The 46112-nt window shown below is 66.8% G+C and carries 40 protein-coding genes; 12 read left to right on the top strand and 28 right to left on the bottom strand.

The window, feature by feature from the left end; translation table 11 throughout:
* Positions 1 to 118: 118 nt before the first annotated feature.
* The 10 genes from AC3WOB_RS31235 to AC3WOB_RS31190 form a co-directional block, all read right to left on the bottom strand.
* Positions 119 to 2695 (bottom strand): sensor domain-containing protein, encoded by a 2577-nt coding sequence (locus AC3WOB_RS31235; RefSeq protein WP_013391337.1) that lies wholly within the window; start codon positions 2693 to 2695, stop codon positions 119 to 121.
* Positions 2696 to 2734: 39 nt separating this feature from the next.
* Complete coding sequence (gene siaD, locus AC3WOB_RS31230) at positions 2735 to 3532, bottom strand: biofilm regulation diguanylate cyclase SiaD (protein ID WP_013391336.1); 798 nt, start codon at positions 3530 to 3532, stop codon at positions 2735 to 2737.
* Positions 3529 to 3906 (bottom strand): biofilm regulation phosphoprotein SiaC, encoded by a 378-nt coding sequence (gene siaC, locus AC3WOB_RS31225; protein ID WP_013391335.1) that lies wholly within the window; start codon positions 3904 to 3906, stop codon positions 3529 to 3531. Before siaC ends, siaD begins: the two co-directional genes overlap by 4 nt.
* A gap of 37 nt (positions 3907 to 3943) precedes the next feature.
* On the bottom strand, positions 3944 to 4483 hold the full coding sequence (gene siaB / locus AC3WOB_RS31220) for a biofilm regulation protein kinase SiaB (RefSeq protein ID WP_013391334.1): 540 nt from the start codon (positions 4481 to 4483) through the stop codon (positions 3944 to 3946).
* Between the two features lie 23 nt (positions 4484 to 4506).
* The gene (gene siaA, locus AC3WOB_RS31215; RefSeq protein WP_492277203.1) at positions 4507 to 6495 is read right to left on the bottom strand and encodes a biofilm regulation protein phosphatase SiaA; all 1989 of its coding nucleotides are present in this window, start codon (positions 6493 to 6495) and stop codon (positions 4507 to 4509) included.
* 311 nt (positions 6496 to 6806) lie between these two features.
* Positions 6807 to 7511 (bottom strand): ABC transporter ATP-binding protein, encoded by a 705-nt coding sequence (locus AC3WOB_RS31210; protein ID WP_013391332.1) that lies wholly within the window; start codon positions 7509 to 7511, stop codon positions 6807 to 6809.
* On the bottom strand, positions 7511 to 8278 hold the full coding sequence (locus AC3WOB_RS31205; protein WP_492277202.1) for an ABC transporter ATP-binding protein: 768 nt from the start codon (positions 8276 to 8278) through the stop codon (positions 7511 to 7513). Before AC3WOB_RS31205 ends, AC3WOB_RS31210 begins: the two co-directional genes overlap by 1 nt.
* Positions 8275 to 9240 (bottom strand): branched-chain amino acid ABC transporter permease, encoded by a 966-nt coding sequence (locus tag AC3WOB_RS31200; RefSeq protein WP_492277201.1) that lies wholly within the window; start codon positions 9238 to 9240, stop codon positions 8275 to 8277. The genes AC3WOB_RS31205 and AC3WOB_RS31200 overlap by 4 nt, the downstream gene beginning before the upstream one ends.
* 2 nt (positions 9241 to 9242) lie before the next feature.
* On the bottom strand, positions 9243 to 10163 hold the full coding sequence (locus tag AC3WOB_RS31195) for a branched-chain amino acid ABC transporter permease (RefSeq protein ID WP_013391329.1): 921 nt from the start codon (positions 10161 to 10163) through the stop codon (positions 9243 to 9245).
* A 212-nt stretch (positions 10164 to 10375) separates the two neighbouring features.
* Positions 10376 to 11539, bottom strand: coding sequence for an ABC transporter substrate-binding protein (locus tag AC3WOB_RS31190; RefSeq protein ID WP_207471087.1), 1164 nt, complete (start codon positions 11537 to 11539; stop codon positions 10376 to 10378).
* A gap of 359 nt (positions 11540 to 11898) precedes the next feature.
* Between AC3WOB_RS31190 and AC3WOB_RS31185 the strand changes: the two genes are divergently transcribed.
* From AC3WOB_RS31185 to AC3WOB_RS31165, 5 genes are all read left to right on the top strand, one after another.
* Positions 11899 to 12393, top strand: a complete 495-nt coding sequence (locus AC3WOB_RS31185; protein WP_013391327.1) for a MarR family winged helix-turn-helix transcriptional regulator — start codon at positions 11899 to 11901, stop codon at positions 12391 to 12393.
* Between the two features lie 50 nt (positions 12394 to 12443).
* Positions 12444 to 13466, top strand: a complete 1023-nt coding sequence (locus AC3WOB_RS31180; protein ID WP_492277200.1) for a hypothetical protein — start codon at positions 12444 to 12446, stop codon at positions 13464 to 13466.
* A 99-nt stretch (positions 13467 to 13565) separates the two neighbouring features.
* Positions 13566 to 14792 carry a bifunctional glutamate N-acetyltransferase/amino-acid acetyltransferase ArgJ gene (gene argJ / locus AC3WOB_RS31175; protein WP_492277199.1) on the top strand — a complete coding sequence of 409 codons (1227 nt, stop codon included), beginning with the start codon at positions 13566 to 13568 and terminating at the stop codon, positions 14790 to 14792.
* A gap of 24 nt (positions 14793 to 14816) precedes the next feature.
* Positions 14817 to 15683, top strand: coding sequence for an ATP-binding protein (locus AC3WOB_RS31170; RefSeq protein WP_207471101.1), 867 nt, complete (start codon positions 14817 to 14819; stop codon positions 15681 to 15683).
* Positions 15676 to 16638 carry a Nudix family hydrolase gene (locus AC3WOB_RS31165; protein WP_492277198.1) on the top strand — a complete coding sequence of 321 codons (963 nt, stop codon included), beginning with the start codon at positions 15676 to 15678 and terminating at the stop codon, positions 16636 to 16638. The genes AC3WOB_RS31170 and AC3WOB_RS31165 overlap by 8 nt, the downstream gene beginning before the upstream one ends.
* Positions 16639 to 16741: 103 nt before the next feature.
* On the opposite strand, the gene AC3WOB_RS31160 is transcribed toward AC3WOB_RS31165, so the two are convergent.
* The 6 genes from AC3WOB_RS31160 to AC3WOB_RS31135 form a co-directional block, all read right to left on the bottom strand.
* Entirely contained in the window at positions 16742 to 17935 is a 1194-nt protein-coding gene (locus AC3WOB_RS31160) for a low temperature requirement protein A (protein ID WP_492277197.1), read from the bottom strand.
* 253 nt (positions 17936 to 18188) lie between these two features.
* Complete coding sequence (locus tag AC3WOB_RS31155) at positions 18189 to 18929, bottom strand: branched-chain amino acid ABC transporter ATP-binding protein (protein WP_492277196.1); 741 nt, start codon at positions 18927 to 18929, stop codon at positions 18189 to 18191.
* Between the two features lies 1 nt (position 18930).
* Positions 18931 to 19638, bottom strand: coding sequence for an ABC transporter ATP-binding protein (locus AC3WOB_RS31150; RefSeq protein WP_013391320.1), 708 nt, complete (start codon positions 19636 to 19638; stop codon positions 18931 to 18933).
* Positions 19639 to 19652: 14 nt separating this feature from the next.
* Positions 19653 to 20534 (bottom strand): branched-chain amino acid ABC transporter permease, encoded by an 882-nt coding sequence (locus AC3WOB_RS31145; RefSeq protein ID WP_054459258.1) that lies wholly within the window; start codon positions 20532 to 20534, stop codon positions 19653 to 19655.
* Between the two features lie 9 nt (positions 20535 to 20543).
* A complete protein-coding gene (locus AC3WOB_RS31140) occupies positions 20544 to 21536 on the bottom strand; it encodes a branched-chain amino acid ABC transporter permease (protein ID WP_013391318.1) in 993 nt (330 codons plus the stop codon).
* 89 nt (positions 21537 to 21625) lie between these two features.
* Complete coding sequence (locus AC3WOB_RS31135) at positions 21626 to 22510, bottom strand: LysR family transcriptional regulator (protein ID WP_049797747.1); 885 nt, start codon at positions 22508 to 22510, stop codon at positions 21626 to 21628.
* A gap of 161 nt (positions 22511 to 22671) precedes the next feature.
* Here AC3WOB_RS31135 and AC3WOB_RS31130 point away from each other — a divergent pair, with 161 nt between their 5' ends.
* Both AC3WOB_RS31130 and AC3WOB_RS31125 read left to right on the top strand, forming a co-directional pair.
* The gene (locus AC3WOB_RS31130; RefSeq protein ID WP_492277195.1) at positions 22672 to 23904 is read left to right on the top strand and encodes an amino acid ABC transporter substrate-binding protein; all 1233 of its coding nucleotides are present in this window, start codon (positions 22672 to 22674) and stop codon (positions 23902 to 23904) included.
* Positions 23905 to 23968: 64 nt separating this feature from the next.
* On the top strand, positions 23969 to 25387 hold the full coding sequence (locus tag AC3WOB_RS31125) for an amidase (RefSeq protein ID WP_492277194.1): 1419 nt from the start codon (positions 23969 to 23971) through the stop codon (positions 25385 to 25387).
* Between the two features lie 96 nt (positions 25388 to 25483).
* Here AC3WOB_RS31125 and AC3WOB_RS31120 read toward each other — a convergent pair whose 3' ends face one another.
* Positions 25484 to 26392: a LysR family transcriptional regulator gene (locus AC3WOB_RS31120; RefSeq protein WP_492277193.1), complete on the bottom strand. Its 909-nt coding sequence runs from the start codon at positions 26390 to 26392 to the stop codon at positions 25484 to 25486.
* A gap of 147 nt (positions 26393 to 26539) precedes the next feature.
* Between AC3WOB_RS31120 and AC3WOB_RS31115 the strand changes: the two genes are divergently transcribed.
* Together AC3WOB_RS31115 and AC3WOB_RS31110 are read left to right on the top strand one after the other, a co-directional pair.
* The gene (locus AC3WOB_RS31115; RefSeq protein ID WP_492277192.1) at positions 26540 to 27313 is read left to right on the top strand and encodes an SDR family oxidoreductase; all 774 of its coding nucleotides are present in this window, start codon (positions 26540 to 26542) and stop codon (positions 27311 to 27313) included.
* A 10-nt stretch (positions 27314 to 27323) separates the two neighbouring features.
* Positions 27324 to 27593 carry a hypothetical protein gene (locus tag AC3WOB_RS31110; protein ID WP_013391312.1) on the top strand — a complete coding sequence of 90 codons (270 nt, stop codon included), beginning with the start codon at positions 27324 to 27326 and terminating at the stop codon, positions 27591 to 27593.
* Between the two features lie 56 nt (positions 27594 to 27649).
* Here the strand turns inward: AC3WOB_RS31110 and AC3WOB_RS31105 are convergent, their stop codons facing one another.
* The 7 genes from AC3WOB_RS31105 to AC3WOB_RS31075 all read right to left on the bottom strand — a co-directional run bounded on the left by AC3WOB_RS31105 (position 27650) and on the right by AC3WOB_RS31075 (position 39228).
* Positions 27650 to 29173, bottom strand: coding sequence for an efflux transporter outer membrane subunit (locus tag AC3WOB_RS31105; protein WP_492277191.1), 1524 nt, complete (start codon positions 29171 to 29173; stop codon positions 27650 to 27652).
* Positions 29170 to 32283: a multidrug efflux RND transporter permease subunit gene (locus tag AC3WOB_RS31100; protein ID WP_492277190.1), complete on the bottom strand. Its 3114-nt coding sequence runs from the start codon at positions 32281 to 32283 to the stop codon at positions 29170 to 29172. The genes AC3WOB_RS31105 and AC3WOB_RS31100 overlap by 4 nt, the downstream gene beginning before the upstream one ends.
* Entirely contained in the window at positions 32280 to 35378 is a 3099-nt protein-coding gene (locus AC3WOB_RS31095; protein WP_492277189.1) for an MdtB/MuxB family multidrug efflux RND transporter permease subunit, read from the bottom strand. Before AC3WOB_RS31095 ends, AC3WOB_RS31100 begins: the two co-directional genes overlap by 4 nt.
* Before the next feature lie 13 nt (positions 35379 to 35391).
* Complete coding sequence (locus AC3WOB_RS31090) at positions 35392 to 36663, bottom strand: MdtA/MuxA family multidrug efflux RND transporter periplasmic adaptor subunit (protein ID WP_013391308.1); 1272 nt, start codon at positions 36661 to 36663, stop codon at positions 35392 to 35394.
* 242 nt (positions 36664 to 36905) lie between these two features.
* Positions 36906 to 37658: a cell division protein ZapD gene (gene zapD, locus AC3WOB_RS31085; protein ID WP_013391307.1), complete on the bottom strand. Its 753-nt coding sequence runs from the start codon at positions 37656 to 37658 to the stop codon at positions 36906 to 36908.
* Positions 37659 to 37718: 60 nt separating this feature from the next.
* Complete coding sequence (gene coaE / locus AC3WOB_RS31080) at positions 37719 to 38348, bottom strand: dephospho-CoA kinase (protein WP_013391306.1); 630 nt, start codon at positions 38346 to 38348, stop codon at positions 37719 to 37721.
* A gap of 31 nt (positions 38349 to 38379) precedes the next feature.
* On the bottom strand, positions 38380 to 39228 hold the full coding sequence (locus AC3WOB_RS31075; RefSeq protein ID WP_041652146.1) for a prepilin peptidase: 849 nt from the start codon (positions 39226 to 39228) through the stop codon (positions 38380 to 38382).
* A gap of 203 nt (positions 39229 to 39431) precedes the next feature.
* Here AC3WOB_RS31075 and AC3WOB_RS31070 point away from each other — a divergent pair, with 203 nt between their 5' ends.
* Positions 39432 to 40211: a copper resistance protein NlpE N-terminal domain-containing protein gene (locus AC3WOB_RS31070; RefSeq protein ID WP_013391304.1), complete on the top strand. Its 780-nt coding sequence runs from the start codon at positions 39432 to 39434 to the stop codon at positions 40209 to 40211.
* A 93-nt stretch (positions 40212 to 40304) separates the two neighbouring features.
* Here the strand turns inward: AC3WOB_RS31070 and AC3WOB_RS31065 are convergent, their stop codons facing one another.
* The 4 genes from AC3WOB_RS31065 to AC3WOB_RS31050 form a co-directional block, all read right to left on the bottom strand.
* On the bottom strand, positions 40305 to 40733 hold the full coding sequence (locus tag AC3WOB_RS31065; protein ID WP_492277188.1) for a response regulator transcription factor: 429 nt from the start codon (positions 40731 to 40733) through the stop codon (positions 40305 to 40307).
* A gap of 116 nt (positions 40734 to 40849) precedes the next feature.
* Positions 40850 to 41704: a pantoate--beta-alanine ligase gene (panC, locus tag AC3WOB_RS31060; RefSeq protein WP_013391302.1), complete on the bottom strand. Its 855-nt coding sequence runs from the start codon at positions 41702 to 41704 to the stop codon at positions 40850 to 40852.
* Positions 41705 to 41740: 36 nt separating this feature from the next.
* Entirely contained in the window at positions 41741 to 42631 is an 891-nt protein-coding gene (locus AC3WOB_RS31055; protein ID WP_013391301.1) for a segregation and condensation protein A, read from the bottom strand.
* A 16-nt stretch (positions 42632 to 42647) separates the two neighbouring features.
* A complete protein-coding gene (locus AC3WOB_RS31050) occupies positions 42648 to 42836 on the bottom strand; it encodes a DUF3460 family protein (RefSeq protein WP_013391300.1) in 189 nt (62 codons plus the stop codon).
* 98 nt (positions 42837 to 42934) lie between these two features.
* On the opposite strand from AC3WOB_RS31050, the gene AC3WOB_RS31045 reads away from it, so the two are divergent.
* Both AC3WOB_RS31045 and glpK read left to right on the top strand, forming a co-directional pair.
* Positions 42935 to 44389, top strand: coding sequence for a DHA2 family efflux MFS transporter permease subunit (locus AC3WOB_RS31045; RefSeq protein ID WP_041652145.1), 1455 nt, complete (start codon positions 42935 to 42937; stop codon positions 44387 to 44389).
* Positions 44376 to 45902 carry a glycerol kinase GlpK gene (glpK, locus tag AC3WOB_RS31040; RefSeq protein WP_492277187.1) on the top strand — a complete coding sequence of 509 codons (1527 nt, stop codon included), beginning with the start codon at positions 44376 to 44378 and terminating at the stop codon, positions 45900 to 45902. The genes AC3WOB_RS31045 and glpK overlap by 14 nt, the downstream gene beginning before the upstream one ends.
* Positions 45903 to 46112 lie beyond the last annotated feature (210 nt).

The following is a 46112-nucleotide window of genomic DNA, read 5'->3' as shown; positions in this document are numbered from 1 at the left end:
TCCGGAGCGAACGCTCCGGACCGCAATCGTTGCCCCGCGCCCCGCAGGCCGCCGACGCGACAGGCGTCTTAAGAACCAACGGACCCGACAAAAGCAACAGCAACAGCAGCCAGAAAGCCTAAGGCCTACCCCGCAGCCATTCCTCAAGGTCCCCCGCCGGCAACGGCGGCGAAAACAGGAACCCCTGTCCCGCCGCACACCCCTGCTCGATCAGGAACCGCCGCTGCTCCTCGTTCTCCACGCCCTCGGCCACCACCGGCAGGCTCAGGCTCTCGCCGATGCGAATCACCGCGCTGGTCAACGCCCGCGCCGCGTCGTCGCTCTCCAGGCCTTGCACGAAACTGCGGTCCAGCTTCAGTTCATCCACGATCAGACGGCGTAGATGCCCCAGGCTGGAGTAACCAGTGCCGAAATCGTCCATCGACAGGCGCACGCCCAGGCGATGCAGCTCCGCGATGGTCCGCAAGGTGCCGGCGGTTGCATCCAGCACCACGCCTTCGGTGATCTCCAGCATCAGGTCCGCCGCCGCCAAGCCGAATTCAGTCAGCGTCGCCTCGATCATCCGCGGCAGGTTCAGGTTATGGAAATTCGTCGCCGACAGGTTCACCGACACCGACGGCACCTGCAGGCCCTTGGTGCGCCAGACCGCCAGCTGTGAACACGCTTCGCGCACGGCCCAGTCGCCCAGGTCGCCGATCAGGCCGCACTCCTCGGCCAGCGGCACGAAGCGCGCCGGCGAAATATCGCCCAGGGTCGGATGGCGCCAGCGGGCCAGCGCCTCGACGCCGTACAGGTGGCCGTTCTCCAGGCCCACCTGCGGCTGATAGTGCAGCCGCAGCGCCTTGGCCTCCAGCGCGTCGCGCAAGGCGGCTTCCAGCGCCAGGCGCTCTTGCGCCTGGCGGTTCATTTCGGCGCTGAAGAAGGAAATGCGATTACGCCCCGCCGTCTTGGCCTGGTACATCGCCATGTCGGCATGGCGCAGCAGCGTGTCCATGTCGCGCCCGTTTTCCGGGAACACGCTGATGCCGATGCTGACCGAGGGGTTCAGGGTGATGCCGCCCACCGAAAAGGGCTGGGCCAGGGCCACCAGCACATGCTCGGCCGCGGCCGTCAGGCGGCCGTGTTCGAAGTCCGGCATCAGCATCACGAACTCGTCGCCGGACAAGCGGCCCACGATGTCAGCCGCGCGCGCCAGGCGGCGCAGGCGCTGTGCCACGTCGCGCAGCAGCGCGTCGCCGATGGGATGGCCCAGCGTGTCGTTGACCTGCTTGAAGCGGTCCAGGTCCAGGAACAGGACGGCGACACGCTTGCGCTCGGGTTCGGCGCGGGCGATGGCCTGTTCGGCCTGCGCCAGCAGCAGGTTGCGGTTGGGCAGGCCCGTCAGTTCGTCGTAAAACGCCAGTTGGCGAATGCGGGCGCGGGCCTCTTCGCGTTCCAGCGCCAGCGCGCACAGGTAGACGCACACGTCCACCAGTCGGTGATGGAAATCGTCGGGCAGGCGCCGTTCGCGGAAATAGAAGCCGAAGGTGCCTATCACCCGGCCATCGCTGGATTTGATGGGCGAGGACCAGCAGGCCTTTATGTCCTCGGGCAGCGGCAGGTGGCGGTAATCGTCCCACAGCGGATCGGTGGAGATGTCCGGCACGATCACGGGCCGGCCCAGGAAGGCCGAGGTGCCGCAGGCGCCTGCCTGTGGACCGATGGCCACGCCGTCCAGGGCGTCGGCAAAGGCCTGCGGCAGGCTGGGCGCCGCCAGCGGCCGCAGCAGGCCGGCGTCGTCCACGCGCAGCACGCTGGCCGCCACCTCGGGCGCCAGGTGCTCGACCTCGCGGCACACCATGTTCATGACCTCGACCACCGAGGCCTCGTTGACCATGGCCTGCAGCACCCGGCGCTGCAGCACTTCATGCACCTTGGTGGGCGTGATGTCCGTCAGCACGTCCACGATATTGACCAGCGCGCCGCGTTCATCGAACACGGAGTTCGCCATTACCGAGACCCACAGCGGCCGGCCGGCGCGGTCGTAGACCAGCACATCCTTGTGGTAGCCCTCGCGGCAGGCGATGCGGCGGTCCAGCTCTTCGCGCGTCCCGCCGTCCTGCCGGCCGCCGGCCAGCAGTTCGCCCAGCTCCTGGTTCACGGCGTCGCCGCGGGCAAAGCCGAGCATGCGGTGGAAGCCGTCGTTCACATAGACGATGCGGCCGTCCTTGCCCGATACCGCGACGGCGTTGCCGGTTTCGTTGATGCCCAGCAGCAGCAGGCGGACCTCTTCCTGGCGGTCGGCGTCCGCGATGGACTTGCGGGATATGACGGAAATGCGGACCACTTCGCCGGCTTCGTCGGCGATGGGCATGTAGGTGGCTTCAATCCAGACGAAACCGCCGTCGCTCTTGCGATAGCGGCAGGTGCCGGTGAAGTGTTTGCCGCCCAGCAACCGGGCCCACACCTGTTCGCCGCCGACGATGCCCTTGCCCTCGTCCATGCTGTCGCACAGCATGTCGTGGCGCAGCGCCAGGGCCTCTTCGCGGACATGGCCCACCAAGGCGAGGAAGTTCGCGTTAGCGTTCAACAAGGAGCCCGCAGGGTTGAAATCGAACAGCAGCAGCGCCCGATCCATGGACGCCAGGTAAGTGCCCGGGTGCCACGCGCCGCCTTGAGGACGCTCGTCGGTGACGCCTGGATAGGAATCAAGCATATGGGGCTCCATGCCGGATAACAGCGGGTCCGGTTTCATTCAGCGCTTCGGAAACCCGAGTTCGACGCGATCGCGTCCGTCCTGCTTGGCCAGGTACAAGGCCTGGTCCGCGCGGCTGAGCGTTTCAGAGAAGGTTTCTCCCAATTGGTGGTATGCCATGCCTATGCTGACCGTCAATCCCAAGACGCCATCCCCCACCGTGATTGCCAGGGCCCGCACCGCGCCCACCAGCCTGTCCATGACGCGCTGGGCGGCTTCGGGCTGGGTGCTGGGCAGCAGCACCAGGAATTCCTCGCCGCCCCAGCGGCCGCACAGATCGTATTCGCGCAGGTTGTTGCACAGCGCGCCGGCCAGCTCGACCAGCGCGCGGTCGCCTGTTTCATGGCCATAGCGGTCGTTGACCGACTTGAAATGATCCACGTCCAACATCGCCACGACAAAGGTCGAGCCGCCGCGGGAGACGCGCAGGACCTCTTGCTTGATCATCTCCATCAAGGCGCGCCGGTTCAACAGTCCGGTCAAGGCATCGCGGTTGGAGGTTTCCAGCAGCGCTGAATTCAGATCCCGCATCATGCTTTGATAGTGGTCCGAGATGCGCGCGATACGGGTCAGGCGGCGCAGTTGCCGGTCGAAACGGTCGCACAGGCCCAGCTCGCGTTCGTGCGCCATGCTCTGGTAGGCGTCCGACAGCTGGGTCACGCGCTCGATGCGCGCCATCTGCTCCGCCGTGTGCCGCCAGAGCGCGTCCAGCGCTTCATGCAACGGATGGTCTTGATAGGCCGGGTCCGCCAGCAATTCGGCGATGCGCTTGTCCAGCTGGGCGGCGTCGGATTTCATTGGCGGCCGATGACTGAAAAGGGAAAGGTGCAGTCTTCCTTGAATTCCTCGGCCAGCTCGCCGACGCGCTCGTTGCGCATGTCGTAGAACCAGGTCACGCTGACCTCGCGGCCCTTGCCATGAGCAGCCTCCAGCAGATCGAAGATGTCCATGACGGACTTGATGCTGCTGGTATTCAGGTACAGCAGCTCGAGCTCCAGCTTCAGGGGCGCGGCGCTGCTCAGCAAGTAGGCTTCGACCCATTCGATGACGGGGCCGAACAGCTCGAAGGAATTCTCGGGATAGGAGTCGCCACGCATCGCCAGCACGCCGGCAGCAGTGTCGGCGGTGATGGCGGGCGTGGACTGGGTCCCGGGAATATTCAAATCATTCATCAATTGCTCCAAATATATTTCTTGGCCGGGCGGGCGTTCAGATCACCACGCTCAGGCTGAAGAAGGCCTGCCCGGGGGCCGTGGCGGGTGTCAGGCTGGCCTCCAGCGGCGCGCCGGCCCGGCGGGCGATATCGATCAGCCCCAGGCCCGCGCCCGAAGCGACGCCCTGGGCGCGCGGCTTGTGCAGCTGCGTCTTGTACTCGGCCTTCAGGGCCGCCTTGTCCAGCGCCGCCAGTTCCTGGATGCGGGCGACCAGCGACTGGCCGTCCTCGGACTTGACCAGGTTGCCGGCGGACACCACATAGCGGCTTTCATCGCGGCGGCCGATCACCACCGTGGCCGAGGCGTCCACGTCGCCATGCTGCGCCGCGTACTGGCGGATGTTCTGGATCATCTCGATGTAGACCGAGAAGACGTCCATGGCCTCGGCCGGACGCGCGTGCTCCGCATTCAGGTAGTTCTTGAGCGCGTTGCCGATTTCCTCGATCAGGCTGCGGGAAATCGGTCCGTTGAAGCACAACAGGGTGCGATTCTGGTTGAACCGTTCGCCCAATGCGTAAAGATCGGAGGCATTCATGGGGGTAACCGCCCTGATAACGTTTATTCGAAACGGAACGACAGCAAGGTGATGTCATCACGCTGCGGCTGGCCGCCTTGGTACTCGGCCAGCGCCTGGGTGAAGGCGGTCGCCTGTTCGGTTAACGGCCGGCGCGCGTGTGTCTTGAGCATTTCCGCGAACCGGGTATTGCCAAAGCCAAAACCGTGCTCGCCTCCCGCCTGGTCCAGGAACCCGTCCGTGACCAGGTAGAAGGTCCAGCCGGGCTCCATCTGCAGTTCGATGTTTTCGTAGACCTCGGTGCGCTTGTCCCCCAGCGCCCGCTTGCCGCCGGGCACCTCGCGCAGCTCTTCGCCGTTGCTTGCGTACAGGCTGATCTTGGCGCCGGCATAGCGCAGCGTGCCGGCTTGGCGGTCAATATATACCAGGGCCGCATCCGTGTTCGTGGCCAGCGCGCGGGGCAATTGCGCGTCCGCAAGCATGGCGCGGATGGCGTTGTCGGTGCGGGTCAGGATGGCGGCCGGATCGGCCGGCCCGGCCTCGGTGATCGCCAGGTCTATGGCCGCGCGGGCCAGCATGGTCATCAGCGCGCCGGGCACGCCGTGGCCGGCGCAATCCATGATGCCCAGCAGGCAGTTGGCGCCGTCGGAGCGGAACACGTAAAAGTCGCCGCCCACCACGTCGCGCGGCTTCCACAGCACGAAATGGTGTGCGCCCAGGGATTGGGTCAACTGGCGGTCTGGAAGGATGGCGCGCTGGATCAGGCTGGCGTAGTCGATGGAGTCGTCGATCTTCTTGTGCGCGGCGGCCATGGCGCGGTTGGCGTCCTCGAGCTCGGAGGTGCGCTCGCGCACCTTGGTTTCGAGTTCGGCCGTGTGCTGGCGCACCTTGTCCGCCATCACGCCGAAGGCGCGGCTGAGGTCGCCGATCTCGTCCTGGCCGCCCGGCGGCAGGCGCACGTCGTAGCTGCCGTCGGCAATGGCCCGCGCCGACTGCTGCAGGCGGCGCAAGGGTCGCAGCATCAGGCGTTCGATGGCGTATCCGAAGCACAGCAGCATGGCCGCGAACAGCACCACCAGGCCGATGGCGGCGGGCCAGAGCCAATCCGTGTCCAGCACCCGGGCCGCGCCCAGGTCCACCACGGTCAGCACGTGCCAGTGCAGTTCCGGCATGTAGGCCACCGAAACCAGCTGCCGGATGCCATCCATCTTGATCCAGGCGGATTGCACCGACTGCGGGTCGGTCCGCGCCGCCTTCATGGCAGCGGCCAGCTCGGCGCGGCCCTCGCCGCCGTCCAGCAGGTTGAACACCGTGCCGCGGCCGGCGCCCGCGCCGCCGGCGCCCGAGTTGTAGGCGATGAGCGAGGCGTCCATGTGCGCCTGGATCGCGCCTTCCTCGTCGACGATGATGGGCGTGACTCCCGGCTGCCCGCTATTGACGAATTCGCGCAGGAACCCGCCCACGTCCAGGCCAGAGCCGGTCAGGCCGATGACCCGGTCGCCGTCGCGCACCTGGACGTTGATCCAGACCTTGGTGGTCTGCAGCTTCAGGTCCGGATTGACGTTGATGTTGTACTTGGCCGCGGACGCCAGCGTCAGGTAGAACCAGGCGTCATCGGCGGCGCTCTTGCTCAAGGTGTAGCGCGGCGTCTCGGACAGCGGCTGGTCGTCGTTGAAGTAATAGTTGCCCGAGGCGGCGCTGGCGATGAAATAGGCGCGGCCTAGCAGATCGCGGCGGTAGCCGTCGGCTTCGCGGAAGAACAGCTCGCGCGCGGCCGGATCGCCTTCGTGGCGCAGCCAGCGGCGCGTGACCTCGCTATCCGCCAGCCGCAGCGACAGGGCCAGTTCGCGGGACACCGGCGCCAGGATGCGCTGGCGGTTCAATTGCGTGAAGTTGTCGGAGAAAGCGCGTCCGAAGTGCTCCCGGACGCCGTCCAGCACCTGCCAGCCGATCAAGGCGGCCGGCGCCAGCGCCACCACGCACGCCAGCAACAGCGCCATCAACGATTTTCTGCGCAAACCCCATTTCGCCATGCAAAGTCTTCCTGACAACTAGATAAGACGTAACGTGCGTGAAAAGGGGACGCGTGCATAGGCGTTGGCCGTGTAAGCCGCCCCTTGCCGCGCGATTGCCCCGCCTGTTCAGCCGTGAGCCCGATGCGGGCGTACCCACGCGGCACGTCCAGCGCGACAAGTTTAGAGAACAGTGGATCCAATTGAAACAGGAGCAAACGCTTGTAAGACGTTCCCGCGCCCTAAGTTGCATTGCTGCAATATAAATGTCGATTTATTGCTTTTTATGTCACGACTGACGGCATTTGCCTGTTTACATTGCAGCTTTCTTGCTACACGCCCAGGTAGCGTTCCCATAGGCCGCGGTCGGCGTCCAGGGCCTGGGAGTCGCCGGTCCACACCACTTTGCCGCGTTCCAGGATCACGTGGCGGTCGGCCAGGCTCAACAGCCGCTCGACGTATTTGTCGATGACCAGGATGGTCTGGCCGGCCTGGCGCAGGCGGGCCAGGCAATTCCAGATTTCCTCGCGGATCTTGGGCGCCAGGCCTTCGGTGGCCTCGTCCAGGATCAGCAGCCGGGGATTGGTGACCAGCGCCCGGCCGATGGCCAGCATCTGCTGTTCGCCGCCCGAGAGCTGGTTGCCCATGTTGCGGGCGCGCTCGTGCAGGCGCGGAAAGAGTTCGAAGACCCGTTCCGGCGTCCAGGGTTCGCCGATGTCCGGATTGCGGCCGGCGACGAAGGCCGTCAGGTGCTCACGCACCGTCAGGTTGGGGAAGCACTGCCGCCCTTCCGGCACGATGGCCACGCCGACCCGCGCGATGCGGTCCGGGCTCCAGCCGCTGATGTCCTGGCCGGCGAACTGGATCTTGCCGCCGCGCAGGGGCAATTGGCCGAACAGGGTGCGCAGCAGCGTGGTCTTGCCCATGCCGTTGCGGCCCAGCAGGGTCACGACCTGGCCCGCGCCGATCTGCAGATCCACGCCGAACAGCACCTGGCTGGCGCCGTAGCCGCTCTTGGCGGATTCGATGGTCAGCATCACGCGGTCTCCTCGTCGCCCAGGTAGGCTTGCCGCACTTCCGGGTTGGCGCGGATTTCATCAGGGGTGCCGGTCGCGATCACGCGGCCGTACACCAGCACCGACAGGCGGTCGGCCAGGCGGAACACCGCCTGCATATCGTGTTCGACCAGCAGCATGGCGGCGCGGCCGCGCATGGATTCGATCAATTCGGTCAGGCGCACGGTTTCGTCGGGCCCCATGCCCGCCATGGGCTCGTCCAGCAGCAGCACGTCGGGCCGCGCGGCCAGGGCCAGCGCGAATTCGACCTTGCGCTGTTCGCCATGCGGCAAGGTGCCGGCCGGGCGCTCCAGCAGGCTGGCGTCGATGGCGCATTCACGTGCCAATTCGCGCGCCTGTTCGTACAGGGCCGATTCGGCGGCGCGCGGCTTCCAGAAGCGGAAGCTGCTGCCCGCGTGCGCCTGCACCGCCAGCACCAGGTTATCCAGCACGGAGGACTGCTTGAAGATATTGGTGATCTGGTACGAACGCGACAGCCCGGCGGAGACCCGCTGGTGGGCGTTCATGCCGGTTACGTCGCGGCCGCCCACTTTCAGCGTGCCCGAATCCGCCGTCAGCGTACCGGACAGCAGGTGGATCAGCGTTGACTTGCCCGCGCCGTTGGGGCCGATCAGGGCGTGGATTTCGCCCGGGTTCAGGGACAGCGACACATTGTCGGTGGCGACCAGCGCGCCAAAGCGGCGCACCAATCCCGTAGCCTGCAAGGCCGGCGTTGCGGCAGCGTTCATGATCCCACCTTGCCGGATTGGGGAGCAGCGGCGCGGCCGCTGAACAGCGGGCCGAACAGCCCGACCAGGCCCCGCGGCGCGCCGAACACCACGCACAGCAGCAGCACGCCGAGGGGCAGGTGCCAGTATTCGGTCCACAGCCGCAGCACTTCTTCCAGGGTCAGCATGACCACGGCGCCGGCCACCCCGCCATAGCGCAAGCCGATGCCGCCCACCAGCACCATGATCAGCAGGTTGGCCGACTGGGTCCAGTGCATCAGGCTGGGCGAGATGAAGAGGTTGTGGTTGGCCAGCAGCGCGCCGGCCAGGCCGGCCACCGCGCCGCTCAGCGTGAAGGCCATCAGCTTGATGCGATAGACCGGATACCCCATGGATTCCATGCGCGATTCGTTTTCGCGTATGCCTTGCAGGGCGGTGCCAAAGCGCGAGGCCACCACACGGCTGAATACCCACATGATCAGCGCGAACAGCGCCAGTACCAGGTAGTAGAAGCTGACGTCATGCGCCAGGTCGATGCCAGGCAGGGTGGAATAGCCCGGCAGATTCAGCCCGTCCTCGCCGCCATACTGGCGCAGCGAGATAAAGATATAGAACAGCATCTGCGCGAAGGCCAGCGTGATCATGATGAAGTACACGCCGCGGGTGCGCAGCGAAATCGCCCCGGTGATGTAGGCCAGCACCGCCGCCAGCAGCATGGCCGCCGGCCAGACGATCAACGCGGAAGTGACGCCCGACATGGCCAGGATGCCGACCGCGTAGGCGCCCGCGCCGAAGAAAGCCGCATGCCCCAGCGCCACCATGCCGCCATAGCCCAGGATCAGGTTCAAGCTGGTCGCAGCCAGCGCGTAGATCAGCACGCGCCGCACGAAGGAAATATAGAAGTCCAGGCCCAGCGCCGGCGCCACCAGGGGGAAGACGGCCAGCGCGGCCAGCAGGACCACGGTCCAGATGATGGATTTCATGCTCAACCCCGCGCCGGAAACAAGCCGGAGGGCCGGAACACCAGCACTGCCGCCATCAATACGTAAATGGCAATGGCGGCCAGCGTCGGTCCGACGCTGGAAGCCACGGCCGGGGAAAAGACCTGGCGCAGCAGCATGGGCAGGAAGGCCCGCCCCGCCGTGTCCACCATGCCCACCAGCAGTGCGCCGACAAAGGCGCCGCGGATCGAGCCGATGCCGCCGATGACGATGCACACCAGCACCAGGATCAGGATTTCCTCGCCCATGCCCACCTGCACCGAGGTGATCGGACCGAGCAGGGCGCCGGCCACGGCGGCCAGCATGGCGCCCAGCACGAACACGCCCAGGAACAGCAGCGGCACGCGCACGCCCATCAGGGTCGCCATCTGGCGGTTGGACGCGCCCGCCCGCACCAGCACGCCGGCGCGGGTGCGCGTCACGAACCAATACAGGCCCGCGGCGGCGGCCACGCCGAACACGATGATCATGAGGCGATAGGCGGGATACAGCAGATCCGGCAGCAGCCGGACCGGGCCGGACAGCGCGGCCGGCATGTTCAGCATGACGGGCGCCGGACCCCAGATCATCTTGACCAGATCGTTGGCGATGAGAATGACGGCGTAGGTGCCCAGCACCTGGGCCAGGTGATCCCGCAGCGCAAGGCGGCGGATCAGCGTGAGTTCCAGCACCACGCCGACGATGCCGGTGGCGACGGCCGCCACCAGGACGGCGGCGGTGAATGAACCTGTGCGCTGCATGGTCTCGGCGGCGACATAGGCGCCGGCCATGTAGAGCGAGCCGTGAGCCAGATTCATGATGTCCATGATGCCGAACACCAGGGTCAGCCCGGCCGCGATCAAAAACAACATCAACCCAAACTGCAGACCGTTCAGCAATTGCTCGACGATCAGCGTAAACGTCATGAAAACTTCCCCCTGCCGCGAATTGCCGATGGCCTAGCTCGCGGTCAAATCTCTAAAGCCACTAGTTATGCATCGCGCAGCTCACAGCCCGCAGCGCATTGAGACGCCCTCCCCTGAGCGGGGTCGCGCGGAGCCGGCTTTGCCGGTCCGCTGCGACGCCCCCTTGAGGGGGGCCCGCCTGAGGGGGAAGCGCGCAGCGCTTCGGGGGTGGGCTACAGCTTGCACTCGCCGACGTAGACGTCCTGGTACTTGTCGAACACCTTGCCCACCAGCTTGTTGGTAATGCGGCCGCTGCCGTCCTTGTCGACGACGCGCAGGTAGTAGGACTGGATGGGATAGTGATTCTTGCCGTAGGTGAAGCTGCCGCGCACCGAGGGGTAGTCGGCCTTTTCCAGTGCGCGCACGATGGCTTCGCGGTCGGAGGCCTTGCCGCCGGCCTGCTTGACGGCGGCGTCCATGGCCATGATCACGTCATAAGCCTGGGCAGCGTACACCGAGGGATAGCGGCCGTTGTATTCCTTGCGGAAGGCTTCGACGAAGGTCTTGTTCTGCGGCACGTCCAGGTCATGCGCCCACTGCGCCGTGTTGTACATGCCCAGCATGGGTTCGCCCACGGCCTGGATCACGTCCTCGTCGGCCGAGAAGCCTGGGCCGATCAGCTTGACGCTCTGCGCCAGGCCGGTCGAGACGAACTGCTTGACGAAGTTGATGCCCATGCCGCCCGGCAGGAAGATATAGACCGCGTCCGGCTTGGCGGCGCGGATCTGCGCCAGCTCGGCGGCGTAGTCGATCTGGCCGAGCTTGGTGTAGACCTCGTCGCCCGGGGCGGTCTTGTAGCCGCGCTTGAAGCCGTTCAAGGCATCCTTGCCGGCCGGATAGTCCGGGGCCATGATGAACATCTTCTTGAAGCCGCGATCCGCCGCGACCTTGCCGGCCGCTTCGTGGAAGGCATCGTTCTGGTAGGACGTGCCGAACCAGTACGCATTGCACTGCGCGCCGGCGAACTGGCTGGGGCCGGGGTTGTTCGACAGGTACGGCACCTTGGCCGCGAACAGCGCGGGGCCGACGGCCAGCGCCACGTTCGAGCCGATGGGGCCGGTGAAGAAATCGACCTTGTCGCGCTGGATGTAGCGCGTCACCAGTTGGCGGGCCTGGTCGGGGTTGCCGCCCATGTCGGTCTGCACGAATTCGGCGGGCTGTCCGCCCAGCTTGCTGCCCAGTTGCTTGATGGCCAGGTTGAAGCCGTCGCGGGCTTCGGCGCCGAGCGCCGAGAACGGGCCGGAGATGTCGTTGGCGATGCCGACTTTGATGGTGTCGGCGCTGGCCAGTGCCGGCACCAGGGCGGCGGCGGCCAGAAGGGAAGTGATCAAACGCATGGTGGTGTGCTCCGTGCGCGAGCCCGCGCAGAGGGTGTTCTTTTTTGGAATCGCGATTCGAAAGACTTCTTGCTGCACAGCCAAGGCTGGCGTGCTTCATAGTTTAGGTTTAAAGTATTCGGCAAAACAAGTCTAGGGTTTTTACCAAAGGGTTTTTACTAATAAGCTACCGCCATGGCTACCCTCCACCAAAACTATCAAAGCGCAGCGCCAGCTACCCGGCACGACGTTCGCGCGACAGTACCCGACATCCCGCCGATACTCAAGAAGCGCGCCGCCGGCAACGCCGTGGCGTGCCCGACGATTCTCGTTCAACAGCATCTGGCGCCCGCCCCTCATTCCCGGTAATTTGCATAGCCATGACCGATACCCCCGACCTGGAATCGCGCGCCGCGCCCGACGACCACCATGCGTTGCGCCTGTGGCTGCGCATGCTGACCTGCGCCAATCTCGTCGAAAGCGAGATCCGCAGCCGCCTGCGCACTGAATTCGACACCACGCTGCCGCGCTTCGACCTGATGGCGCAATTGCAGCGCGCGCCCAAGGGCATGAAGATGGGTGAACTGTCGCGTCACATGATGGTCACCAACGGCAATATCACCGGCATCACCGACCAGCTCGAAAAGGAAGGCCTGGTGGTGCGCACCAAGGTCGAGTCCGACCGCCGCAGTTCGCTCATCAAGCTCACGCCGCTGGGCAAGAAAAGCTTCGCCCGCATGGCCCGCGCCCACGAATCCTGGGTCAAGTCCATGTTCGGCGACCTGCCCGAAGGCACGCGCAACGCGCTGTTCCAGGCCTTGGGCGAACTCAAGCTGCAAGTGGTGGCGACCCGCTCGGAATCGGCCAAGAACTGAAGGCCCGTGCGCGCCGATGTCCGCTTGCGGATTGGCGCATAATTGCCGCCATGATTCCGGTTTCTCTTCCTGGCGGTAATTTCTACGTGCTGATGGCAGCGTCGCTGGCCTGCCTCGCCACGCTGCTGACCTGGCTGGCCGTACTGGCCACCACTTCCAGCGCCCGGGCATGGCTGGGTGGCCACCGGCGCGGCGGCGCCATCGTGATGGCCTTACTCGCCATCATCGGCGCCATTTTCCCCTATCAGCAGTTCAGCCTGTGGTTCTCGGCCCGGCAAAGCGCCCAGTCCGACGCAGAACGCAAGACCGTGCTGGCCCAGCCGACCCAGTTGGCTGGACTGGAGATACCGGCCGGTACCGTGCTCAGCCTGGCCAAGCCGGGCGATCTGACTTCGTTCGACCTCGCCGTCTTTCCCGAAGCCCACCCAGCCTCCATCCAGGGCGTCGCGGCTACGCGCCTGTTCCGCTATCCAGCCAGCAGCAAGCAGGCCGAGACCCTGTCGGTGGAGATCGCGCGCGACCAGGCGCAGGACGGCTGGCTGTGCGCGCACGGACACCGCCTCGAATTCGTGCTGCGCGAAGGCCGCCCGAGCTTCGCCAGCTGCCATCTGGCCATCGGCAACACCCTGAACCAGCAGCCCGTGCCGCCCGGCGCCTGGCTCAAGGTCGTCAACGGCGCCCCCGCCGCCGACGCACCCCGCTGGCTGCTGCGCACCGAAGGCAGCGACGCGCTGGAGGTGGCCCGCATGCCCTTGCTGAAGGTCGACATGCAGCTGGACAGCCAGCGCCGCATGCTGGATTTCGAAGGCCTGCTGGCCCGCGAAACCGTGCTGGGCGACATGACCTACCAGCCCGGCACCCGAGTGCTCGCCGCCAACCTCCGCCTGCCGGGCGCCCAGCCGGGCGATCTGCTGTTTTCGCCGTCGCGCGGGCGTTCGGCGCGCCGCGCCGGCGGCGAGGACGTGCCGGCGGGCAAGTCGGTGCTGCAGGCCCCGGACGGCGCCGTGCGCAGCGTGCTGAGCAACCGCGAGGCCGGCGTGCTGGACGTAGCCGCCATGCGGATCGGCCCCTGACCGGACGCTGTCCCATTCCGGTGGGATAATACGAAGCTTTCCCCCGCGCGCCGCCTTGCCTGGCGGCGATTCCGTCCTGCTCATACATGAGACGAAGTCATGGCCGTTAATCTGCAGATCCCCTCCGAGTCCGAAATTTTTCCTGTTGCCGGCGTTGAAATCGGCGTTACCGAGGCCGGCATCCGCAAAGCCAACCGACGCGACCTGACCGTATTCCGCTTCGCGCCGGGCACCAGCGTGGCCGGCGTGTTCACGCGCAACCGTTTCTGCGCCGCGCCGGTGCAAGTCTGCCAGGCGCATCTGGCCGCCGGCGGCCCGATCAGCGCCCTGGTCATCAACACCGGCAACGCCAACGCCGGCACCGGCGAGGAAGGCCTGCAGAAGGCCAAGGACACCTGCGCCGCGCTGGGCAAGCTGCTGGGCGTGCCCGCCGCCGAAATCCTGCCCTTCTCCACCGGCGTCATCCTCGAACCGCTGCCGCTGGACCGCCTGGTGGCAGGCCTGCCGGCCGCCATCGCCGACCTGGGCGCCGACCACTGGTTCAGCGCCGCCCACGGCATCATGACGACCGACACCCTGCCGAAGATCGCTTCGGCCAAGGTGCAGATCGGCGGCAAGACCGTCACCTTCACCGGCATCAGCAAGGGCGCCGGCATGATCCGGCCCAACATGGCCACCATGCTGAGCTTCCTGGCCACCGACGCCGGCATCGCCCAGCCGCTGCTGGCCAAGCTGGCCGGCGAAATCGCCGACGCCTCGTTCAACCGCATCACGGTCGACGGCGACACCTCCACCAACGACTCCTTCATCATCGCCGCCACCGGCAAGTCGGGCGTCGAAGTGAATGCCGAATCCGATCCGGCCTACGCCGCCGTGCGCGAAGCCCTGACGGCCGCGGCGCTGGAACTGGCCACCAAGATCGTGCGCGACGCTGAAGGCGCCACCAAGTTCATGACCATCCGCGTGGAAGAAGCCGGCAATACCGAGGAAGCGCTGAAGGTGGCGTACGCCGTGGCCCACTCGCCGCTGGTCAAGACCGCCTTCTTCGCTTCGGACCCCAACCTGGGCCGCATCCTGGCCGCGGTGGGCTACGCCGGCATCGACGACCTAGACGTCTCCAATATCCGCCTGTGGCTGGACGAGGTGCTGGTGGCCAAGGACGGCGGCCGCAACCCCGCCTACCAGGAAGCCGATGGCCAGCGCGTGATGAAGCAGGCCGAGATCCAGGTGCGCATCGCACTGGGCCGCGGCCAGGTCAGCGACACGGTCTACACCTGCGACTTCTCGCACGAGTACGTGTCCATCAACGCCGACTACCGCTCCTGATCCGCAACTTCCTGGACTGCAGACGTGACCGCAACCGAGTTCTCCACCCTTATCCAGCGCGCCGAGCGCGTGCTGGCGCAGCTGGAAGCCTGGCTTCCGCCCGCAACGCCCGAAATCGACTGGACCGCCCACGCCTACCGCTGGCGCAAGCGCGGCGCCCGCGGCTGGCTGGACGCCGTGCGCCACGTAGCGCGCATCGACATGGCGGACCTGCAGCATATCGAGCGCCAGAAGGGCATCATCGACCGCAACACGCTGCAGTTCCTCGAGAAGAAGCCCGCCAACAACGTGCTCATGACCGGCGCCCGCGGCACCGGCAAGAGCTCGCTGGTCAAGGCCATGCTGGCCGCCTACGGCGATCGCGGGCTGCGCCTGATCGAAGTGGACAAGTCGGATCTGGGCGATCTGGCCGACATCGTCGAACTGGTCGCCGCCCGCCCCGAACGCTTCATCGTGTTCTGCGACGACCTGTCGTTCGAGGAAGGCGAAGCCGGCTACAAGGCGCTGAAGTCGGTGCTGGACGGTTCGGTGTCGGCCTCGGGCGACAACGTGCTGATCTACGCCACCTCCAACCGGCGCCACCTGATGCCGGAATACATGAGCGAGAACCTGGCGGCCAAGCACCAGCCCGACGGCGAGATCCACCCCGGCGAAACGGTCGAGGAAAAGATCTCGCTGTCCGAGCGCTTCGGCCTGTGGCTGTCGTTCTACCCCTTCAAGCAGGACGACTACCTGGACATCGTCTACCACTGGCTGCGCGAGCTGGGCTGCCCGGAAGCGCAGATCGAACCCTCGCGCACCGAGGCGCTGCAATGGACCATCGAGCGCGGCTCGCGTTCGGGCCGTGTGGCGTATCAATTTGCGCGCGACTGGGCGGCCCGTCATGTCTGAAAAGATCGTCGACGTCGCTGCCGGCCTGATCCTGCGTCCGGACGGCATGTTGCTGCTGGGGCAGCGCCCCGAAGGCAAGCCCTGGGCCGGCTGGTGGGAGCTGCCCGGCGGCAAGCTGGAACCGGGCGAAACCGTGCTGGAAGCGCTGGCGCGCGAACTGCAGGAAGAGATCGGCATCCGCGTCACGCAGTCGCGGCCCTGGGTCACCTATGTGCACGCCTATCCCCACACCACGGTGCGCCTGGCGTTCTGCCACGTCACCGGCTGGGAAGGCGAACCGCGCAGCCTGGAAAACCAGCGCCTGGAATGGGTCAACCCTGCGCAAGCGGCATCGGTGGGCGATTTGTTGCCTGCCACCCTGCCCCCGCTGCGTTGGTTGCAGCTGCCCACTTCCTACGGCATCAGTTCCGTGGGTTCGCGGGCCGGCGTGGCCGCTTTCCTGGGCCGGCTGGAAGCAGCGCTGGCGCGCGGCGTGAAGCTGGTGCAGTTGCGCGAACCGCAATGGCCGGACGGCGTGGCCTCTCCTTCGCTGCATGAAGTGCTGCAACAGGTGCAAAAGCGCTGCCGCGCCGCAGGCGCCCGGGTGTTGGTCAACAGCGTCCATCCCGCGGCCTGGTGGCGCGAAGCCGACGGCGTGCATCTGCGCGCGGCCGATGCCGCCAAGCTCACGGCGCGCCCTGAACTCCCCGCAGGTGCGCTGGTCGGCGTATCCGCGCACGACAACGACCAGGTCGTCCACGCACGCGAACTTGGCGCCGACTTCGCGGTGCTGGGTCCGGTGCTGGACACGCCCAGCCACCCCGGCGCGCCGACGCTGGGATGGGAAGGTTTCGTGGCAGGCAACCGCGACGCCGGCATCCCGGTATTCGCGCTGGGCGGCCAGTCCACCCAGACCGTGTCGCAGGCGCTGCGCCATGGCGCGCACGGCATTGCCGGGATACGCGGACTGATCTGAGCCGCGCGGCGGCTTTGCCGAAAGCCGCCGCCTGCCTGCTCGACGGGCGCATCCAACGGCTCATGGCTGGGGCTGCCTCCAGCCCCGCCCTCACCGATTGACGCTAATCCACGATTCCTTGCGGTGCGCTGGCATGCGCCCTGCGCCGCGACAGGCTTTCCCAGGCCGCCACCAGAATCATGATCAAGGTGGTCAAACCGCCCACCATGAGGTTGTCGGTCACAAAGGCCACGGGCGCCAGCACCGCCAGCAACACCAACCCCACGACATGCGACAGCGGGAAACGGCCGTAGACCACCGTCTTGTAGATGCCGTTGCCCGCCAGGTATAGCGCCGGGCCGCCGATCAGCGCGGCAGCCGCCGGCATGGCAATGCGTCCGTCCGGATGCAATATGACCAACTCGTTGGCCACGGCGGACACGATCACGCCGGCGATCAGGATGACATGCACATAATGGAACCAGGCGCCGATGCGGCCTGGATCGTCGCTATGCACGATGGCCTCGCTGCCGTCGCGGCTGCTGGTGTCGAAATACACCCACCACATGGCGGCCGTACCCAGGAAGGCCGCCAGCAGCGCGATCAGCGCGGGCGCGTTCCAGCGCTCCAGGTCGGCCAGCGTGGCGCCGCTGATGAGCAGGGTTTCGCCCAGCGCGACGATGACGAACAGTTGGCAGCGCTCGGCCAAATGCCCGCCTTCGATCGTCCATTCGCGCGTGCTGGAACGGCCCAGGCCGGGAAAGCGGAAGCCGATCATGGGCGACAAGTATTCGCAGGCCACCGCCAGCGCCCACAGCGCCAGCCGCGTGCCGTCCTGAGACAGGCCGCCAGCGACCCACAAGACCGCCGATACGCACAGCCAGGCCAGCATGCGGCGGAAGTTGGGCGCCAGTGGATGCGCGGGTCCCAGGTGCAGCACGATGAACAGCGTGCGGCCCACCTGGATCAGCACGTAGCTGACCGCGAACACCAGTCCGGTGGCCCCGAAAGCGCCCGGCAAGGCCGCGCCAGAGACCAGCCCGGCCAGCATCACGGCGAACAGCATGACGCGCATCGGCACCGCGTCGGGGTCGAACCAGTTGGTGACCCAGCAGGTGTACTGCCAGCCCAGCCAGACGGCGAACCACAGCACCAAGGCATGGAGCGCGCCCATCAAGGTCAGATCGTGCAGCAGGCTGTGCGATATCTGGGTGACCGCGAAGACATACACCAGGTCGAAGAAGAGTTCGACGAAGGTGACGCGGGCTTCGTGCCCGTCGCGGCGGCGCAGCAGGTTGGCGCTTGCGAAGAAGGTCATGGCATAGGCTGGCTGGTGATGGTGGCGCAGCCAGATTAGCGCAAGGCAGGCCGTGCCGAACCGTCAAATAATGCAAAGCCGGGCGGGCGTGGCGGCGACGCCACGCGCCTGGTTCTGCCGGGCCTGGAGACCGACCTCACGGGCAGTGAGCCAAGCGCATGCCGCGCACGGCGGGTTGCGCCCTACGGTCCGACTTTCTCAACGACCGCGGACAGCCCGTGGAATCGGTCCGATACCGCACCGAACCTCGCCGTCAGTCAATCTTGTAATCCATCCACGACGCAACCATCTCCCGCAGGCCCCCGCCGTCATCGAAGGCTTCGCGTCCGCCCTCGGCCTTGTTGCGGCCCAGTTCCAGGATATACATATAGTCGGACACCTCCGCGCAGCGGCGCACGTTCTGGTCCACCAGCACCACCGTCATGCCTTCATCGGCAAAGCCGCGGATCAGGGTGTAGATCTCCTTGGAGATCTTGGGCGCGAGCATGGCGGTGGGCTCGTCCAGCAGGATGACGGAGGGCTCGATCAGCAAGGCCCGGCCGAACTCCACGAAGCGCTGCTGTCCGCCGCTCATACTGGAGACAGGATCGTCGCGCTTCTGCGCCAGGATCGGAAAGCGGTCATAGACCGAGTCAATGCGCTGGCGCACGCGCGCCTTGTCCTTGCGGAACGGCCAGCAGCCCAGCAGCAGGTTGTCGTGCACCGACAGTTCACCGAACAGGCTGCGGTGCTGCGGCACGAAGGCCACGCCGTGGCCCGCGCGTTCGTGCGAGGGCTGCGCGCTGATGTCCGCGCCGCGCAGGGTGATGCGGCCGGTGCGCGGCGGCAGGAAACCGAACATGGTCTTCAGCACCGTGGACTTGCCGGCGCCGTTGGGACCGATGACGCCGGTCACCTTGCCCGCGCGCGCCTGGATGTTGACGTGGTTAAGGATGGTGATGTCGCCGTGGTAGGCCACGGTCACGTCTTCCAGCGCGAGTATCGACGTGCTCATGTCAGGCTCCCAGATAGGCTTCGACCACGCGGGGGTCGGCGCGCACTTGCTCGGCGTTGCCCTGGCTCAGGATGGCGCCTTCGTTCATGACGATGATGTGGTGGGACAGCTGGTAGATCGAGGTCAGGTCGTGCGACACCAGCACCACCGAGCAATCGTGCTCGCCAGGCAGTTCGCGGATGACCGAGATCAGCAGTTGCGCCAGCGCCGGATTGACGCCGGCGAAAGGTTCGTCCAGCAGCACCACCTTGGGGCGCGCCACCATGATGCGCGCCAGCTCCACCAGCTTCTGCTGTCCGCCGGACAGCTCTTCTGCATAGTTGTGGCGCAGCCGGTGCAACTCGACCTTGTGCAGCCAGTATTCGGATTGCGCATAGCGTTCGTCGGCGCTGCGGCCGGTCTGCTGCTGCGCCACTTCCAGGTTGTCCAGCAGGGTCAGCTGGCGGAAGATGCGCGGCACCTGGAAAGTACGTCCCACACCAAGGCGGGCGACCTCGTGGATCTGCTTGCCGGCGATGTTCTGGCCGTCGAGCTCGATACGACCTTCGTCCGGGGTGTAGATGCCGTTGATGCAATTGAGCATGGTGGTCTTGCCCGACCCGTTCATGCCGATGATGCCCAGGATGGAACCCCGCGGCACGTCCACGTCCACGCCCTGCAAGGCCACCAGCCCGCCGAAGCGCTTCTTGAGATTGCTGACTTTCAACATGTGTCAGGCTCCTGTTAGCGCAACGCCTGGCGGCCGAAGAGTCCGCTGGGCCGGATGAAGATGGTGGCGACCATGAGCGCAAATCCGCAGATCGTGGCAATGGAAGGATTGAAGAACACCACCGACACCTGTTCCGTGACGCCGAACAGCAGCGCCCCGACCAGCGCCCCCACCGGATGGCCCAGGCCGCCCAGTACGATGACGATGAAGCCGATCAAGGTGTAGTCGTTGCCCATGAACGGCGAGAAAGCGGGAAACACCATCGCCACCAGTACGCCGCTGGCGGCGGCCAGGCCTATGCCCAGCCCGAAGGCCACGGCCGACAGGCGTTCGGCGTTGATGCCAACGATGCGCACGGCGTCGCGGTTCATGATGATGGCGCGCAGCGCCTTGCCCAGCTGGCTGCGGTACAGGAACACCGTCAGCGCGCCGATGATGGCCAGGGCGATGACCAGCGCCAGCAAACGCACGGTGGGGATCAGCACCGGCCCGAACTTCAGGAACACGGGTTCGATCTCATAGGGCAGCGAGCGCGCATCCGCGTCGAACACCAGCAGCATGATGGCGCCCAGCATGATGGACACGCCGAACATCAGCAGCAGCGAGCTGATCTCGGGATCGTCCGCCTTGGACAGGCGCGGGATCAGCACGAAGTACAGCAGGTAGCCCGCCAGGAAGAACGCGGCGAAGGCCAACGGCAGCGCCACCAGCGGGTTGATGCCGGCGTACTCCATCAGATAGAAGGCGAAGTAGGCGCCCAGCACCAGAAATTCGCCGTGCGCGAAGTTGACCACGCGCAGCACGCCGAAGATCACGTTCAGCCCCACGCCGATCAGGCCGTAGATGGCGCCCAGGATCAGGCCGTTGATCAGCCCTTGGATAATCAGTCCGGTCATGGCGGTTCCTCAGGCGATGTAGCGGCGCAGTTGCGGCTTGCGTTTGATCAGGCTGCCGACGATGCCGCGCGGCAGGAACAGCATCAGCAGCACGATGATCAGGCCCAGCAGCAGCAGGTTCACCACCGGGAATTTCTGCCAGATCACGTGGTCGATGCCCAAGAGCGCCAGGGTGCCGACGACCGGCCCGAGGATGGTGCCGAAACCGCCCGCCATGGCGTAGATGATGCTCTTGGCAGTGATCAGCACATGGAAGGCGTATTCCGGATCCACCACGTTGGTGTACCAGGCCTCGATACCGCCAGCCAGCGCCGGGAACAGCGCGGCCAGCAGCCAGGCCTTGAGCCGGGTATTGGGCACGTGGATGCCGACGCAGGCGGCGGCGCCGTCGTCGTCGCGGATGGCCTTGAGCGCGCGGCCCAGGCTGGACACCGACAGCCAGGTGACGGTGGCCAGGGTGGCGCCCATCACCGCCAGCATGGCGTAGTAGCTGTGCGTGGGGTTGTTGGCGTTGGACAGGATGATGCCCATGCTGCCGCCGGTGAAGGACTGCGGCAGGTTGGAGATGATGAGCTTGACGATGGTGGCCAGCGCCAGGCTCACAATGCCGAAGTACACCCCGCGCAGGCGCAGCGTGGGTGCCAGCAGCAGCGCGATCGCCACGCCCACGCCGCCCGCCGCCAGCAGCGACGGCAGGATGGGCCAGCCCAGGATCTTGTAGCAGATGCCGGTGGCGTAGGAGCCCACGCCGTAGAACACCACGTAGCCGAACGGCAGATAGCCGGTGAAGCCGACGCAGATGTTCATGGCGCTGGCCATGGTGATCCACAGCATCAGATAGAACGCGAACGAGATGTTCGACGTCGCCATCGGGATCAGGGCCAGGCCCGCGGCCAGGCCGGCAAAGACGATGATGGCGATGCGGGTGCGCAACCGCACTGCGCGCTGATCCTGCGCGCGATGCGAGGCGGCGCCCGCCGCCAGGACGGGACTGCTGCTCATATGTCTTCCTCCGGGCCGTTTCCGGGTTGGACGGCCGCTTTATTTGGAGGCGATTATGACCAGTTCAAACCATAACCGCAAGTTAAGGACTAACCCTTATTTTCGGCTGGAAAGGCCTCGGCAAGCACGCCGCGCAGCTCTTTGATGAACTCCAGCGCTATGGCCGAGGGCTCGCGGTTGCTGGCATAGACAGCCGAGATATTCAGGGGGATGCGCTCGGCCAGCGGCACGATGACCACATCCGGCATGGTGTTCTGCATGACCGTGAATTCGTCGACGATGGCAATGCCCACCCCGGCATTCACCAGAGCACAGGCCAGTTGGCTCCAGGGCACGTCGGCGCACATGCGGCACGGCAGGCCCGCCTGCTCGAAGGCGCCCAGCACCAGCATGCCAAAGGGCATGCGGGTACCCACCACGATGTGCGGATGGGGCGACAGGTCGGCCAGGCTTACCTCGGCGCGGCCCGCCAGCGGATGCGCCTTGGGGATGGCGGCCACCATGCGTCCCACATGCAGAGGCTGGGACGTGAGGAAGGGATGATCAGCTTGCATCACCACCAGCCCCAGCTCGGCCTCGCCCTGCAGCACATCGGTGATCAGAGTGGGCAGCGCCGTCGTATTCAGCCGCAGCAGCAATTCGGGATGGCGCTGCTGGAAGCGTGCCACGGCGCGCGGCACCAGGAACTGGGCCAGGCTGGGGATGGACGCCAGCCGGAGCACCCCCGTGCCATGCTCCGCCAGCGCATCGGCCAAGTCGTTGACGCGCTGCATCATGCGCTGCGTTTTCTCGATTTCCTCAAACAGGCTCTGCACTTGCGAGGTCGGCCGGAGCTTGCCGCGGACCCGCTCGAAGAGCGTCACCCCCATGGCCTTCTCGGTATGCGCCAGCATCCGGCTGACCGCCGGCTGCGAAATATTCAGCAGCCGGGCGGCGCCGCTGATGGATCCGGCCATGACGATGGCCCACAACATTTCGGTCTGTCGGTAATTCAATTTATTCAAGGCGTGCGCTCCATGCCTATTTGTTATACGCTATCTTGCGTGTTGAGCAAACATTGCCCAGCACCAGGCCTCTGTCCGATGGTCCGCCACGGAATGCGGGGCCGTATACCAAAAACGATAGGAGACCTCCCATGTACGCTAAACCCTGGCTGTCCCGCTTACCGGCGCTGGCTCTCGCCGTCGCCGCCCTGACCCCTGCCCTGGGCGCCGCCCAGACCTCGGACAAGATCCGCGTCGGCATGACGGTGTCGTCCACCGGCAGTTTCGCGCTGGCCTCGCAGTCGGGCGTGCGCGGCGTCGAACTGTGGGTCGACGACGTCAACCGCCGCGGCGGCATCGAAGTCAAAGGCAAGAAGTACCCGGTCGAACTGGTCAAGCTGGACGACCGCAGCGACAAGCAGATGGTGACGCGCGTTTACGAACGCCTGATTGTCGATGAAAAAGTGGATCTGGTGTTCGCGCCCTTCGGCTCCACGCTGACCGCCGCGGCCGCCACCGTCACCGAGCGCCTGGGCAAGTACATGATGGTCTGGTCCGCCGCCAGCGACGATCTGTACAAGCAGGGTTTCAAGAACATGGTGTCGGGCACGCAGATGCCGGTGTCGGCCATGCTGCGCGCCAACATGGAGCTGGCCGCCAACCAGGGCGTGAAGAAGGTCGCCATCCTGTATTCGGACGAGCCGTTCCCGGCCGGCCTGGCCGAAGGCGGCAAGGAACAGGCCGCCAAGAACGGCATGCAGGTCGTGCTGTTCGAGAAGTATCCCAAGGGCCAGAAGGACTTCAGCACCATCCTGCAGAAGGCCCGCGCGGCCGGCGCCGAGGCGCTGGTGCCGACCTCGTACGAGGGCGACCTGATCAGCATGACGCGCCAGATGAAGCAGCTGGACATCAACTTCCCGTACGTCTTCATGGTGTATGCGTCGACCCCGCAATTCCAGGCCATCGGCGCGGATTCCAACTACATCTACAGCCACACCAACTACCACCCCGCGATCAACTGGAAGGTCAACGCCGGCATGACGCGCGAGCAGTTCGCCGCCGCCTATGACCAGCGCTTCCCCAAGGCCGAGTTCCCGCCCGATTTCCAGACCGCGCTGGCCTATGGCGCGGGCGCGCTGACCGAGGAAATCGTCAAGCAGGCCGGCAACACCGATGCGGCCGCGCTGAAGAAGGCCTCGCTGGACCTGTCGGGCAAGCTCACCGTCATGGCCGGCCCCTACGCCATCGACGAAACGGGCAAGCAGCTCTTGATGCCCTTCCCCGTAGTGCAGTTGCTGCCGGGCAAGGGCATGGTGCCTGTGTGGCCTGCCGACGTCGCCACGCAGAAGCCGGTTTACCCCGCCCCCGACTGGAACAAGCGCTGAGCGCGCAAGCAGGAAGACCGGCGCGCGGCTGCCGCGCGCCGGTCTGACATCACCCGAGGAAAACATGTCTGACATTGCATTTGCCACGCTCAGCGAACTTGCGCAGGGCCTGGCCGAAGGCCGCTACAGCTCGGTGGAGCTGGCGCGGCACTACCTGGACCGCATCGACCGCGCCAATCCGGCGCTGGGCGCCTACGTCAGCGTCGACCGCGAGGGCGCGCTGCGCTTGGCCGAAGCCGCCGACGCGCGCCGCCGCGCCGGCTATGGCCTGCTCGGTCCGCTGGACGGCCTGCCCGTGGCCGTCAAGGACCTGTGCGACATCCAGGGCCAGGTCACCACGGCCGGTTCGCAAGCCTGGCGCGAGCGCCGCAGCACAGTCACCGCCACGCCCGTGACCCGCCTGGTCGACGCCGGCATGGTGGTGCTGGGCAAGACGCATATGGTGGAATTCGCCTTCGGCGGCTGGGGCACCAACCCCGTCATGGGCACCCCGCGCAATCCCTGGGACCTGGTGCGCGCCCGCATTCCCGGCGGCTCCTCCAGCGGCTCGGGCGTGGCGGTGGCCGCGGGCCTCGCGCCCGCCGCGCTAGGCTCGGACACCGGCGGCTCGGTGCGGATTCCCGCCGCGCTCAACGGCATCACCGGACTGAAAACAACGCGCGGACTCATCAGCCTGTACGGCTCGGTGGCCCTGTCCCACACCCTGGATTCGATCGGCCCGCTGACCCGCGACACGCGCGATTCGCTGCTGCTGACCGCGGCCATGTCCGGCCCCGATCCGCGCGATCCGGTGACCCGGGGCGTCCCCGCCTACCGCTACCGCGATCTGCGCGCGGGCGCAAAGCCGCTAGCCGGCACGCGCATCGCTCTCATGCCGCAGGCACAGTACCCCATCGCCATCGATGCGGCGGTACAGAACGCGCTGGACGATACGCGGCGCGCGCTGGCGGACCTGGGCGCGGAATGCGTGGAAGCGCCCTTCCCCTTCGATTTCCACGACATGATGCTGCGCAACGGCCTCATCATCGCGGCCGAAGCCTACGCCCAGCATCGCGACTACATCGAGGACGACAGCCTGCCACTGGGCCGCTACGTGCGCGCCCGCATCCTGGGCGGCAAGCAGACCAGCGCCGCCGACTACGTGTTGGCGCTGCAAGCCCATGCCCGCGCCTGCGAGGCCTGGCAGGACTGGATGCGCGACTATGACGCGGTCCTGGCGCCCTGCCTGCCGTTTGCCGCCTGCCCGCTGGAAGACGTGGACGAGGCCGCCACGCCGCTGGCGGCATTCACCCGCCCCGGCAATTACGTCAACGCCTCGGGCCTGGCCCTGCCCGCCGGATTCTCGGCGGACGGCATGCCCATCGGCGTGCAGTTGCTGGGCAAGCCCAACGGCGAAGACGCGCTGGGCCGTATCGGCATGGCATTCCAGGCGGCGACGGACTGGCACCTGAGGCGTCCGGACCTGTCTGCGATCCAGTTGTAGACCGACAGTTGTAGACCGACGGCTGTAACCCCCGCGCCCGCAGTGCTGGCGCCAGCAAGGCCGGCCCGTCAGCGCGACGGCCGGCTTTTTTTTCGTTCAACCCAGGCCGCAAGCCGGCCGCAGCAGCGCCTCCAGCCAGTCCGCGAACACCTGCACCCGCCGCGATGGAGACCGCCGCTGCGGATAGAGCAGCGTCATCGGCATGGGCGCGGGGCGGTGGTCCGGCATGACTTCGACCAACTCGCCCGCGGCGATCTGCGGCTGCACGTCATAGGCCGGAATCTGGATCAAGCCCAGGCCCGCGACGCAGCTGGCGATATAGGCTTCGGCGCTGTTGACCGTGACCCGCCCGCGCAACGGCACGGTCCGGGACACGCCGCCGTCCAGCCATTCCCAGGGCGCCAGCCGGCCAGTGGACGGCGAAGCGTAGTTCACGCAGGCATGCCCCGCCGCCAGGTCGTCCGGCGTCGACGGCACGCCATGGCGCGCCAGGTAGGCCGGGCTGGCGACATTGATCAGGCCCAGCATGCCTATCGGCCGCGCCACCAGGCCAGAGTCCGGCAGCACGCCGACCCGCAACACGCAATCCACCCCTTCTTCGATCAGATTGACTGCGCGATCGGTCACGCCCAGCGTGACGTCGATCTGCGGATAGGCGTCCAGGAAAGCCGGCAGCGCCGGCGCCACGACCAGACGGCCCACGCGTCCGGGCACATCGACGCGCAGCATGCCGCCGGGGCCCACCGACGCGTGACGGAAGAGGTTCTCGGCCTCTTCCATGTCGGCCACCAGGCGCAGGCAGCGTTCATAAAAGGCCGCGCCCTCCTGCGTGGGCGCCACTTGCCGCGTGGTGCGGTTCAACAGCCGCGCGCCCAGCCGTCCCTCCAGTTCCTGCACGGCGGCGGACACGGTGGAACGCGGCAGGCCCAGCGTATCCGCCGCGCGCGAGAAGTTCGCGCACTCGACGACGCGGGCGTAAACCCGGAACAGGTCTATGCGGTCCATGGGGTGGATGGCTCCTGCGAGGCCTGGCCTCACTGTTCGTAATTTCTGGATAGAGATACCAGAAATATCAGTTTTGTGCGGATTTCTTGGAATATATCATCGTCTGCACAAGGGCTCGCATCCGGCAGCCCGAGAGCGGAGAGGACCATGGCAGACCACGGAATCAAAGGCAAAACCGTCATCATCGCGGGCGGCGCGAAAAACCTGGGCGGCTTGATCGCGCGGGATCTGGCGCAACAAGGCGCGCGGGCGGTGGCGGTGCACTACAACAGCGCGGGCACCAAGGCCGACGCGGACGCGACGGTCGCCGCCGTCCAGGCCGCCGGCGCGCAGGCCGTCGCTTTGCAGGCCGACCTGAGCTCGGCCAGCGCAATGGAAAAGCTGTTCGCCGACGCAGTGGCCGCGGTAGGCCGGCCGGACATTGCGATCAATACCGTCGGCAAGGTGCTCAAGAAGCCCTTCACCGAAATCACGGAGGCGGAATACGACGAGATGACCGCGGTGAACTCGAAGTCCGCCTTCTTCTTCCTGAAGGAAGCCGGCCGCCACGTCAACGACAACGGCAAGATCTGCACGCTGGTGACCTCGCTGCTGGGCGCCTACACGCCCTTCTACGCGGCCTATGCCGGCACCAAGGCGCCGGTGGAGCACTACACCCGCGCCGCCTCCAAGGAATTCGGCGCGCGCGGCATTTCGGTGACGGCGGTAGGCCCCGGCCCGATGGACACGCCGTTCTTCTATCCGGCCGAGGGCGCCGACGCCGTGGCGTACCATAAGACCGCGGCCGCCTTGTCGCCGTTCTCGAAAACCGGGCTGACCGATATCGAGGACGTGGTGCCCTTCATCCGCTTCCTGGTGTCGGACGGCTGGTGGATCACCGGACAGACGGTCCTGATCAACGGCGGCTACACCACCAAATAGGAGCGGCGCCATGCACGTACTGTTGACCATCGTCGGAGGCCTGCTGCTGCTGGCCGTGTTTGCGCTGTTCGGCAAGCAATGGGGCGGCGACGCGGCCGGCTCGATTGCCGCCGCCAAATGGTTCCTGCCCGCGTGGCTGCTGATGTCGGTCGTCAACATGTGGGTCGGCGTCACGCGCGCCGGCTACACGGTGCGCGAGGAGCTGCCCATCCTGCTGCTGGTGTTCGCGGTGCCGGCGGCGGCGGCCTGGCTGGTCGTCGCCTTCATGCCGCGCGGCTGAGACGCCGCTGGCGTTGACCACGCCAGTGTGCCCTCACGCATCCGCGCGGCGGGACATCAGGGCTGCGCGGGCGTTGCTGCCGCAGGCGCGGCCTGATTGTCCGCGCGCGCCTGCGCCCCGGCGGGAGGCAAGCCCTCCCAGCCGCCGCCCAGCGCCACGATCAGATTGACGCTGGCCGCAAAGCGGTTGCCCAGCAAGCTCAGCGCATTGCGTTCGCTGTTGAGCGCGGTGGCGTCCACCACCGCCACGCTCAGGTAGTCGACCAGCCCCGCCTTGTACTGATTCTGGGTCAGGCGCAGCGATTCGCGCGCCGATTCCAGCGCGCGGCGTTGCACTACCTGTTCGTTTTCCATGACGCGCAGCTGGATCAGATAATCCTCGACCTCGCGCAGTCCGGTCAAGGCCGCCTGACGGTAAGCGGCCGCCTGCGCGTCGTAGGACGCGCGGGCCTGTTCCACTTGCGCTTCGCGCGCGCCGCCGTCGAATATGGTCAGCGCCAGCGCCGGTCCCAGCGACCAGAAGCGCGCCGGCGCCGTCAGCAGTTCCGCGAACTGGCCGTTGCGGAAACCGCCGTCGGCCGACAGCGTCAGGCTGGGGAACCACGCGGCCTGCGCCACCCCGATCTGCGCATTGGCGGCGGCGGCGCGGCGTTCGGCGGCCGCGACATCGGGTCGGCGCTCCAGCAGTTCGGAGGGCAGGCCCACCGGGATCTGCGGCAGTTGCAGCGCGAACACCGTGGGCGGCAAGCTGAACTGCGACGGCGCCTGGCCCATCAGGACGGCAATGGCGTGTTCGAGCTGGCCGCGTTGCCAATCCAGGTCGATGGACTGCGCGCGCGTGCTTTCCACCTGCGTGCGCGCCACGGCCACGTCGGCCTGCCCGGCCACGCCCACGGCGTAGCGGTTCTGCGTCAGCTGCAAGGATTTTTCGTAGGCCGCCACGGTGGCGTCCAGCAGGCGCTTCTGCTCGTCCAGCACCCGCAATTGCAGGTAAGCCTGCACCAGCGCGGCCTGCGCGCTCAGGCGCGTGGCGCCCAGGTCGGCCAGGCTGGCCGCGGCGCTGGCTTCCGAGGATTCCACGCTACGCCGCACGCGGCCCCACAGGTCCACTTCCCAGCTGACGTTGCCGGTCAGCGAATACTGGTTCGAGACATTGCTGCCGGACGAGGACGTGGAGCCGTTCTGCCCGCCGCCGCTGCCCGAGCGCGTCATACCCGCGCCCGCGCCCACTGTCGGGAAGAAGCCGGCGCGCGCGCCGCGCACCAGGCCCAGCGCCTGCCGGTAGTTGGCCTCGGCCTGGGCCACGGTCTGGTTCGAGGCATTCAGGCGTTCGACCAGGCCGTTCAGGGTCGCGTCGTCATAGACCTGCCACCATGCGCCGCGCTCGGCCTGGTCCAGCGGCCGGGCCGGCTTCCAGCCTTCGACTTCGCCCTGGCCTTCCTTGTAGGCCGTGCCCACGTCCAGCGCCGGACGCTGGTAATCGGGGCCGACCGCGCAAGCGCCCAGCAGCGCGCACAGCGCGGCCACGGCGATGCTGCGGGGAAGGAACAGGTTAGGGACAGGCTTGGCGATGCGCATCATGTAGGTTCTATGGAAGCGGAGGACCCGCCCTTGGGCCCGCGCCTGCGCGCGGCCCAGAGGCGGAAGCGGTCCAGGTAAAGATAGACCACGGGCGTGGTGTACAGCGTGAGGATCTGGCTCAGGACCAGGCCGCCGACTATGGTAATGCCCAGCGGCTGGCGCATCTCGACCCCGGCGCCGGTGGCCAGCACCAGCGGCAGCGCACCGAAGATGGCGGCCATGGTCGTCATCATGATGGGGCGAAAACGCGTCAGGCAAGCCTGGAAGATGGCGTCGCGCGGACTCATGCCCTGGGTGCGTTCGGCGTCCAGCGCAAAGTCCACCATCATGATGGCGTTCTTCTTGACGATGCCGATCAGCAGGAACACCCCGATCAGCGCGATCAGCGTGAAGTCGTAGCGCACCAGCAGCAGCGCCAGCAGCGCGCCCAGTCCGGCCGACGGCAGAGTCGACAGAATGGTCAGCGGATGTACGAAGCTTTCGTACAGGATGCCCAGCACGATGTACATGGTGACCAGCGCGGCCAGGATCAACCAGGGTTGCTGCGCCAGCGTCTGCTGCAGGGCCGCAGCCGTGCCCTGGAAGCCGGCCTGGATCTGGTCCGATGGCAGGCCGATGCGCGCCACTGCCGCATCGATGGCGCTGGTGGCCTGGCCCAGCGACACGCCCGGCGCCAGGCTGAACGAGATGGTATCGGCCACGAACAGCCCCTGGTGCTGCACGCTGAGGGGCGCGTTGGCATTTTCCAGGCGGGTGAAAGCCGACAGCGGCACGCGCGCGCCGGCCGCGGTGATGACCTCGACCTGCCGCAGCGATTCTATGTCCTGTGCGAACTTCGGGTCCACGCCCAGCACCACGTGGTACTGGTTCAGCGGCCCGTACATCACCGACACCTGGCGCTGGCTAAAGGAGTTGTTCAGCACCGTGGAGATCGTGGACATGCTCACGCCCAGGCGGGTCGCGGCCTCGCGATCGATCACCAGGTTGATCTGGCGGCCCTTGTCCTCGACATCGGTATCCACATCGGTGATCTCGGGAATCTGCGCCATGGCCTGCTGCACCTTGGGCATCCAGGTACGCAGCAATTGCAGGTCGCCCGCCATCAGCGTGTAGTCGTAGGAGCCCTGACTCTGGCGGCCGCCGATGCGGATGTCCTGCTGCGACACCAGGAACATGCGCGCGCCCGGCATGTTCTGCAGCTTGCCGCGCAGCCGGTTGATGACCACGTCCGCCGAGACCTGGCGCTCTTCCAGGGGCTTCAACTGGATCTGCATGAAGCTGCTGTTGCTGCCGCCCCGTCCGCCGGCATAGCCCGTCATGCTCTGCACCGCCGGATCCGCCAACACCACCTTGCGCAGCGCTTCCAGCTTGGGCAGCGTGGCCTGGAACGAGGTGCCCTGGTCCACCCGGAAAAATCCCAGCAGCTGGCCCGTGTCCTGCTGCGGGAAGAAGCCCTTGGGCACCACGGTGTACAGGTAAACGTTCAGGCCCACCGCGACCGCCAGGATCAGCATCATCAGGCGGCTGTGCGTCAGCGCCCAGCGCAGGCTGCGGCGGTAGCCGTCCAGCATGGATTCAAAGCCACGCTCGGACCAGCGCGCCAGCCGTCCGGGCGGCTTCTCTTCCGGCGCTTCCTGGCGCAACAGGCGCGCGCACATCATCGGCGTCAAGGTCAGCGACACCACCAGCGACACTATGATGGCGGCCGACAGCGTCACCGCGAACTCGCGGAACAGCCGCCCGACCACGCCGCCCATCAGCAGGATGGGGATGAACACCGCCACCAGCGACAGGCTCATCGACAGCACCGTGAAGCCCACTTCGCGCGAACCGCGCAGCGCCGCGCGCATCGGCGACATGCCCCGCTCCACGTGGCGCATGATGTTTTCGAGCACCACGATGGCGTCGTCCACCACGAAACCGGTGGCCACGATCAGCGCCATCAGCGAAATGGTGTTCAGCGTGAAGCCGCTGAGGTACATGACGCAGAAGGTGCCGATCAGCGACACCGGCACCGCCACGCTAGGGATGATGGCCGCGCGCCAGCGCCGCAGGAACAGCAGCACCACCAGCACCACCAGGCCCACGGCGATGATCAGCGTCAGCTCGGCTTCGTGCAGCGACGCGCGGATGCTGGGCGTGCGGTCCTGCGCCACCGTCATATGGGCGTCCGCCGGCATCAGGGCCTGCAGGATGGGCAACTGCGCGCGCACCGCGTCCACCGCTTCGATGATGTTGGCGTCGGCCTGGCGCCGCACGATCATCAGGATGGCCTTGCGGTCATTGTAGAAGCCGGTCTGGTAAAGGTCCTCGACCGAATCCTCGACCCGGGCCACGTCGGACACGCGCACCGGCGCGCCGTCCTTCCAAGCCACGATCAGCGGCCGGTATTGCTCGGCGCGGCTGAGCTGGTCGCTGGCCATGATCTGCCAGTGGTAGCGGTCATTCTCCAGCACGCCCTTGGGACGGTTGGCGTTGGCATTGGCCAGCGTGGCGCGCAGCTGGTCCAGCGACACGCCGCGGTTGGCCAGCGCGCCCGGCAGCACGGTGACGCGCACCGCCGGCAGCGAACTGCCGCCCACTGTCACTTCGCCCACGCCGTCCACCTGCGACAGCTTCTGCGCCACGATGGTCGACGCGATGTCGTAGAGCTGGCCCTGGCTGAGCGTGTCGGACGTCAGCGCCAGCGTCATGATGGGCGCGTCGGAAGGATTGGACTTGTGGTACGTGGGATTGCTGCGCAGGCTGGTCGGCAAGAGCGAGCGCGCCGCGTTGATGGCAGCCTGCACGTCGCGGGCCGCGCCGTTGATGTCGCGCGACAGATCGAATTGCAGCGTGATGCGGGTGGAACCCTGCGAGCTGCTGGAAGTCATCTCGGTGACGCCGGCGATGCTGCCCAGCGAACGTTCCAGCGGCGTGGCCACGCTGGACGCCATGGTTTCGGGACTGGCGCCCGGCAGGCTGGCTGAGACCGAAATGGTGGGGATGTCCACCTGCGGCAGCGGCGCCACGGGCAAGAGGAAGAACGACAGCATGCCTGCCAGCACAACCGCCAGGCTCAGCAGCGTGGTCGCTACCGGCCGGACGATGAAAGGTGCCGACAGGATCATGACGCATCCCCCGCCGGGGCCTGCTCCACGCCGCGCCAGCGACGCGACATGCGGTCGAACATCAGGTAGATGACGGGCGTGGTGAACAGCGTCAGCACCTGCGACAGCAGCAGCCCGCCCACCATCACAAGGCCCAGCGGCTGACGCAGTTCCGCGCCCGTGCCGGTCGACAGCATCAGCGGCAGCGCGCCGAACAGCGCGGCCAGCGTGGTCATCAAGATGGGCCGGAAGCGCAGCAGCGCCGCCTCATGGATGGCCGCGCGCGGGCTCAGGCCGCGCTTGCGCTCCGCGTCCAGCGCGAAGTCGATCATCATGATGGCGTTCTTCTTGACGATGCCGATCAGCAGGATGATGCCGATGATGCCTATCATGTCCAGTTCAGTGCCGCTGATCAGCAAGGCCAGCAGCGCCCCCACACCGGCCGAGGGCAAGGTCGACAGGATGGTGATGGGATGGATATAGCTCTCGTACAGCACCCCCAAGACGATGTACATCGTCACCACCGCGGCCAGGATCAGCCACAGCGTGCTGGACAGCGAATTCTGGAACGCCAGCGCCGCGCCCTGGAAGCGCGTCTCGACGCCGGTGGGCAGGCCGATCTCGGCCTCGGCCGCGATGATGTCCTCCACCGCGCCGGACAGCGAGGCGCCCGGCGCCAGGTTGAAGGACACCGTCACCATGGGGAACTGGTCCAGCCGGTTCACGGCCAGCACGGTCTTGCCCTCGCTGATATGCGCCACCGACGACAGCGGCACCTGCGCGCCGGTCGAAGTGGGTACATGGATCTGCCCCAGCGAGGCTGGCGTCACCTGGAACTGCGGCTCGACCTCCAGCACCACGCGGTACTGGTTGGATTGGGTGAAGATGGTGGAAATCAGCCGCTGGCCGAAGGCGTTATACAAAGCCTCGTCGATCACCGCCGCCGTGATGCCCAGCCGCGACGCGGCGTCGCGGTCGATCTCGACCCAGGTCTGCAGGCCGTCGTCCTGCAGGTCGTCGGTCACGTCCTTCAGGCCGGGCACCTGCCGCAAACGGTTCACCAGCTTGGGCGTCCATTCGCTCAGGACTTTCAGGTCGGGATTGGACAAGGTCATCTGGTACTGCGTGCGGCTCACGCGGTCTTCGATGGTCAGGTCCTGCACCGGCTGCATGTAGACCGTCAGGCCGTCCTGCTTGGCCAGGGCCTGCTCCAGCCGCGCCATCACCGTGCGCAGGTCGCCGTTGCGCTCGGATTGCGGCTTGAGCGCGATCTGCATGCGGCCGGCGCTCAAGGTGGCGTTGCTGCCGTCCACGCCGATGAAGGACGACACCGCCTGCACGTCGGGGTCCTCCAGCACCAGGCGCGCGGCCGTGCGCTGGCGCTCGGACATGGCCGGGAAGGAGATCGATTGCGGCGCCTGGGTGATGGCCTGGATCAGGCCGGTGTCCTGCTGCGGGAAGAAACCTTTGGGAATCACCAGGTAAAGCAGCACGGTCAGCGCGAAAGTCGCCAGCGCCACGATCAGCGTCAGCGGCTGGTGGCGCAGCACCACCTGCAGCCAGCGGTCGTAGCCGGCGATGACGCGGTCGATGAAGGCGCCCGTGACCTGATGGAAGCGGCCATGCTTCTGCTCGGACTCGGCGCGCAGGAGGCGCGCGCACATCATGGGCGTCAAGGTCAGCGATACCACCAGCGATATCAGGATGGATACCGCCAACGTGATGGCGAACTCGCGGAACAGCCGCCCCACCACTTCGGTCATGAAGAGCAGCGGGATCAGCACCGCAATCAGCGAAAAGGTCAGCGAGATCAGCGTGAAGCCGATCTGCGAAGCGCCCTTGAGCGCGGCCTGCAGCGGCGTTTCGCCTTCCTCGATGTGGCGGGCGATGTTCTCGATCATGACGATGGCGTCGTCCACCACGAAACCGGTGGCAATCGTCAGCGCCATCAGGGTCAGGTTATTGATGGAGAAGCCGGCCAGATACATGATGCCGAAGGTGCCCACCAGCGACAGCGGCACCACCACGCTGGGAATCAGCGTGGCCGTCAGGCTGCGCAGGAACACGAAGGTCACCATGACCACCAGGGCCACGGCCAGCATCATCTCGAACTGCACGTCGGCGACCGAATCGCGGATGGTCTGGGTGCGGTCGGACACCACGCTCACGTCCAGGGTCGCGGGCAAGGCGGCGCGCAACTGCGGCAGCAGCGCCTGGATCCGGTTGACCACGTCGATCACGTTGGCGCCCGGCTGGCGCTGGATGTTGAGCAGGATGGCGGGCTTGTCGCCGGCCCAGGCCGCCTGGCGCGTGTCCTCGGCGCCTTCGACCGCGCGCGCCACGTCGGACAGGCGCAGCGGCGCGTTGTTCTTGTACGCGATGATCAGGTCGTTGTAATCGGTGGGCGTCTTGAGCTGATCGTTGGCGTTGATGGTGGTGGAGCGCTGCGGCCCGTCCAGGTTGCCCTTGGGCTGGTTGACGTTGGCGCCGACGATGGCCGTGCGCAGGTCCGACATCGCCAAGCCGTTGGCCGCCAGCGCCTGCGGATTGACCTGCACCCGCACCGCCGGGCGCTGCCCGCCCGCCACGCTGACCAGGCCCACGCCGGGAATCTGCGACAGCTTCTGCGCCACCCGCGTATCCACCAGGTCGCGCACCTGCGGCAGCGGCATGGTGGGCGAGGTGATGGCCAGCGTCAACACCGCCGCGTCCGCCGGGTTCACCTTGTTGTAGGTTGGCGGCACCGGCAGGTCGCTGGGCAGCAGGTTGGAGGCCGCGTTGATCGCCGCCTGCACCTGCTGTTCGGCCACGTCCAGCGGCAGGGTCAGGTTGAACTGCAGCGTGATGACCGACGCGCCGCCCGAACTGGTGGACGACATCTGGTTCAGGCCGGGCATCTGCCCGAACTGCCGCTCCAAGGGCGAGGTGACCAGCGAGGTCATCACGTCGGGGCTGGCGCCGGGATACAGCGTCACCACCTGGATCGTCGGATAGTCCACTTCCGGCAGCGCCGAAACGGGCAGCAGCCGGTAGGCGATGAAACCGGCGATCAGGATGGCAACCATCGACAGCGTGGTGGCCACCGGACGCAGGATGAACAGGCGCGACGGGCTCACGATGTTTCCCGGCTTATTTCGACGGCGGCGTGGTGCCGGCCGGGGCGCCCGCGCCCAGGTTCTTGTCGCGGGCGGCGGGGATCACGTCCGAACCGCCAGCCACTTCCACCTTGGCGCCCGCCCGCAGGCGGTCGGTGCCTTCGACCACCACCCGGTCGCCGGGCTGCAGGCCTTCGTTGACGGCCACCATGCCATTGTTGACCGCGCCCAGCTTCAGCTGGCGCACCTGCACGGTATTGTCCGGCTGCACCAGGAACACGAAGGCGCCGGCCGAACCTTGCTGAATGGCGGCGGTGGGGATCGCGGTCACGTCCTTGCGCGTGAGCACGTGCAGGCGCACGTTGACGAACTGGTTGGGGAAGAGCGCGTCGTCGGCGTTTTCGAAGCGCGCCTTCAGCTTCAAGGTACCGGTGGTCACGTCGATCTGGTTGTCCATGGTTTCCAGCTGGCCGGTGGCGATGCGCCGGGTGTCGGCGCGGTCGTAGGCGTCCACGGCCAGCGTCTTGCCGGCCGCGATCTCGGCGCGCACCTCGGGCAGTTGGGTCTCGGGCAGCGTGAAGACCACGGAAATCGGCTGGGTCTGGGTGATCACCACCAGGCCATTGGTGTCAGAGCTGGACACCAGATTGCCGCGGTCCACCTGGCGCAGGCCCAGGCGGCCGCTGATCGGCGCCGTGATCCGCGCGTAGTCCAGTTGCAGGCGGGCGTTGTCCACATTGGCCTGGTCGCTCTTGACCGTGCCTTCGTACTGGCGCACCAGTGCGGCCTGCGTATCGACTTGCTGCTTGGCGATCGAGTCCTGCTTGTACAGGGCCTGATAGCGCTGCAGGTCGCGCCGCGCGTTCTCCAGCTGCGCCAGATTCTGCATCTGCGTGCCGCGCGCCTGGTCCAGCGCCACCTGGAACGCCCGCGGGTCCACCTGCGCCAGCAGGTCGCCGGCCTTCACGCGCTGACCTTCCTGGAACGCCACTTCCACCAGTTCGCCGCTGACGCGGCTGCGCACGGTAACGGTGTTGTAGGCGGTGACCGTCCCCAGCGACTTCAGGTAGATGTCGATGTCCTGCTTGGTGGCCGTGGCAATGCGCACCGGCACTGCCGGCGTCATCATGGCGCCCGCCGGTGGCCTGCCGCCACGCGCTCCCGGCCCGCCTGCCCCGCCCGGCTTGGCCGCGGGCCGCAACACCAGCCAGGCGACGCCCGCCGCAACTAGCAATACCAACGCCAGCCCAAGCAGGCGGCGGCGGGTCCAACGGGTGGGCGGAGATACGGGACGGCTATCAGGCATGGAACAGTTCCGGCACGGGCGGAGAAAGCCGTATTGTGTACCAGACCGTCCCGGTTTCCAGCGCCGCGCTCCTTAGTTGAAACTGGGAGCAACAGGAATATGGGCGGAACGGAGGCGGGGCGCCTTACCCCTGGCGCTTGGCGGACCCAGTTCCGCGCTGGCGCTGCCTGACCGGTTAGGGGCAGGGTTGCGCGCGTTGAGCGACGATGTGCTTACGCGGGGACGCTCGCGCTACACCCTTCCTACGAACTGCAAAGGGTCATCTGGAAGGGCACGTCGCGGGCGACCTGCTGCGGCTTGAATTCCCCGTCCTGGGTCGAAAAACGTATCCAGATCATGTACTTATTGGCACTAATCTCGGGGAATACGCCCTGGGACGGGTCCAACCAGACCCGCAGCAGCTGGAACTGCTTGCCGCCCAGCATCTGCTGGTAAGCGCCCTGCTCGCCCACGACGTCGGACTTGCGGCCGGATTCGCGCAGCAGGCGCAGGGCCAGGGTCAGGCCGTCATACAAAGGGATGAAGGGCGCGACCCAGGCCTGCAGGTCGGCGCAGCGGGCGGCCTCGGATTTGTTCTGCCAGGCGAAGTACGACGGCATGTCGACCTGCGTGGCGCTACCCGGCACGGACAAGCGTCCGCGCAGGCTGGTCAGCCATTCGTTTTCGCGCAGGGACTGGCCGGTCTTGCCGGGCGCGGCCAGCGCCGTGGTCACCTTTTCCATTTCGCGCAGCATGGCTTCGAGCGCGTCCTGCGCCACGCCGGGGTGATCGCGCAGCCCGACCAGCGCCATGCGCTGGCGCTCCAGGTCTTGCAGGACCGCGCCCTTCACGTCGGTGCGTTCGCAGGCGTCGAGCAGGTCGAACAGGGAGGTGACGGCAACCTGATGCAGGCGCGAGTCCCCCTCGCGGGCAAAGAAGAACAACCTGTCGAACAGGTATTCCAGCCGCAGATAAGCGCGGATGCGCTCATTGAAGGGGTATTCGTAAACAATCACGCTTCTTTACAGGCCCATCTGTGTCTGGCCGGCTGGCCAATGTTATTCAGGGGTGCCAGCCTAGCCTGGGGCTTGCCGGCCCGTCGTGCTCGCCAGCGCAAGCCAGCGGTCATGCAGGGTCTTCGCCTGCGCGCGCAATTGATCCGGCGTCGTGCCGCCGTCATTGACGATGACGTCATCGGCGACTTCCAGACGGCTTGCCCGCGCAGCCTGTGCCGCCATGATACGCCGGATGGCTGGCTCCGTCAGCCCGCTGCGCTGCCGTACCCGCGCCACCTGCGTGTCGGGGTCGCAGTCCACCACGCAGATGCGGTCCAGGCGCGAGCGCCAGCGCGGCAGCGACTCCACCAGCAGCGGCACCACGAAGACCAGATAGACGCCGCGCGCGGCATCGGCCTGGCGCTCGGTCTCGTGGCCGATGACGGGATGCAGCACGGCCTCCAGCCGCAAGCGCACCTGCGGATCCGAGAACGCCTGGTCGCGCATCCAGGCGCGGTCCAGCGCGCCGTCCGGCGTCAGCGCGCGCGGGCCGAACTCGCGTTCGATCGCGGGCATGGCTGCGCCGCCCGCGGCGGTAAGCGTACGCGCGATCTCGTCGGTATCGACCAGCGTGGCGCCCCATTCCGCGAGCATGTCCGCGACCCGGGACTTGCCCGACCCGATGCCGCCCGTCAGACCTATTTTCAACATACCGCCCATCCCATGCAGGGCACAAACCGCCCTATTGCAAAAACTGCCCCAACCCAAGTTCGCCGCCCACCAGCAGCGTCACCACGCCCGCCAGCGCAAGATAGGGGCCGAACGGCAGGGGCTGTCCGCGGCCGGCGCGGCCGCTCAAGGTCAACGCGCCGCCGATCAGCACGCCCAGCAGCGACGCGCTCAGCAGCAGCGTCGGCAAGGCTTCCACGCCGAACCATGCGCCCAGGGCCGCAAGCAGCTTGAAGTCGCCGTAGCCCATGCCCTCGCGCCCCGTCAGCAGGCGGAATACATGAAAGATAACCCACAGAAAGACGTAGCCCGCCACCGCCCCGACTACCGCCATCTGCAGGCTCGCAAAGGCGTCGAACAGATTGACCAGCAACCCGGCCCAGAGCAACGGTTGGGTCAGCGCGTCGGGCAGCAGCGTCGATTCAAAATCGATCCAGGCCAGCGCCACCAGCGCGGCCGACAAGCCCATCGCGGACAGGGCGAGCGGCGTGGCGCCGAAACGCCAGGCGCAAGCGGCGAACAGCGCACAGGTCAGCAATTCGATGGCCGGGTAGCGCCAGCCTATGGCCGCGCCGCAGGCGCCGCAGCGGCCCCGCAGCAGCAGCCAGCCCAGCAGCGGCAGCCGCCGCCAACCAGCCACCGGGGTATCGCAAGCGCGGCAGTGCGAGGCCGGCGACCACAGGCCATAACGGCTCGCGGCAGGCGGCTTGCCCGCAGCCTCCTGACAGTGCGCCTGCCATTCCTGTTCCATCATGCGCGGCAGCCGGTGCGTCAGCACCGTCAGCCAGTTGCCGACGAACAGGCCGGCCAATGCCGCCAGGCCGATGAAGACGCCCAGAGGCAGATCGAAGACATGCCGCATCGCCGTCATCCGCCCGCGCGACGCACACCCGCAGCGGCGCCGCACCAGAAGCGGGCGTCAGTGCGCGTGGCAGGCCGGCAGCGGCCGTGTCGTAAATAGTGCATAAAGTGTTGACGATGCCCAAGAGCGGCTAAGGGGAACGTATCGAATCTTCGCATAAGTGCGTAAAATCGGAGACAGACTCAACATACGGATAAGCTGCCATGACCGCGCGCGTAGAAATCGGTACCCGCTCCCGCAAACTCAGCGTCATGGGGCTGCTGCTCGCAGGCACCGCATTGGGCGCGGCCGGCTGCGCCCAACAGAAGACCGAAGGCTATTACGACCCCCCGGCTGAAAGCACCGTGACCGACGCGCAGTACCAGGGATCGGGCGCGGGTTACCGCAGCATCATCCGCGCGCCGTCGCAAGTGCAGATCGCGCTCAAGCCGGACGCCCCCCGCAAGAACCAGAATCAGGCCGCCCAGGCTGCCGCCGGCGGCCAGACCACCGAAGACGGCCAGGCTGTTCCGGCCGACACCGAGCACACCACCACGGCATCAGCCGCGAGCGCGCCCGTCGCAGCCAGCCCCGCCGCGCCCAACGCGGCCGTGCAAAGCCTGGTGCCGCAACCGCAAACCTATATGGGCACCTTGCCGTGCTTCTCGCCCGCCATGCAGTGCACGGCGCAACGCGTGACGCTGACGCTGGCGCCTAACGGCCGCTGGCGCGGTCGCGTGGCCTATCTGGAAAATGACCCCAAGAAAGGCCCGCCAGTCACCGAGCAAGGCTGCTGGGACGCCACCGAAGAGCGCCCGCCGCGCGTCATCCTGATGGACGGCAAGGGCAACGGCCGCGCGGAATTCGTGGTTGCAGCCAACAACGTGCTGCGCGTGCGTTCCATCGATGGCCAGACGCCCAACCTGAACTACAACCTGACTCGTCAGCCGGATCTGGATCCGATCGACGAATTGGCCAAGGCCGCAGCGCCCAAGTGCCCTTGAAACCCGCCGGCGGCCATTGAACGCGCCGCCGTGCAAGCATCCCAAACCCCGGGCCCGACGAATATTGCGTTCGTCGGGCCCGGTGCTTTTGGGCTAGTCCGTATCGCGCCCCGGATCCGCGCCGGGATCGCTAAAGGATGAGGATGAGGATGACGCGGAGCTTGCCAGACATCGGCCGTATTCCGGCCCCGGCGCCTCATGCAGCACATAGCTTGGACTGGCGCTGCCCGCCAAAGGCATGGGAATCAGCGCATGTTCGCGGTCCGTGTCCGCCGCGCCCGGCACGGGCGACGCGCCGGAGCGTCCGTGCTCGCACAGCCGGCAGGCCAATTGCATGGCGTTGCGGACTTGCAGCTTGGTGAAAATGCGGGAGCGGTGGGCTTCCACCGTACGCAGCGAAATGCCCAGGTCTATGGCGATGACCTTGTTGGGACGGCCGGCGGCCACGTAGGTGACGATCTGCCGTTCACGGGGCGTGAGCGAGGAAAGGACGGCTTCCAGGTCGGGACGGGGAGCTTGCATGGGGCGGCTCGCTTGCAATGTAGGATTGCGTCGAGTCTGATCCGCCGCCCGCCACGACGTAAGCTGGCAGTTCTTTCAGGGGTGGACACGAACGCCACCCCCAAAACCTTGCCGTCTCAGGCCGTATAGGCCAGTTCCAGATTGTCGATCAGGCGGGTCGCGCCCAGCTTGGCGGCCGCCAGGGCCACCAGCGGTTCGCCGGCCTGCAGGTCGGCGGCTTCGGGGCGCTTGAGGTCGCGCTGGCGGCGCAAGGCCACGTAGTCCACCTGCCAGCCGCGCCGCGTCAGGGTCTCGGTGGCTTCACGCTCCAGGGCGGCGGCATCGCGTTCGCCCTGGGCCAGGCGCTGGCCGGCCCGCTGCAACGCGGCGTACAGCGCGGGCGCTTCGGCGCGGTCGGCTTCGCTCAGATAGCGGTTGCGCGAGGACAGCGCCAGGCCGTCCTCGGCACGCACGGTCTCGTGCGCCAGCACATCCACCGGCAGCTGGAACTGGCGACACATGTTGCGCACCACCATCAGTTGCTGATAGTCCTTCTTGCCGAACACCGCCACGCGCGGCTGCACGCAGGAAAACAGCTTCAGCACCACGGTGCTGACGCCTTCGAAGAAGCCGGGGCGGAACTCCCCTTCCAGGATGTCGCCCAGGTCGTCGGGCGGCTGCACGCGGAAGCTCTGCGGCTCGGGATACATCTCGCGCTCATTCGGCGCGAACAGCACATAGACGTCGCGCTCGCGCTCGAGCTTCTCGATGTCGGCGGCGAGCGTGCGGGGATATTGGTCGAAATCCTCGTTGGGGCCGAATTGCAGGCGGTTCACGAAGATGCTGGCCACCACCGGGTCGCCATGCTGGCGCGCCAGCTTCATCAGGGACAGGTGGCCTTCGTGCAGGTTGCCCATGGTGGGCACGAACGACACGCGGTTCTGGCCGCGCAGGTGATCACGCAGTTCCTGGATGGTATGTACGACTTTCAAGGGGTCTCTCCGGGGTTGGGGGCAGCCCGGTCAGGATCAGGCCGCGACCGCCGCCACGCTGGTGTAGGCCAGGCGCACGTAGATGGGAGCATAGGGCTCGGCCTGCGTAATTTCCAGCAGGGATTCGCGGGCCAGTTCCAGCATGGCGATGAAATGCACGACCACCACCGCCGCCGGCGCGCCTTCGCGCACGCGCTCCATGAACAGATCGCCGAATTCCATGAAGCGCACGTCGTTCAGGCGCCGCAGGATGTGCGTCATGTGATCGCGCACGGACAGCTGTTCGCGCGTGATGTGGTGATGCTGGTTCAGCTTGGCCCGCTTCATGATGTCGGCCCAGGCCGCGCGCAGATCGTCCACGCTGACCTCGGGCAACATGCGTTCCACGCTCAGGTCGGCCACCGCCTGGCTGCTGACGAAGTCGCGGCCCAGCTGCGGCATCGCGTCCAGCTTCTTGGCGGCCAGCTTCATCTGCTCGTATTCGAGCAGGCGGCGCACCAGTTCGGCGCGCGGATCTTCCGCCTCTTCGCCGGTGTCGCTCTTCTTGACCGGCAGCAGCATGCGCGACTTGATCTCGATGAGCATCGCCGCCATCAGCAGGTACTCGGCGGCCAGCTCCAGGTTGTGGATGCGGATCTGGTCCACATACGACAGGTACTGCCGCGTAACATCCGCCATGGGGATGTCCAGCACATTGAAGTTCTGCTTGCGGATCAGGTAGAGCAGCAGGTCCAGCGGCCCTTCAAACGCTTCCAGGAACACTTCCAGCGCATCCGGCGGGATGTACAGGTCCGTGGGCATCTGGAACAGCGGCTCGCCATACAGGCGCGCGAACGCCACGCTGTCGATGGTGTCAGGGGTGCTGTCGACGGGCGGTTCCACTAGCGCGGCCAGGGCGTCGCCCGGGACGGAAGCGTGTTGGGCCATGATTGCCGCAATGGGCTCAGTCGGCCTGGTAGACGTACGGCCTTTGCGGCACGCGGGCCGCGCGGAAGCCTTCCAGCAGTTCCGAATCCTGCGGTTTGTCCCAAAGACGGGCGCGGCCCTCGCGCTGGCGCTCTTCGGTGCCAGGGTGCGATTGCTTGAAGTCTTTCAGGAAAAGGGTGATCTCGGATTCGTAGTTGGTCGCCATGGCACCAATTTCAATGGGTTTCGGATGTAGGGAGTTTACTTCACGGCGGTCACCCCCCCGGCGTTACAATCTCGCGGCACCCATCGCCTCCTCCCGCCATGTCCGCAGAATCCGCAGCAGCAGCCCGTCCCGCTCCTCTTTCCAGTGAGCAAGCAGCGCGCGCGGCGCGCATGATTCCCTTCATTGTGGGCTGTGCGCTGTTCATGCAGATGCTGGACGCCACCGTGGTGGCCACCGCCCTGCCGGCCATGGCCCGCGCCCTGGGATCCACCCCCGTGCGGCTGAACGTGGCCATTACGTCCTATCTGCTTTCGGTGGCGGTTTTCGTACCCGTCAGCGGCTGGGCGGCCGACCGCTACGGGGCACGGCGGGTGTTCGTGGCGGCGATCGGCCTGTTCACGCTCAGCTCCGTGGCCTGTGCGCTGTCCCAGGATCTGCCGCAGCTGGTCCTGGCCCGCATCGTCCAGGGGATGGCGGGCGCGATGATGGTGCCGGTGGGACGGATCATCCTGCTGCGCACCGTGCCCAAGCAGGACTTGCTGAAGGCCATGTCCTTCCTTTCCATTCCGGCCCTGCTGGGCCCGGTGATCGGACCGCCGCTGGGCGGCTTCATGGTCACCTATATGTCCTGGCACTGGATCTTCCTGATCAATATCCCCATCGGGATCCTGGGCATTTTCCTGGTGCTGCGCTACGTCGCGGAGATCCGCGAGGAATCCGCCCCGCGCCTGGATTGGCCGGGCTTCCTGCTCAGCGCGATCTGCCTGGCCACCCTGGTCAGCGGCTTCGAGGCCATCGGCCGCGACGTCATGCCGCTGTCCATGCTGCTGGGGCTGATCGCCGTGGGTACGGTCTGCGGCCTGCTCTACGGCTGGCATGCCAAGCGTACGGAGCATCCCATCATCGACCTGTCCTTGATGCGGATCCCCACCTTCGCCATTTCCACGCTGGGCGGCAACCTATGCCGCTTCGCCGTGGGCGCAACGCCCTTCCTGCTGGCCATGCTGCTGCAGGTCGGCTTCGGCCTCACGCCGTTCGCGGCCGGCCTGATCACCTTCGCCAGCGCGGCGGGCGCGCTGCTGATGAAGTTCGTGGCCACCCCCATCGTGAAGCACTTCGGCTTTCGCCGGGTGCTGACCGTGAACGCCGTGCTGGCGGGCGCGTTCATCGTGATCTGCGGCGCCTTCACGCCCACCACGCCGGTGTGGCTGATGATCGCCATCCTGCTGGTCGGCGGCTTTTTCCGTTCGCTGCAATTCACCGGGGTAAATACGCTAACCTATGCCGACATCCCCCCGTCCAAGATGAGCCGCGCCAGCAGTTTCGCCGCCATGGCGCAACAGCTCGGCATCAGCCTGGGCGTGGGCGTGGCCGCGGTGACGCTGAACATCAGCATGTCCTTGCGCGGCGCGGAAACGCTGGCGATCCGCGACGTCGTCGCGGGCTTCATCGTCGTCGGCGTGCTGTGCATGGCCTCGACCTTCTCCTTTAGACGCCTCGAACCTCTGGCCGGGGCACACCTGAACGGCGCCAAACAAAGTGACGACGAATGAATTTGTCCTAGCCCTGGACCAGGGCACGACCAGCTCCCGCGCAATCGTGTTCGACCGCGAAGGCGTGGTGCGCGGCGTAGGCCAGCGCGAATTCCGCCAGCACTATCCGCGGCCGGGCTGGGTCGAACACGACGCCAGCGAGATCTGGCACAGCCAGCTGGACGTGGCCCGCGAGGCTCTGCGCAACGCCGGCGCGACCGCCGCCGATATCGCCGCCATCGGCATCACCAACCAGCGCGAGACCACCCTGATCTGGGAACGCGCCACGGGCCGCCCGCTGGCCCGCGCCATCGTCTGGCAGGACCGCCGAACAGCGCCAATGTGCGACCAGCTGCGCCAGGACGGCCACGCCGATTTCCTGCAATCGCGCACCGGCCTGGTGCTGGACGCCTATTTCTCCGGCACCAAGCTCGCCTGGCTGCTGGACCACGTACCCGGGGCGCGCCAGATGGCCGAACGCGGCGAGCTGGCCTTCGGCACCGTGGACACCTGGCTGATCTGGCAACTGACCGGCGGCGCGGTGCATAGCACCGACCCCAGCAATGCGTCGCGCACCATGCTGTTCGACCTGCACACGCAGGACTGGAACGACGAGATCCTGGCGCTGCTCAAGATCCCGCGCAGCGTGCTGCCGGCAATCGCGCCCAGCAGCGCGGTGGTGGGCGAGGCCCTGCCCGAATGGCTGGGCGGCTCCATCCCCATCGCTGGCGACGCCGGCGACCAGCAGGCCGCCACCTTCGGCCAGGCCTGCTTCACGCCGGGCATGGCCAAGAACACCTACGGCACCGGCTGCTTCATGCTGATGAACGTGGGCGACAAGCCGGTGCAATCCCGCAACCACCTGCTGTCCACGGTAGGCTGGGGCCTGCCGCAGGCCGGCAATGGCGGCTGGCGCCCGACCTACATGCTGGAAGGCGGCGTGTTCGTGGCCGGCGCCGCGGTGCAATGGCTGCGCGACGGGCTGGGCATCATCCAGCGCTCTGAAGAAATCGAATCCCTGGCCGCCAGCGTGGCCGACACCGACGACGTCTTCATGGTGCCGGCCTTCGCCGGCCTGGGCGCGCCGCACTGGGACCCTTATGCGCGCGGCACCCTGGTGGGCCTGACCCGCGGCACCACCCGCGCCCACATCGCCCGCGCCACGCTGGAATCCATCGCGCTGCAAAGCGCGGAACTGCTGACCTGCATGAACGGCGACAGCGGCATCGCGCTGACCGAGCTGCGCGTGGACGGCGGCGCGGCCCGCAACGACTTGCTAATGCAGATGCAGGCGGACCTGCTGGGCGTCCCGGTGGTGCGTCCGCGCGTGTCCGAATCGACTGCGCTGGGGGCTGCGGGCTTGGCGGGACTGGCGGTGGGGTTCTGGTCGGGACTGGATGAGTTTGCCTCGAAGTGGCAGGCGGAACGGACGTTCGAGCCAACTTGGCCGGAGTCTGTACGGGCTGCGCGGATGAAGCGGTGGAGGCAGGCTGTGGAGTTGTCCAAGGGCTGGTCGGACAGTGCTGGGAAGTAGGCGGGATTTTTAGCTTCCTGGCTGTGTGGCTGCCTGGTGTTGAGTTCCGTGGGGCTTCGTTGGTGGGGCTTCGGACTTCGATGGTCCCAGCTCTTTCGTAGGCCGCCCGTCGGCGCGGGCGTCTGAGTGGCGGGCGCCCACGATTGCGGTCCGGAGCCTTCGCTCCGGACTGCCCCGTCGTCATCTTCGTCCAGGCCTTCGGCCTTCCCT

The organism is Achromobacter sp. FW305-C-30-7, assembly GCF_058783105.1.
The sequence above is the reverse complement of the archived record's forward strand: the minus strand, read 5'-3'. Positions and strand labels throughout refer to the sequence as shown.

Coding starts and splice junctions, on each gene's coding strand:
- AC3WOB_RS31235 (WP_013391337.1), bottom strand. CDS start 2,695: ATGCTTGATTCCTATCCAGGCGTCACCGACGAGCGTCCTCAAGGCGGC.
- siaD (WP_013391336.1), bottom strand. CDS start 3,532: ATGAAATCCGACGCCGCCCAGCTGGACAAGCGCATCGCCGAATTGCTG.
- siaC (WP_013391335.1), bottom strand. CDS start 3,906: ATGAATGATTTGAATATTCCCGGGACCCAGTCCACGCCCGCCATCACC.
- siaB (WP_013391334.1), bottom strand. CDS start 4,483: ATGAATGCCTCCGATCTTTACGCATTGGGCGAACGGTTCAACCAGAAT.
- siaA (WP_492277203.1), bottom strand. CDS start 6,495: ATGGCGAAATGGGGTTTGCGCAGAAAATCGTTGATGGCGCTGTTGCTG.
- AC3WOB_RS31210 (WP_013391332.1), bottom strand. CDS start 7,511: ATGCTGACCATCGAATCCGCCAAGAGCGGCTACGGCGCCAGCCAGGTG.
- AC3WOB_RS31205 (WP_492277202.1), bottom strand. CDS start 8,278: ATGAACGCTGCCGCAACGCCGGCCTTGCAGGCTACGGGATTGGTGCGC.
- AC3WOB_RS31200 (WP_492277201.1), bottom strand. CDS start 9,240: ATGAAATCCATCATCTGGACCGTGGTCCTGCTGGCCGCGCTGGCCGTC.
- AC3WOB_RS31195 (WP_013391329.1), bottom strand. CDS start 10,163: ATGACGTTTACGCTGATCGTCGAGCAATTGCTGAACGGTCTGCAGTTT.
- AC3WOB_RS31190 (WP_207471087.1), bottom strand. CDS start 11,539: ATGCGTTTGATCACTTCCCTTCTGGCCGCCGCCGCCCTGGTGCCGGCA.
- AC3WOB_RS31185 (WP_013391327.1), top strand. CDS start 11,899: ATGACCGATACCCCCGACCTGGAATCGCGCGCCGCGCCCGACGACCAC.
- AC3WOB_RS31180 (WP_492277200.1), top strand. CDS start 12,444: ATGATTCCGGTTTCTCTTCCTGGCGGTAATTTCTACGTGCTGATGGCA.
- argJ (WP_492277199.1), top strand. CDS start 13,566: ATGGCCGTTAATCTGCAGATCCCCTCCGAGTCCGAAATTTTTCCTGTT.
- AC3WOB_RS31165 (WP_492277198.1), top strand. CDS start 15,676: ATGTCTGAAAAGATCGTCGACGTCGCTGCCGGCCTGATCCTGCGTCCG.
- AC3WOB_RS31160 (WP_492277197.1), bottom strand. CDS start 17,935: ATGACCTTCTTCGCAAGCGCCAACCTGCTGCGCCGCCGCGACGGGCAC.
- AC3WOB_RS31155 (WP_492277196.1), bottom strand. CDS start 18,929: ATGAGCACGTCGATACTCGCGCTGGAAGACGTGACCGTGGCCTACCAC.
- AC3WOB_RS31150 (WP_013391320.1), bottom strand. CDS start 19,638: ATGTTGAAAGTCAGCAATCTCAAGAAGCGCTTCGGCGGGCTGGTGGCC.
- AC3WOB_RS31145 (WP_054459258.1), bottom strand. CDS start 20,534: ATGACCGGACTGATTATCCAAGGGCTGATCAACGGCCTGATCCTGGGC.
- AC3WOB_RS31140 (WP_013391318.1), bottom strand. CDS start 21,536: ATGAGCAGCAGTCCCGTCCTGGCGGCGGGCGCCGCCTCGCATCGCGCG.
- AC3WOB_RS31135 (WP_049797747.1), bottom strand. CDS start 22,510: ATGTTGTGGGCCATCGTCATGGCCGGATCCATCAGCGGCGCCGCCCGG.
- AC3WOB_RS31130 (WP_492277195.1), top strand. CDS start 22,672: ATGTACGCTAAACCCTGGCTGTCCCGCTTACCGGCGCTGGCTCTCGCC.
- AC3WOB_RS31125 (WP_492277194.1), top strand. CDS start 23,969: ATGTCTGACATTGCATTTGCCACGCTCAGCGAACTTGCGCAGGGCCTG.
- AC3WOB_RS31120 (WP_492277193.1), bottom strand. CDS start 26,392: ATGGACCGCATAGACCTGTTCCGGGTTTACGCCCGCGTCGTCGAGTGC.
- AC3WOB_RS31115 (WP_492277192.1), top strand. CDS start 26,540: ATGGCAGACCACGGAATCAAAGGCAAAACCGTCATCATCGCGGGCGGC.
- AC3WOB_RS31110 (WP_013391312.1), top strand. CDS start 27,324: ATGCACGTACTGTTGACCATCGTCGGAGGCCTGCTGCTGCTGGCCGTG.
- AC3WOB_RS31105 (WP_492277191.1), bottom strand. CDS start 29,173: ATGATGCGCATCGCCAAGCCTGTCCCTAACCTGTTCCTTCCCCGCAGC.
- AC3WOB_RS31100 (WP_492277190.1), bottom strand. CDS start 32,283: ATGATCCTGTCGGCACCTTTCATCGTCCGGCCGGTAGCGACCACGCTG.
- AC3WOB_RS31090 (WP_013391308.1), bottom strand. CDS start 36,663: ATGCCTGATAGCCGTCCCGTATCTCCGCCCACCCGTTGGACCCGCCGC.
- coaE (WP_013391306.1), bottom strand. CDS start 38,348: ATGTTGAAAATAGGTCTGACGGGCGGCATCGGGTCGGGCAAGTCCCGG.
- AC3WOB_RS31075 (WP_041652146.1), bottom strand. CDS start 39,228: ATGCGGCATGTCTTCGATCTGCCTCTGGGCGTCTTCATCGGCCTGGCG.
- AC3WOB_RS31070 (WP_013391304.1), top strand. CDS start 39,432: ATGACCGCGCGCGTAGAAATCGGTACCCGCTCCCGCAAACTCAGCGTC.
- AC3WOB_RS31065 (WP_492277188.1), bottom strand. CDS start 40,733: ATGCAAGCTCCCCGTCCCGACCTGGAAGCCGTCCTTTCCTCGCTCACG.
- AC3WOB_RS31055 (WP_013391301.1), bottom strand. CDS start 42,631: ATGGCCCAACACGCTTCCGTCCCGGGCGACGCCCTGGCCGCGCTAGTG.
- AC3WOB_RS31050 (WP_013391300.1), bottom strand. CDS start 42,836: ATGGCGACCAACTACGAATCCGAGATCACCCTTTTCCTGAAAGACTTC.
- AC3WOB_RS31045 (WP_041652145.1), top strand. CDS start 42,935: ATGTCCGCAGAATCCGCAGCAGCAGCCCGTCCCGCTCCTCTTTCCAGT.